This window comes from Niveispirillum sp. FG156 (assembly GCF_057809555.1).
The window spans coordinates 56,682-101,124 of sequence record NZ_JBMDKE010000026.1 but is presented as its reverse complement, the minus strand read 5'-3'; the positions used below and the strand labels follow the sequence as shown (position 1 = coordinate 101,124).

48 protein-coding genes and 2 tRNA genes (1 of these 50 running past the window's edge) are annotated in these 44,443 nt (G+C 64.2%); 25 read left to right on the top strand and 25 right to left on the bottom strand.

Translation table 11 applies throughout. The features are described 5' to 3' along the window. Positions 1-168: 168 nt before the first annotated feature. The 7 genes from ACODSP_RS17560 to ACODSP_RS17530 form a co-directional block, all read right to left on the bottom strand. Positions 169-393 carry a hypothetical protein gene (locus ACODSP_RS17560; RefSeq protein WP_488966855.1) on the bottom strand — a complete coding sequence of 75 codons (225 nt, stop codon included), beginning with the start codon at positions 391-393 and terminating at the stop codon, positions 169-171. A 119-nt stretch (positions 394-512) separates the two neighbouring features. After that, positions 513-587 (bottom strand) — tRNA-Val (locus ACODSP_RS17555). 176 nt (positions 588-763) lie between these two features. Continuing rightward, positions 764-1,036, bottom strand: coding sequence for an HU family DNA-binding protein (locus ACODSP_RS17550; protein ID WP_054170185.1), 273 nt, complete (start codon positions 1,034-1,036; stop codon positions 764-766). Between the two features lie 143 nt (positions 1,037-1,179). Continuing rightward, positions 1,180-3,588: an endopeptidase La gene (gene lon / locus ACODSP_RS17545; RefSeq protein ID WP_488966854.1), complete on the bottom strand. Its 2,409-nt coding sequence runs from the start codon at positions 3,586-3,588 to the stop codon at positions 1,180-1,182. Positions 3,589-3,833: 245 nt separating this feature from the next. Continuing rightward, the gene (locus tag ACODSP_RS17540) at positions 3,834-4,058 is read right to left on the bottom strand and encodes a hypothetical protein (RefSeq protein WP_488966853.1); all 225 of its coding nucleotides are present in this window, start codon (positions 4,056-4,058) and stop codon (positions 3,834-3,836) included. Positions 4,059-4,150: 92 nt separating this feature from the next. Further along, positions 4,151-4,630 (bottom strand): GNAT family N-acetyltransferase, encoded by a 480-nt coding sequence (locus ACODSP_RS17535; RefSeq protein ID WP_488966852.1) that lies wholly within the window; start codon positions 4,628-4,630, stop codon positions 4,151-4,153. Between the two features lie 57 nt (positions 4,631-4,687). Beyond that, the gene (locus ACODSP_RS17530) at positions 4,688-5,482 is read right to left on the bottom strand and encodes an EcsC family protein (protein WP_488966851.1); all 795 of its coding nucleotides are present in this window, start codon (positions 5,480-5,482) and stop codon (positions 4,688-4,690) included. Between the two features lie 438 nt (positions 5,483-5,920). On the opposite strand from ACODSP_RS17530, the gene ACODSP_RS17525 reads away from it, so the two are divergent. From ACODSP_RS17525 to ACODSP_RS17510, 4 genes are all read left to right on the top strand, one after another. Beyond that, positions 5,921-6,286, top strand: coding sequence for a PadR family transcriptional regulator (locus ACODSP_RS17525; protein ID WP_488966850.1), 366 nt, complete (start codon positions 5,921-5,923; stop codon positions 6,284-6,286). 56 nt (positions 6,287-6,342) lie between these two features. Further along, positions 6,343-7,353 (top strand): hypothetical protein, encoded by a 1,011-nt coding sequence (locus tag ACODSP_RS17520; RefSeq protein ID WP_488966849.1) that lies wholly within the window; start codon positions 6,343-6,345, stop codon positions 7,351-7,353. Between the two features lie 139 nt (positions 7,354-7,492). After that, positions 7,493-7,735 carry a type II toxin-antitoxin system Phd/YefM family antitoxin gene (locus ACODSP_RS17515; protein WP_488966848.1) on the top strand — a complete coding sequence of 81 codons (243 nt, stop codon included), beginning with the start codon at positions 7,493-7,495 and terminating at the stop codon, positions 7,733-7,735. Then, the gene (locus ACODSP_RS17510; RefSeq protein WP_488966847.1) at positions 7,732-8,145 is read left to right on the top strand and encodes a type II toxin-antitoxin system VapC family toxin; all 414 of its coding nucleotides are present in this window, start codon (positions 7,732-7,734) and stop codon (positions 8,143-8,145) included. Before ACODSP_RS17515 ends, ACODSP_RS17510 begins: the two co-directional genes overlap by 4 nt. Here the strand turns inward: ACODSP_RS17510 and purN are convergent. Both purN and purM read right to left on the bottom strand, forming a co-directional pair. Continuing rightward, positions 8,142-8,762, bottom strand: a complete 621-nt coding sequence (gene purN, locus ACODSP_RS17505; RefSeq protein ID WP_488966846.1) for a phosphoribosylglycinamide formyltransferase — start codon at positions 8,760-8,762, stop codon at positions 8,142-8,144. The genes ACODSP_RS17510 and purN overlap by 4 nt on opposite strands. Continuing rightward, positions 8,759-9,817: a phosphoribosylformylglycinamidine cyclo-ligase gene (purM, locus tag ACODSP_RS17500; RefSeq protein ID WP_488966845.1), complete on the bottom strand. Its 1,059-nt coding sequence runs from the start codon at positions 9,815-9,817 to the stop codon at positions 8,759-8,761. Before purM ends, purN begins: the two co-directional genes overlap by 4 nt. Positions 9,818-9,928: 111 nt before the next feature. Between purM and ACODSP_RS17495 the strand changes: the two genes are divergently transcribed. The 4 genes from ACODSP_RS17495 to ACODSP_RS17480 all read left to right on the top strand — a co-directional run bounded on the left by ACODSP_RS17495 (position 9,929) and on the right by ACODSP_RS17480 (position 13,934). After that, positions 9,929-11,035 (top strand): hypothetical protein, encoded by a 1,107-nt coding sequence (locus tag ACODSP_RS17495; RefSeq protein WP_488966844.1) that lies wholly within the window; start codon positions 9,929-9,931, stop codon positions 11,033-11,035. A 343-nt stretch (positions 11,036-11,378) separates the two neighbouring features. Continuing rightward, positions 11,379-11,996 (top strand): CDP-alcohol phosphatidyltransferase family protein, encoded by a 618-nt coding sequence (locus ACODSP_RS17490; RefSeq protein WP_488966843.1) that lies wholly within the window; start codon positions 11,379-11,381, stop codon positions 11,994-11,996. After that, entirely contained in the window at positions 11,993-13,162 is a 1,170-nt protein-coding gene (locus ACODSP_RS17485; protein WP_488966842.1) for an AI-2E family transporter, read from the top strand. The genes ACODSP_RS17490 and ACODSP_RS17485 overlap by 4 nt, the downstream gene beginning before the upstream one ends. Positions 13,163-13,208: 46 nt before the next feature. Beyond that, a complete protein-coding gene (locus ACODSP_RS17480) occupies positions 13,209-13,934 on the top strand; it encodes an HdaA/DnaA family protein (protein WP_488966841.1) in 726 nt (241 codons plus the stop codon). Positions 13,935-14,005: 71 nt separating this feature from the next. On the opposite strand, the gene ACODSP_RS17475 is transcribed toward ACODSP_RS17480, so the two are convergent. Further along, entirely contained in the window at positions 14,006-14,545 is a 540-nt protein-coding gene (locus ACODSP_RS17475; RefSeq protein ID WP_488966840.1) for a DinB family protein, read from the bottom strand. Between the two features lie 93 nt (positions 14,546-14,638). On the opposite strand from ACODSP_RS17475, the gene bcp reads away from it, so the two are divergent. Then, positions 14,639-15,103 carry a thioredoxin-dependent thiol peroxidase gene (gene bcp, locus ACODSP_RS17470; RefSeq protein WP_488966839.1) on the top strand — a complete coding sequence of 155 codons (465 nt, stop codon included), beginning with the start codon at positions 14,639-14,641 and terminating at the stop codon, positions 15,101-15,103. Positions 15,104-15,187: 84 nt separating this feature from the next. Continuing rightward, on the top strand, positions 15,188-16,408 hold the full coding sequence (locus ACODSP_RS17465) for a GAF domain-containing sensor histidine kinase (protein ID WP_488966838.1): 1,221 nt from the start codon (positions 15,188-15,190) through the stop codon (positions 16,406-16,408). A 42-nt stretch (positions 16,409-16,450) separates the two neighbouring features. On the opposite strand, the gene parA is transcribed toward ACODSP_RS17465, so the two are convergent. Beyond that, on the bottom strand, positions 16,451-17,089 hold the full coding sequence (parA, locus tag ACODSP_RS17460) for a ParA family partition ATPase (protein WP_488966837.1): 639 nt from the start codon (positions 17,087-17,089) through the stop codon (positions 16,451-16,453). 91 nt (positions 17,090-17,180) lie between these two features. On the opposite strand from parA, the gene ACODSP_RS17455 reads away from it, so the two are divergent. The 5 genes from ACODSP_RS17455 to ACODSP_RS17435 all read left to right on the top strand — a co-directional run bounded on the left by ACODSP_RS17455 (position 17,181) and on the right by ACODSP_RS17435 (position 21,166). Next, positions 17,181-17,609: a VOC family protein gene (locus ACODSP_RS17455; protein ID WP_488966836.1), complete on the top strand. Its 429-nt coding sequence runs from the start codon at positions 17,181-17,183 to the stop codon at positions 17,607-17,609. Between the two features lie 258 nt (positions 17,610-17,867). Further along, positions 17,868-18,827, top strand: a complete 960-nt coding sequence (locus ACODSP_RS17450) for an L-threonylcarbamoyladenylate synthase (RefSeq protein ID WP_488966857.1) — start codon at positions 17,868-17,870, stop codon at positions 18,825-18,827. Position 18,828: 1 nt separating this feature from the next. Then, positions 18,829-20,271, top strand: coding sequence for an FAD-binding oxidoreductase (locus tag ACODSP_RS17445; protein ID WP_488966835.1), 1,443 nt, complete (start codon positions 18,829-18,831; stop codon positions 20,269-20,271). Further along, on the top strand, positions 20,271-20,963 hold the full coding sequence (locus ACODSP_RS17440; RefSeq protein WP_488966834.1) for an alpha/beta fold hydrolase: 693 nt from the start codon (positions 20,271-20,273) through the stop codon (positions 20,961-20,963). Before ACODSP_RS17445 ends, ACODSP_RS17440 begins: the two co-directional genes overlap by 1 nt. Before the next feature lie 29 nt (positions 20,964-20,992). Further along, positions 20,993-21,166 carry an FAD-linked oxidase C-terminal domain-containing protein gene (locus ACODSP_RS17435; protein ID WP_488966833.1) on the top strand — a complete coding sequence of 58 codons (174 nt, stop codon included), beginning with the start codon at positions 20,993-20,995 and terminating at the stop codon, positions 21,164-21,166. 42 nt (positions 21,167-21,208) lie between these two features. Here ACODSP_RS17435 and ACODSP_RS17430 read toward each other — a convergent pair whose 3' ends face one another. Then, positions 21,209-22,204, bottom strand: a complete 996-nt coding sequence (locus ACODSP_RS17430; protein WP_488966832.1) for a patatin-like phospholipase family protein — start codon at positions 22,202-22,204, stop codon at positions 21,209-21,211. Positions 22,205-22,344: 140 nt separating this feature from the next. Between ACODSP_RS17430 and ACODSP_RS17425 the strand changes: the two genes are divergently transcribed. Beyond that, positions 22,345-22,920 carry a hypothetical protein gene (locus ACODSP_RS17425; protein WP_488966831.1) on the top strand — a complete coding sequence of 192 codons (576 nt, stop codon included), beginning with the start codon at positions 22,345-22,347 and terminating at the stop codon, positions 22,918-22,920. 117 nt (positions 22,921-23,037) lie between these two features. On the opposite strand, the gene ACODSP_RS17420 is transcribed toward ACODSP_RS17425, so the two are convergent. The 6 genes from ACODSP_RS17420 to ACODSP_RS17395 form a co-directional block, all read right to left on the bottom strand. Then, positions 23,038-23,856: an acyl-ACP desaturase gene (locus tag ACODSP_RS17420; RefSeq protein ID WP_488966830.1), complete on the bottom strand. Its 819-nt coding sequence runs from the start codon at positions 23,854-23,856 to the stop codon at positions 23,038-23,040. A 181-nt stretch (positions 23,857-24,037) separates the two neighbouring features. After that, on the bottom strand, positions 24,038-24,466 hold the full coding sequence (atpC, locus tag ACODSP_RS17415; protein ID WP_488966829.1) for an ATP synthase F1 subunit epsilon: 429 nt from the start codon (positions 24,464-24,466) through the stop codon (positions 24,038-24,040). 182 nt (positions 24,467-24,648) lie between these two features. Beyond that, entirely contained in the window at positions 24,649-26,076 is a 1,428-nt protein-coding gene (gene atpD / locus ACODSP_RS17410) for a F0F1 ATP synthase subunit beta (RefSeq protein ID WP_488966828.1), read from the bottom strand. Between the two features lie 48 nt (positions 26,077-26,124). Beyond that, entirely contained in the window at positions 26,125-27,009 is an 885-nt protein-coding gene (locus ACODSP_RS17405) for a F0F1 ATP synthase subunit gamma (RefSeq protein WP_488966827.1), read from the bottom strand. A gap of 44 nt (positions 27,010-27,053) precedes the next feature. Then, positions 27,054-28,583: a F0F1 ATP synthase subunit alpha gene (gene atpA, locus ACODSP_RS17400; RefSeq protein ID WP_488966826.1), complete on the bottom strand. Its 1,530-nt coding sequence runs from the start codon at positions 28,581-28,583 to the stop codon at positions 27,054-27,056. Further along, positions 28,583-29,143, bottom strand: coding sequence for a F0F1 ATP synthase subunit delta (locus tag ACODSP_RS17395; protein WP_488966825.1), 561 nt, complete (start codon positions 29,141-29,143; stop codon positions 28,583-28,585). Before ACODSP_RS17395 ends, atpA begins: the two co-directional genes overlap by 1 nt. A gap of 386 nt (positions 29,144-29,529) precedes the next feature. Here ACODSP_RS17395 and ACODSP_RS17390 point away from each other — a divergent pair, with 386 nt between their 5' ends. Then, the gene (locus ACODSP_RS17390) at positions 29,530-29,859 is read left to right on the top strand and encodes a hypothetical protein (RefSeq protein ID WP_488966824.1); all 330 of its coding nucleotides are present in this window, start codon (positions 29,530-29,532) and stop codon (positions 29,857-29,859) included. On the opposite strand, the gene ACODSP_RS17385 is transcribed toward ACODSP_RS17390, so the two are convergent. Beyond that, positions 29,856-30,773 (bottom strand): diacylglycerol/lipid kinase family protein, encoded by a 918-nt coding sequence (locus tag ACODSP_RS17385; RefSeq protein ID WP_488966823.1) that lies wholly within the window; start codon positions 30,771-30,773, stop codon positions 29,856-29,858. The genes ACODSP_RS17390 and ACODSP_RS17385 overlap by 4 nt on opposite strands. Before the next feature lie 196 nt (positions 30,774-30,969). Between ACODSP_RS17385 and ACODSP_RS17380 the strand changes: the two genes are divergently transcribed. Further along, a complete protein-coding gene (locus ACODSP_RS17380) occupies positions 30,970-31,767 on the top strand; it encodes a UDP-2,3-diacylglucosamine diphosphatase (protein ID WP_488966822.1) in 798 nt (265 codons plus the stop codon). Continuing rightward, a complete protein-coding gene (locus ACODSP_RS17375) occupies positions 31,764-32,774 on the top strand; it encodes a glycosyltransferase family 4 protein (protein WP_488966821.1) in 1,011 nt (336 codons plus the stop codon). Before ACODSP_RS17380 ends, ACODSP_RS17375 begins: the two co-directional genes overlap by 4 nt. Before the next feature lie 4 nt (positions 32,775-32,778). Here ACODSP_RS17375 and ACODSP_RS17370 read toward each other — a convergent pair whose 3' ends face one another. The 4 genes from ACODSP_RS17370 to ACODSP_RS17355 all read right to left on the bottom strand — a co-directional run bounded on the left by ACODSP_RS17370 (position 32,779) and on the right by ACODSP_RS17355 (position 35,973). After that, on the bottom strand, positions 32,779-33,795 hold the full coding sequence (locus tag ACODSP_RS17370) for a class I SAM-dependent methyltransferase (protein ID WP_488966820.1): 1,017 nt from the start codon (positions 33,793-33,795) through the stop codon (positions 32,779-32,781). Next, on the bottom strand, positions 33,792-35,081 hold the full coding sequence (gene murA / locus ACODSP_RS17365) for a UDP-N-acetylglucosamine 1-carboxyvinyltransferase (protein ID WP_488966819.1): 1,290 nt from the start codon (positions 35,079-35,081) through the stop codon (positions 33,792-33,794). Before murA ends, ACODSP_RS17370 begins: the two co-directional genes overlap by 4 nt. Positions 35,082-35,162: 81 nt before the next feature. Next, a complete protein-coding gene (dcd, locus tag ACODSP_RS17360; RefSeq protein ID WP_054170214.1) occupies positions 35,163-35,717 on the bottom strand; it encodes a dCTP deaminase in 555 nt (184 codons plus the stop codon). A gap of 82 nt (positions 35,718-35,799) precedes the next feature. Beyond that, a complete protein-coding gene (locus ACODSP_RS17355) occupies positions 35,800-35,973 on the bottom strand; it encodes a hypothetical protein (protein WP_488966818.1) in 174 nt (57 codons plus the stop codon). A gap of 175 nt (positions 35,974-36,148) precedes the next feature. On the opposite strand from ACODSP_RS17355, the gene ACODSP_RS17350 reads away from it, so the two are divergent. Next, positions 36,149-36,224: transfer RNA gene (locus ACODSP_RS17350), tRNA-Thr, on the top strand. 204 nt (positions 36,225-36,428) lie between these two features. Here the strand turns inward: ACODSP_RS17350 and ACODSP_RS17345 are convergent. Continuing rightward, positions 36,429-36,773 carry a hypothetical protein gene (locus ACODSP_RS17345; protein WP_054170298.1) on the bottom strand — a complete coding sequence of 115 codons (345 nt, stop codon included), beginning with the start codon at positions 36,771-36,773 and terminating at the stop codon, positions 36,429-36,431. Positions 36,774-36,893: 120 nt separating this feature from the next. Between ACODSP_RS17345 and ACODSP_RS17340 the strand changes: the two genes are divergently transcribed. Then, complete coding sequence (locus ACODSP_RS17340; RefSeq protein ID WP_488966817.1) at positions 36,894-38,027, top strand: SPOR domain-containing protein; 1,134 nt, start codon at positions 36,894-36,896, stop codon at positions 38,025-38,027. Here ACODSP_RS17340 and ACODSP_RS17335 read toward each other — a convergent pair. After that, positions 38,011-39,219 carry an O-antigen ligase family protein gene (locus ACODSP_RS17335; RefSeq protein WP_488966816.1) on the bottom strand — a complete coding sequence of 403 codons (1,209 nt, stop codon included), beginning with the start codon at positions 39,217-39,219 and terminating at the stop codon, positions 38,011-38,013. The two genes, ACODSP_RS17340 and ACODSP_RS17335, sit on opposite strands and share 17 nt — an antisense overlap. Positions 39,220-39,374: 155 nt before the next feature. Here ACODSP_RS17335 and ygfZ point away from each other — a divergent pair, with 155 nt between their 5' ends. The 4 genes from ygfZ to ACODSP_RS17315 all read left to right on the top strand — a co-directional run. Beyond that, positions 39,375-40,244 (top strand): CAF17-like 4Fe-4S cluster assembly/insertion protein YgfZ, encoded by an 870-nt coding sequence (gene ygfZ, locus ACODSP_RS17330; protein ID WP_488966815.1) that lies wholly within the window; start codon positions 39,375-39,377, stop codon positions 40,242-40,244. 65 nt (positions 40,245-40,309) lie between these two features. Continuing rightward, positions 40,310-42,994, top strand: coding sequence for a HAMP domain-containing protein (locus ACODSP_RS17325; protein ID WP_488966814.1), 2,685 nt, complete (start codon positions 40,310-40,312; stop codon positions 42,992-42,994). Between the two features lie 309 nt (positions 42,995-43,303). Beyond that, positions 43,304-43,816 carry a PRC-barrel domain-containing protein gene (locus ACODSP_RS17320; protein ID WP_488966813.1) on the top strand — a complete coding sequence of 171 codons (513 nt, stop codon included), beginning with the start codon at positions 43,304-43,306 and terminating at the stop codon, positions 43,814-43,816. A gap of 208 nt (positions 43,817-44,024) precedes the next feature. Next, positions 44,025-44,443, top strand: the 5' portion of a protein-coding gene (locus ACODSP_RS17315) for a DUF4198 domain-containing protein (protein WP_488966812.1). It continues 325 nt past the right edge of the window; only the first 419 of its 744 coding nucleotides appear in the window; its start codon is at positions 44,025-44,027; its stop codon lies off the right edge, out of view.

Here is a 44,443-nt window from a genome sequence, read left to right as displayed (position 1 = left end):
ACCCGCGGCCTCCGGCGTGACAGGCCGGCGCTCTAACCAACTGAGCTACACCCGCATACTTTTCAAACAGCGCCGCGACCGTTTCCAGCCCCGCCGCCGCTGAGGTGGGCGGGTGTATATTCGACCCCGCCCACCTTGTCAAACATGAAATCGACAGGAAAATGCGGATCAGCCGCCCTTGGCATGGCGCAGGGCGAACAGCCGGTCCAGCACATCGTCCAGATTGGCCGGCGAGTCCCGCTTCTCGAACGCGTCCGGGCCGCCATAGCGGCTCAGCGCCAGCTCCAGGGCCCGCCAGAGCTGTTCGGCGATTTCCAGTTCCTGTTGGTCGATGGCCAGTTCCAGCGCAGCCAGGATACGGTCGCCCAAACGACGATCAGCGGAATCGATCACGAAACGCCTTCCTCTTTCCCGTGCGCAGCCGTGGAGAACGACCGGTGGCGCATCATACCCGTTCCACCGGCGCTGCGACAGGTGGAATGGAAGATCAATATCAGGGATATGGAGGTGAATGGTGGGCGGTGAGGGGATCGAACCCCCGACCTGCGGTGTGTAAAACCGATGCTCTACCTCTGAGCTAACCGCCCGTACCTTATCGTTGGCCGGGACAATAGCGACCGGAACGGGAGAATCAACAAAGAAGTTGGTTCGCCCCCGACATGACAGGGGCCAAAAATGAAAAACGGGCGCGCCCAAGGGGGCCGCCCGTTATCTCACCGTCAGGCCGCCCGGCTATCGCCGGGCATCCCTAGATAGGCGTCGCTCAGTTCAGCGCGTCCTTCAGGCCCTTGCCGGGCTTGAACTTCGGCTGCTTGGAAGCGGCGATGGAGATCTTCTCACCGGTGCGGGGATTGCGGCCCTCGGAAGCGGCGCGTTCAGCCACCGCGAAGGTGCCGAAGCCAACCAGACGCACTTCGTCGCCCTTCTTCAGCGCGCCGGTGATCCCATCAAAAACCGCATCGACGGCCTTGTTCGCGTCCGCCTTGGACAGACCAGCCGCTTCGGCGACCGCGGCAACGAGATCGTTCTTGTTCACTTAAGGCCCCCCTCATCAAGAGAGTATCGGTTGCAACATGCCCGAGATGTCTTCCCAGGCATCAAGGGATTGGGTTCCGCCGCCAACACAAGGATTTGTGCGGGTGGCGGCGGAACCCAATTCACACGATTTCCAATCGCACTTCAATGGCGAATCACGCCATCCCGCTCTTCATCCCCAGCTTTTCCGGGGACCTGAGCCACTTCTTCGGGCTCCGACCACTCAATACCGACCGGTGCCGTCACCAAAGCCTGCGCCAGAACCTCATCTACGGTTGAAACCGGGATAATGGTCAGGCCCTTTTTCACGTTATCGGGGATTTCGGCCAGATCCTTCTCATTATCCTTGGGAATCAGCACGCGCTTGATTCCCGCCCTGAGCGCCGCCAGCAGCTTTTCCTTCAGGCCACCAATGGCCAGAACCTTGCCGCGCAGGGTGATCTCACCCGTCATGGCAATGTCCTTGGCGACCGCGATGCCGGTCAGGACGGAGACGATGGTGGTGATCATAGCCACGCCGGCCGACGGGCCGTCCTTCGGGGTTGCCCCCTCCGGCACATGGACATGGATGTCGCGCTTTTCGAACAGGGTCGGCTTGATCCCGAACTTCAGCGCGTTGGCCTTCACATAGGATTCGGCGGCCTGCACCGATTCCTTCATGACGTCGCCCAGCTTGCCCGTGGTCTGGATGCGGCCCTTGCCGCGCAGCATCACAGCCTCGATGGTCAGGATTTCCCCGCCCACCTCGGTCCAGGCCAGACCGGTGGTTGCACCGACCTGATCCTCCAGCTCCGCCTCACCGAATCGGAAGCGCTTTACGCCTGCGAACTTTTCCAGGTTCTTCGGCGTGACCTTCACCTTTTCAAGACCCTTCATCAGGATCTCCTTGATCGCCTTGCGCGCCAGATTGGCGATCTCACGCTCCAGCGAACGCACGCCCGCTTCGCGCGTGTAGTAGCGGATCACGTCGCGCAGGGCATCGTCGGTGATGGTGAACTCACCGGGCTTCAGACCATGGTCGCTCACCTGCTTGTCGATCAGGTGGCGCTTGGCGATCTCCACCTTCTCATCCTCGGTGTAGCCGGCCAGACGGATGATCTCCATACGGTCCAGCAGTGGCTGCGGCATGCGCAGCGAATTGGCCGTGCAGACGAACATCACGTCAGACAGGTCGTAATCGACCTCCAGATAATGGTCGCTGAAGCTGCTGTTCTGTTCGGGGTCCAGAACCTCCAGCAGGGCCGAGGACGGATCGCCGCGCCAATCGGCACCCAGTTTGTCGATCTCGTCCAGCAGGAACAGCGGGTTGGAGGTCTTGGCCTTCTTCATGCCCTGGATGACCTTGCCGGGCATGGAGCCGATATAGGTGCGGCGGTGACCGCGCACCTCAGCTTCATCCCGCACGCCGCCCAGGGACATGCGCACGAAATTACGGCCCGTGGCCTTGGCGATGGACTTGCCCAGCGAGGTCTTGCCTACACCCGGCGGCCCTACCAGACACAGGATCGGACCCTTCACCTTATCCATGCGCTGCTGAACCGCCAGATATTCAAGGATACGCTCCTTGACCTTCTCCAGACCATGATGGTCGGCGTTCAGGATGGTCTCGGCGCCCTTGATGTCCTTCTTGACCTTGCTGCGCTTCTTCCACGGAATCGACAGCATCCAGTCCAGATAGTTGCGCACCACCGTCGCCTCGGCGCTCATCGGGCTCATGGTGCGCAGCTTCTTGACCTCGGCCTGGGCCTTTTCGCGGGCTTCCTTGCTGAACTTGGTCTTGGCGATCTTTTCCTCGATCTCCGCGACCTCGTCCTTGCCGTCCTCGCCCTCGCCCAATTCCTTCTGAATGGCCTTCATCTGCTCATTCAGATAATACTCGCGCTGGGTCTTCTCCATCTGGCGCTTCACGCGGTTGCGGATGCGCTTTTCCACCTGCAGGACACCGATCTCGCCTTCCATGAAGGCATAGACCCGCTCCAGCCGCTCGGCGACCGTCGGGGTCTCCAGCAGCTGCTGCTTCTCAGGGATCTTCAGCTGGAGATGGCTGGCGATGGTGTCGGCCAGCTTGCCCGGCTCCTCGATCTGGTTGATGGAAACCAGCACCTCGGGCGGGATCTTCTTGTTCAGCTTGATATATTGCTCGAACTGCGACACGGCCGCGCGCGACAGGGCCTCAAGCTCCTGCTGCTCGCCCACCTTCTCGTCGATCAGCTCGGCATAGGCCTGGAAGAAATCCTCATTATCGCCGAACTTCGTGATGGCGGCGCGCTTGCCGCCCTCCACCAGCACCTTCACGGTCCCATCGGGCAGCTTCAGCAGCTGCAGCACCGTACCGATCGTACCGACGGAGAAGATATCAGCGGGCGTGGGATCATCCTGGGAGGCGTTCTTCTGGGTGACCAGCAGGATCTGCTTGTCATCCTTCATCACGTCTTCCAGCGCGCGGACGGATTTCTCGCGGCCCACGAACAACGGGACGATCATGTGCGGGAAGACGACGATGTCTCTCAGCGGAAGGACCGGGTAGAGAACACCGCGGGGGATGTCCAGCATCTTAAGTCAGCCTTCTATATTCATGCCGCCAGCCCCGCTGGGCCTGGACCGACCGCCCGCCCCAGATGGGCACGGGTTGAAACGGTCGTGACGGCGTCAGGCGTTAACGTGGCACACCAATACCCCCCCTTCAAGGGCTTGAACCACGCCAAAGGCGTACTACCGGTTTGTCACACGCACAAAAAGGGCCGCACGGCTTTGCCGGCGGCCCTTTTTCCCAAATCGCAATGGTGCTTCGGCGACCTTTATACCTTGCCCAGCAAGGCGGCGAAGGTCAGCACGACATAGCCCAGCACCATGAACAGCACCGCATAGCCCCAGCCGATGAAGAAATGCAGCATCATCATCAGCAGGAACAGCACCACGGCGATGATGCCGATGGTGGTGAAACGGGTAAAGGCATGCCAGCCCTCGGCATGTTCCTTCACGAGCTTGTTGTCGACCACCACGGGCCCATGTGAGCCGGCCATTTTCTTCTCCCCGGTACGAGACGATGGAATTCTGGGCGATTGTGTAAGGGTTGGTGGGGCGGTTGACAAGACCTCTCGAACGGTTCTGGGTGCTACCGAATGTCCTTCACCAGCCGCAACGTCTCCTCGCCATAGCCAAGGCGGGCGTAGAAGGCACGGCCACGCGCATTGCTGGCGAACACGTCCAGCGACAAGGACGCATAGCCCTGGCGCTTGGCCCACTCCTCCACCGCCGCCATCAAGGCCTTGGCCGTCCCCTGCCCCTGCGCGGCCTCTGTTACGGCCAGCAGCGGGATATAGGCGGCGATCTGGTCCGTGAAGATGTCCAGCATGGGTTCGGCATGCACGAATCCCAGCCGCTCGCCAGCCCCATCGTCGGCGACAAAGGTCACGGCTCCCGGCTTGGGCACCTCCAGCGTCTCATGCATGAAGCTGCGCTGAAACCGCATCACCTCTTCTGGCGACCTCCATGGTAGGTCTGCGGCACCAGCAAGACGCGGAGCCAGCGCGTGGATGAAGGGCAGGTCGGCGGCGGTGGCGGGACGGATGGGCATGGTGTCGATATTGATCAAAATTGAGAATAGTCCACTAAAATCTCCCGTTATCCATCTGAGCCATGAACCCATTCGCTAGCCACGCCGAGAATGCTTGATGGCTACGCGCTCCTTAACTACGGAGGCGAAACAGGAGCGCACCATTTCTGGATCATGCTTAAACTCCAAGGGAACAAGCGTAAAAAGGACACGTGCCATGTCTTGGTAAAAGCTAAGAAATCCGTAATTTATACCAGCCCCAAGAGCACCGCCAACAAGCGGCACCGCTTGAGCCGCAATTTTGGGTGACAGATTGATGGCATAGCGCAGCGCGACCCGAGCGATGACCTCAGCGAGCTGGCCGGTTCCTAACTTGGCTGTAAAGAACGTAACATCGGCATCATCATCTTCATCCAACGGACCGCCGTAGGCGAAAGCCTCAAAACAAACAGCCTGAATGCGCGGATCCGTTAGGTCATGTCCCATGGCACGGGCAATATCTGCAATTGAACGAAAAAAAAGCATCGTCGTCGTGGGCAACTCAACCAGAAGGCCCGGTAGCCCAGCCGCACCACCCCCTGCTCCTGACATCATCACTAAGGCCTTGTACATACCGTCCGATGATTCACGTCCAGGTTCGTTATCCATACCAGCGGTGGCAAGCTTTTGTGCTTCCTCCAGAACTACTCGTACCTTCTCTACGATCTGCCCCTGCCAATCGTCAGGAAGTTTTTTAAAGCCAGACTCAATTGCACCTCCAAAAGTCGAAACCACTTTAGCAAAAACATTCCGTGCTGCGATGTATTTATCCGCAGCCTCCACGACTACTTTGATCTCATCCGGAGAAAATATTGCACATGAGTTGTTTTTGATAACGATTTCGTCCTTCATTTATTTACTCCACGGCAGAGAAGGTTGGGGGCAGAGAAAATTTTTATCGACGCCAAACTGGCATGGCGAATAATGGATATCTAGTCAGACCACCCATCAAGAAAGGAGATTATATGCATCCCAAAAGTGAATAAAAGGAGAAATAAAAATTAATTGAAAACACGATATCTGGTGTTCGGATATGCGCATAAAAATGAGCTTGCCATTCATAGAACGTAGAACAACCTCAGCTGCTTAACCCAATGGCGCGATCATCGCGCCGACATACCCATCCGCTTCACTACCGCCGATAGCCCCCCCCGGCGACCAGTCAAACGGCCAGCGGATAGGCCTTTTGATACCGAGGCGCAACACCGGTCACGCCCACACACAATCGCCCTTGACGACCGTCCATTTCTCCTACACCGTATGCAACATAACTCATACAGGGTATGGATTATGACAGCGGTCGCGAACGCCACGCTTGGACAGTTTGAGCAGATTGTGCTGACGGCCATCCTTGCCCTGGGTGACGGGGCCTATGGCGTCACCATCCACGCCAAGGTGGAGGAGTTGTCACGACCGCGAAAGGTGGTGCTGGGTGCCGTCTACGCCACCTTGGACCGGATGGAGGATAAGGGGTTGGTCACCTCCTGGATGACCGATCCCACACCGGAAAGGGGCGGGCGGGCCAAACGCTGCTTCCGGCTTGAGCAGGCGGGGGAATTGGCCCTGCGGGACGCGGCGACGACCGCCAAACGCATCTGCGATGCAATCGAACAGCAATGGGGAGTGGGGATATGGAAAGACAGCGCAATCGCTTAGACCATCCAGCACCAACAGCACCCGGATTGGCCGCACCCGGATTGGTGGGGCGCCTTGTGCAGATGGTATTGCCGCCTGCCTCACGCGAGGCGGTGATGGGCGATCTGGCTGAAAGCTGCCGCTCGCCGGGTCAACTGGCCGCCGAAGGGCTGCGCAGCGTGCCGCCGCTGGTGGCCGAACAGGCACGCCGGGCTTCGCGGCTGCCGGTGATCGGGCTGCAGCTGTTCATCCTGTTCGCCTGCCTGGGCGGGTTCGAACTGGACCGCACCGACAGGGCCGTGACCAATGCCGCCTGCGCCGCCCTGCCCATGGGGCTGGCCATGGTCGGGCTGCTGCTGCGCAATATCTACCGCAGTGAGGACAACCCGGTGCGGCAGGGCTTTTTTGATGCGCTGACGGCGGCCCTGTGCGTGGTGGCGCAGCAGAGTATGATGCATGTGCTGATCGCCGCCGGCCATGTCGATCCGGCCTGGGCCCTGTCGCGGTCGCTGATCGTGCTGGCCTGCCTGTCCTTCCCCATCCTCTGGACCCTGGGCGCGATGGAGAATCCCGACGCGGTGCGGCGCAAGCCGGCACAGCCGCTGTTCAGCGATTACAATCAGTTCGTCCAGCGCACCCGCGTGCGCAACCGCGCCGAAATGGCGGCATTGGCCATGATCATCGGTGTGTCGGGATATTTCCTGGCGCGGTTTCAGCCGCCGGTCGCCCCGCTGGGCTGGAGCTTTCTGACAGGATATGCCTGCATCCTGGTCTATCTGGCGCTGCGCGGCGCCGCCCGCCCGGCCCCGCTGGATGCCGACAGCGCCACCGTACGGGCGCTTTATGAGACGGAACTGAACCGGCAGAGCCGTCAGCGCCGCCTGATGTGGTGGTTCTGGTTCGTGCCGCTGTTCGCCGGGCTGATGACCAATCTGGTGATGTATGGCGTGTCGAAGGAACAGCCCCTGCGCATCGTCGGCGGCATCGCTGCCATCTTCCTGCTGGGCTACCTGATCGAGCGGCTGCACCGCGACCGGCGCCTGGCCATCCATTTGAAGCTAAACAACCTGGCCGCCGTTCCGGCCTGATAAGCACCATCGGACTGCCTTGTCGCATGCGCCCCCCGGCGCATGCGATCTTGTTTTCAGGGGGTGGGTGCGATCATTGCCGATGTGCGGCATCCGCGTTATCTTCTTATACGAATTACGCGTCAAAGGATGGCGACAGATGCGCAGCGTCGGTGCCGTGGAGGCGGAAAAATCATTCAACAGCCTGCTCGATATTGTCGAGAAGGGCGAGAGCGTGGAGATCACCCGCAATGGCCGGGTGGTCGCGAAGCTGACGCACGTCCAGCCCACCGCCGACCGCGAAGCCGCCTTGCGTGCTGTCGAAAGGGTGCAGGAACTGCGCAAGGGCTTGTCGCTTGACGGGCTTACCATCCGCGAGATGATTGACGAAGGCCGGCGGTGAGCCTTGTCCTGGACTGCTCGGCAACCATCGCTTGGTGCTTCACGTCGGAAACCACGCCGGTAATCGATTCCCTATTTCTTGATGTGGCCGCCAACGGCGCCTGCGCACCCGCGATATGGCAATTGGAAGTGGCAAATGTCTTGATGGTTGGGGTGCGAAAACAACGCCTCAGCCTCTCGCGCCGCTCCGAACTGCTTGAAGAACTGATAAACCTTAAGGTCCACATCGATCATGAGCCAACCGGCAAGACTTGGCGAAATGTCGTCAAGCTTGCCGACCGTCACGGCCTGACTGCCTATGACGCTTCCTATCTGGAACTGGCCGTGCGTTTGGACTTACCCCTTGCAACGCTCGACCAGCGTCTACGCGCCGCAGCATTGGCGGATGGTGTGACTTTGAAGGGCCTTTAACCCACCACGTCCCGTGCCACCACTGCCCGGTCACCCTCTACCCGCACCCTCCCTTCGGCAATCAGGCGCACGGCCAGCGGGTAGGCCTTGTGCTCCTGTTCCAGCACACGGGCAGACAGGCTGTCGGGCGTATCGTCGTCGGCCACGGTGACGGCGGCCTGTACGATGATCGGGCCGGTATCCATCTCTACCCGCACATAATGAACCGTGCAGCCGTGGAACCACACGCCGGCTTCCATGGCGCGGGCATGGGTGTCCAGGCCGGGGAAAGCCGGCAGCAGCGAGGGGTGGATATTGATCAGACGGTTGTGCCACGCCTCAACGAATACGGGCGATAGCAGGCGCATATAACCGGCAAGGCAGACCAGACCGACACCCGCCGCCTCCAGCGCCGCAATCATCGCCGCCTCATGCGCGGCCTTGTCGACGAAATCCTTGGGCCGCAGCACCAGGGTGGCGATGCCGGCGGCGCGTGCCCGGTCCAGGCCCGGCGCGTCCGGCTTGTTGGAGATGACAAGCGCCACCTCCGCCGGATAGGTGGGATCGCTAGCGGCGTCGATCAGGGCCTGGAGGTTGCTGCCACGGCCCGAGATCAAAACGCCCAGACGCAATCTCACGACCAGCGCTCCAGCCCCGAAATGACGACGCGGTGGCCGTCATTGCCGCGCGGCACCACGGTGCCGATGCGCTTCACCGTCTCGCCGCCCTCGGCCAGGATGCGCGCCGCGTCGTCCGCCTTCTCGGCGGGGACAACCACGACCATGCCGATGCCGCAATTGAAGGTACGGGCCATTTCCGGGGCCGCGACATTGCCCGTCTTCATCAGCCAGTTGAACACTGGCGGCAGGTCCCAGGATGCGGCATCGAGATCGACACCCAGCCCGTCGGGCAGAACGCGCGGAATATTCTCGATCAGGCCACCGCCCGTGATATGGGCCAGCGCATTGACGGTACCGGCGCGCACGGCCGCCAGAACCGACTTCACATAGATGCGGGTGGGCGTCAGCAGGGCGTCGCCCAGGCTGCGCGACGAGTCCCAAGGGCAGGCGCTGTCATAGGTCAGGCCCGACACGCCCACCAGCTTGCGCACCAGCGAATAACCGTTGGAATGCACACCCGACGAGGCCAGGCCCAGCACCACATCGCCGGCGGCGACCTTGTCACCGATCAGCACCTGGGAACGTTCGACGGCACCGACCGAGAAACCGGCCAGATCATAATCACCATGGGCATACATGCCCGGCATTTCCGCCGTCTCGCCACCGACCAGGGCGCATCCGGCCTGACGGCAGCCTTCCGCAATCCCCGCGACGATGGCGCGGCCGGCGGTCACGTCCAGCTTGCCCGTGGCGTAGTAATCCAGGAACAGCAACGGTTCGGCGCCCTGCACCACCAGATCATTCACGCACATGGCGACCAGATCGATACCGACCGTGTCATGCTTGTTGGCGTCGATGGCGACCTTCAGCTTGGTGCCCACGCCGTCAGTGGTGGAAACCAGCAGCGGATCATGGAAGCCGGCGGCGCGCAGATCGAACAGCGCGCCAAAGCCGCCCAGGCCCGCATCGGAGCCGGAACGGGCCGTGGACTTGGCCAGCGGCTTGATCGCATCGACCAGTGCGTTGCCCGCGTCGATATCGACACCCGCATCCCGGTAGGAATAGCTGCTCATGCCCTGGCCCTCACTGCTGGCGTAACGGTGCCGGGGTGGGGTAGAAAGCCCATGGTGGCCTGCCGCACCCCGGATTTGGCGCCGAACATAGCAACATCGGAATTCAAGGCAATGCCGGTCATCCGCACCCCCGCCCTGCGCAAAAGCCTGTCTGTCGCCCTGATAGCCCTTGGTCTGGCCCTGCCGGCCTCTGGTCAGGCGGTGGACGACCTGTTCACGGTGCGCGATGTGGGCGTCGATATCTCGTCCGGCAATGCCAATGCCGCCCGTGATCAGGGCGTGCGCGAGGCGCAGCGCAAGGCCTTCGACCTGATGTTCGACCGGCTGACGGTGGATGGTGTCCGCACCGCCCTGCCCCCCGTTCCGTCCGACGTGATCGAACGCATGGTGCAGAGCTTTGAGATCCAGGAGGAGCGGACATCGGCCACCCGCTATGTCGGCAAGCTGGCCATCCGCTTCAACGCCGCCGCCCTGCGCACCTATCTGCGCGCCAACACTGTCGCCTATGCCGAGGTGCGGTCGAAGCCCACCCTGGTCCTGCCTATCGATCAGACAGGTGGCGCGCCGGTCCTGTGGCAGGCGGGCACGGCCTGGCGGCAGGCCTGGGCCGATCTGGCCCCGCGTCAGGGCGGGCTGGTGCCCGTGACGGTACCGTTCGGGGAGGCCGCCGATGTCAGCGATATCGGTGTGGAGCAGGCCCTGGCCGGTGACGCCACGGCACTGCGCCGGATTGCCGACCGCTATGGTGCCGGCGATGTGGCCGTGGTGGTGGTTAGCGGCACGCCGGAGGCCGGCCTGACGGTAACGGTCGCCCTGCATCCCGCCACGGGCAGCGGGGAAACGTTCAGCCTGACACAATCCCCCCTGCCCGCCGACAGCACGGAGGCGGTCAACCCCACCCTGCGCGCCGCAGTGGAAAGCGTGACCCACCGGTTCGAGGAACGCTGGACCGCCGCGACGCAGATCGCCGCCGGGGCCCTGTCGGACCTGAAGCTGACCGCCCGCTTTGCCGATCAGGCCGCCTGGCTATCCATGCGCAAACGGCTGACCAGCATCAGCACCATCACCCAGACCAATATCACCAGCCTGTCGCGCGCCGGCGCCGTCCTGGACCTGCGCCATGCCGGTGATATCGGCCAGTTGCGCACCGCACTGGCGCAGCGCGATCTGGTGCTGGAAGACGGGACCGACGGGCCGGTCCTGCGCAGCGCGCGGTGAGCAACAGACGCCTTTAAATTTGGCAATAAATCGCCTCCCCGGCGAAGGCCGGGACCCAGGGGCCAAGCGCCCGGCCTTGCAGCAGCATTGATCAGGGCAGCACGCAGGTATGAGCCTGTGGCCCCTGGGCCCCGGCCTTCGCCGGGGAGGCGATGAAGCAGGGCGGTCAGCGACACCCCACAGGCCTTGGTAAGCGATCAGAACCCTCAACCTCGGCGAACCCCTACCAGACCATTGTTATCCTTTCGAAAACCCTCATACTGCCGGGCATGTGACCCTTTTGGCTTGCCACGTGTTCATGATGGGAACGTCTGAACACACCCAACGGCGGAGTTGAGGCCCGATGAGCGATCTTGCGCCCGAAACCATGACCACCGATCCCACCCTGGAACGGTTGCGCCGCATCACCATGGGCATCACCGCCGGGCGGCTGCTGTCGGCCCTGCTGATCGGCTGGCTGATCTATAGCGGTCATTATGCCTGGGCCTTCTGGCTGTTCGTGCTGGCCGCGCTTGGTGCCCTGCTGGAAGGGTCGGCGGCCCTGCTGTTCAAGACGCGCACAAGGCTGGGCGGGGTTCTGGACGGGTTTGCCGACCGGCTGCTGCCGCTTCTGGCCCTGACCGCGCTGTCCTATAACGGCCTGCTGCCGCTTTGGGTGCTGATCCCTGTACTGCTGCGGGAACTGGTGCTGGCGTTGGGGCAGAAGCTGCCGGAGACGGCGGGGAACGAGCCCTGGATTCGCGAGCCGCGCTGGCTGTTCCATATCAACATCGTGGCCATGGATGCGCTGGCCATCCTGTTCCTGCTGATCCAGGGGCCTGGATTCGGCGTCGATCTGTTCATCCTGCCGGCGGAACTGCTGGTGGTCGGTCTTACGCTGGCCTCGCTGGTGCTGGCCTTTGTCAGCCGGCCCAAGCCAGAGGATGAATTCCTGAACGACGATCCGGGCAAGGATGCATGATGCGGGCCAATCGACAGTGGAAATTCTGGCTATGGGGCTTTGTCGGCTTCATTGCCGTGGTCTGGCTGCTGCGCTCCATGCTGGCCCCCTTCGTGGCGGGCATGGCCGTGGCCTATCTGCTGGACCCCGTCGCTGACAAGCTGGAGGCGCGCGGCATGCCGCGCTGGGCCGCGACGACGGTCGTGCTGCTGGGCTTCCTGCTGGCTGCCATTATTGCCCTGCTGCTGCTGGCGCCGCTGTTGCAGGCGCAGGTCGTGCAATTGGTGGAGGTGGCGCCCGAATGGATCGCCTGGGCCAAGAAGGAACTGGTGCCGGCGGTACAGCGCTGGCTGCGCCGTCTGCCGGCGGCGGAGGTGAAGCAACTGCGCGAGGCCGCCGGCAATTATGCCGGCACCGCCGTAGGCTGGACCGCCGATGTCCTGCGCAACATCCTGACCAGCAGTGTCGCCATCATCGACATCCTGTCCGTCATCTTCATCACACCCATCGTCGCCTTCTATCTGCTGCGCGACTGGGACCGGATGGTGGCGACGGTGGATGGCTGGCTGCCCCGCCCCTATGCCGCCACCATCCGGGAGCAGGCGCGCGAGGTCGACACGACGCTGGCCGGATTCGTGCGTGGTCAGGCCACGGTCTGCCTGTGCCTGGGCGTGTTCTATGCCGTGGCGCTGACGGCGGCGGGTCTTGATTTCGGGCTGGTGATCGGCCTGATCACGGGCCTTCTGTCCTTCATCCCGTTTGTGGGATCGCTGGTCGGATTCGTGGCCAGTGTCGGCCTGGCCCTGTTCCAGTTCGATGAATTCTGGCAGGTCGGGCTGATCGCCGGCATCTTCTTCTTCGGCCAAGCCGTGGAAGGCAACATCCTGACGCCCAAGCTGGTGGGTGACAAGGTGGGGCTGCACCCCGTCTGGGTGATGTTCGCGCTGCTGGCCGGCGGGGCCTTGTTCGGCTTTGTCGGCGTGCTGCTGGCCGTACCCGTGGCCGCCGTCATCGGCGTGCTGACCCGGTTCGGTCTGCGGCAATATATGCAGAGCAGCCTGTACCGCGGGTTCGACACGGGTGCGGCGACAGCCCTCGACTTGGCCCCCGACCCGCTGCTATCCCATCCGGCAGGCGAAGGGGCGGAACGGGGTGCCGGCATCGCCGACCTGCCGCCCAAGCCCTGAACCTGTCCTTAGATTTCCAGCCCGTGCAGAAGGAGGGGCTCTTGCCATGACCACGCCCCCCCAATCGTCCTCCAATCCGCCCTCGCTGCTGTCCACGCGGCAGATCCCGCTCGACCTCGGCCATCGGTCGGCCATGGGGGAGGATGATTTCCTGGTGGCGCCGGGCAATCAGGATGCGGTGGCCTGGCTGGATGCCTGGCCGGAATGGCCGGCACCGGCCCTGCTGCTGTTCGGCCCGGCAGGGTGCGGGAAAAGCCATCTGGCCCAGATCTGGCGCGCACGGGCGCGCGGCAATCTTCTGTCGGTCGATGATCTGCGGGATGAGGCGGAGTTGCCCGACCTGCTGCGCCCCATGCGGACCGCCGTTCTGGACGGGGCGCAGGGGGTGGCGGGCGACCCGGCGCTGGAACGGTCCCTGTTCCACCTTTACAATCTGGCCAAGGAGATGGGCGGGCATCTGCTGCTGCTGGCGGAAAATGCGCCCGTCAACTGGGTCATCCGCCTGCCCGACCTGCGCTCCCGCCTGCTGGCGGCACCGGCGGTGGGCATGGCCGCCCCCGACGATGCCCTGCTGATGGCCGTGCTGGTGAAGCTGTTCGCCGACCGGCAGATCCGGGTGGGGGAAGATGTCATCGACTGGCTGATGACCCGCACCGAACGCAGCTTCGCCAATGCCCGCCGCGTGGTCGCTACGCTCGACCATGCCGCCTTGGCCGCGAAGAAGCCGATCACGGTGCGATTCTGCCGTCAGGTTTTGGGCGATCAGATTTAAGACCACCGAACCCGCCTTCCCGGCGCAGGCCGGGAAGGCAATGTGGGTGGATTTTCAGCACCCGTATTCCGTTAAACCCGAACCTTGCTCGCCTCCACACCCAGCGAGCCATCGAAAATCCCCGGCAGGACCGGCAGGTCCGTGACGCCGGGATCGGCGCCCAGTTGCATCATCAAGGTAGTCGCCTGCCCGCGATGGTGGGTGCCATGGTTGAAGAAATGCGTCACCGGGACCCAGGCCGGCAGGGTCCAGCGGTGGGGATTGAACTTGGTGACATAGGACAGGGGCGCAGACAGCCATTCCGGCGTCACGCCCGCCGCCCATTGGGTGATGCGGGCGTCAGCCGCCGCACGGTCGGCCACCAGTTCATCCCAATCGGGACGGAACAGGTCCGCCCCCTTGGCCACGGGCGGTGCCGTGCCCTCGAACCGGCTGAGCCAGATCAGGTCGGCCCACAGGATATGGTCCAGGGTGCCGTGCAGCGATTTGAAGAAGGCGCCCATGTCGCGCGACCGGTCCACCGCCGGAATGGCGGCGCAGGCCGCCATCATGCGGCTGTTCATCCAATGGCCATAGGCGGCCATGGTACGCACGTAATCCACGCTGATCATGCCTGCATCCTCTTTGTCGTGCGGCGGGTTGACTCTGCCGCGCCGCATCTAAATCCTTGGGCTCAAGACCATTATTCCCCGAAGGAACCTGAAATGACCATTGCGATCGGCCAGCCGGCCCCCGATTTCACCCTGCCCACCGACGGCAATGGCAGCGTCACCCTGTCGGCCCTGAAGGGCAAGAATGTGGTGGTCTATTTCTATCCCAAGGATGACACGTCCGGCTGCACCACCCAGGCCTGCGGGTTCGGCGAGCAGCTGCCGCATTTCGAAAAGCTGGATGCCACCATCATCGGCATCTCCAAGGACAGCGTGGCCAGCCATGACAAGTTCAAGGCCAAGTACAAGCTGCCCTTCATCCTGGCATCCGATGCCGACAGCGACGTGACGGAACGTTATGGCGCCTGGACCGAAAAGAATATGTACGGCAAGAAATATATGGGCATCGAACGCTCCACCTTCCTGATCGACAAGGACGGCATCCTGCGCGCCGAATGGCGCAAGGTGAAGGTGCCGGGCCATGTCGATGCCGTGCTGAAGGCGGCTCAGGGTCTGTAAACACACGAATGGAACCGGGGGGATGGTTGACACCGCCCCCGGGTCCGCCCAAGCTGACGACCCATTGAGGCGGAATCAGGCATCATGATCGTCAGCGACCTGCGCGAGCGATTGCGGCTTCAGGATTTTTCCGCCTATGTCGGGTCCGACCTGGGACCTGATCCGCGTTTCCTGCGTCTGACAGGCATGGCCCGGCGGCTGTTTGATCTGCCCATTGCCATGGTCAATCTGATCGATGCCGCCGACATGTGGCCCAAGGCCGAGGAAGGCATCTGCGTCGGACGGCAGCCGCGCGAAACCACCTTGTGCAATCTGGTGATCGATGGCGGCACGCTGCTGGTCCCCGATCTGGCCGCCGATCCCCGCTTTGCCGGCCTGCCCGGCATCACCCAGGCGGGCCTGCGCTTTTACGCAGGCGTCCCGATTGTCACGCCGGGCAGACAGGTGCTGGGCGTGTTCTGCGTTCTGGACCGGCGGCCCCGGCCCGATTTCCAGGCCGAACAAACATCCATGCTGGAACAGTTTGCCGGCATCACCATGGATCAGCTGTCCCTGGACAAGTTGCAGCGCGACGCGGCAACGGCGCAGAAAGCTGCCGAGCAGATGGCCCAGGCCCGCGCCAGCTTTCTGGCCATGATGAGCCACGAGATACGGACGCCGTTGAACGCGATCCTGGGTTTCGGGGAGATGCTGGCCCATGCCGGTCTGCCCGAACCCTATGGCGATTATGCCCGCACCGTGCATGACACGGGCCGCAACCTGATGCAGGTGCTGAACCACACGCTGGACTATGCGCGGCTGGAGTCGGGCAAGGTGGAACTGGAGGAACGGCCCTTCTCCCTGTCCGATCTGGCCGCACGCGGACAGCGGCTGGTGCAGAAGACCTGTCAGGATAAGGGACTGGCCCTGTCGGTCGATCTGGATCCCGTCCTGCCCGACCGCTGGCGCGGGGATGGCATCCGGTTGCAGCAGGTGTTGAACAACCTGCTGTTCAATGCCGCCAAATTCACTGAAACCGGCGGCATCACCCTGTACCTGCGCCAGGATGGGCAGGAGGGGAACCGGCTGTGGCTGCGCGCGGATGTGGTGGATACCGGCATCGGCGTCGCCCCGGAACATCGAGACAATCTTTTCACACCCTTCTTCCAGGCCGACAGCTCGCATGCCCGCCGGTTCGACGGGTCGGGCCTGGGGCTGGCGATCTGCCGCCAGCTGGTCCATGCCATGGGCGGACAGATCGGGTATGAGCCGGTGCCAGACGGCGGCAGCCGATTCTGGCTGCGCCTGTCCCTGGCCGCCGCCTGATCAGGGCAGAAGGAGGCAGTGGGCCACCTGCGGCCCCTGATATCAGTCCAGTGCGGCCCAGATTTCGGCGGCCAGCGCCTCCAGTTCCTCCACACCCTTCGATTTCGGGTCGATTTCCGCCAGGGTCAAGCCATCCATCAGCGATCCCGCGAACCCGATACGGTTGCCCAGGCTTTCGCTGGCGACGGGCACGCCCAGTTCGGCTGCCTTTTCCGCGACCGCATCGACCAGCTTGCCGCGTGCGGGCACGCGGTTCATGACCAGCATCACGGGCCGCTTTTCCACCCGCGCCAGATCCAGCGTGGGGCGCGTGGCCCACAGGTCCATGGGGCTGGGCTGTACCGGCACCACCACCAGCGCGGCGGTGCGCACGGCGATGCGGGCGTCGGTTTCGGCATGGGGCGGGCTGTCGATCACCACCGCATCATGGGTCCGGGCCAGCCGCTCCACCTCCCGCTGCGTCCGCCAGCCGGAGATTTGCAGATGCGTGATGCCGGTGGCATCGGCGCCCAGGGTCGCCTCACGGGCGGCGTACCAGGCGGACAGGCTGCCCTGCGGGTCGATATCGACCAGGGCGGTGGATTTGCCGGCCCGCGCCCAGGTGACGGCCAGATGAATGGCCAACGTCGTCTTGCCCGCCCCGCCCTTCTGCTGCGCGATGGTGATGACCCGCCCCGTCATGCCCGGCCCCTTGCTGCCCTTTGTTACGGGTGACAGTGTGCCCACATGAAGGACGGGCGGCAAGCGCCGCACCGCAGCATGAGGCAGATCGATGACCAGCACGCCATGGCCCAGCCATCTTCCCATCACCCGCGTGCGCATCGCGCGGCCCACGGACCGGCTTTCGGCGGTCACCGCCTTCTACCGCGATGTGATCGGTCTGTCCGTGATTGGTGGCTGGGTCGATGACGGCACCCATGCCGGCTATGACGGGGTGATGATCGGCGTTCCCGGCTGGGACACGCAACTGGAATTCACCCAGCACAAGGATGGCAGCCCCTGCCCCGCGCCGACGCGCGATAATCTGCTGGTCCTCTATGTCGACAGCCGCGCGGATTTGCTGTCGGTGTCCGCCGCCATCCAGGCGCGGGGCGGCGTGCCGGTGGAACCGGAAAATCCCTATTGGCTGAACCGGGCCGTCTGTTTTGAAGACCCGGATGGCTGGGGCATCGTGTTTTCGCTGAAGCCGGGTGTGGCGTAGCGCGGATTAGGCAAAGCCGTAATCCGCGGCTCAGACGACGAAAGTGGTTCCGCGGATTACGGCTGCCGCCTAATCCGCGCTACGGGTGTGGCATCGCCGGAATGCGCGGAAAGCCCGTGATCGGGCCGCCCAGGGTCGTTATCGTATCAGCAGAGAATTGCAGGACCTGTCCCCGTGCCCCACGATCATTGCTGCGACGATCCCAGCCACCATCACCATGACGCGCCGGCCCCGCCGCCGCATCCTGACCGGCCGCGCGTGCTGCCGCCGGGTGCGCATACCTTTGCGCAGGCGTCCGATGTGCTGGCAGCGGGTGGTTTGGTCGCCATGCCCACGGAAACCGTCTATGGGCTAGCCGGCGATGCCGGGAACGACGCGGCGGTCGCCGCCATCTTTGCCGCCAAGGGCCGGCCCAGCTTCAACCCGCTGATCGTGCATGTCGCCGATGACGCAGCGGCGGCGGCTTTGGTCCATATCGATGACCGCGCCGCCCGTACCATGGAGATGTGGTGGCCCGGCCCCCTGACCCTGGTCCTGCCGCGCCGGGCCGATGCACCCTTGTCGCTGCTGGTTTCCGCCGGGCTGGACACGGTGGCGGTGCGCAGCCCCGCCCATCCGGTCGCCCGCGCCCTGATCCAGGCATCGGGCCGCCCCCTGGCCGCCCCATCGGCCAATGTCTCGGGCCATGTCAGCCCGACAACGCCGATGCATGTGGTGGAAGAGTTTCCCGAGGGCGGTGGCGCCCGGCTGAAGCTGATCCTGGCCGGCGGGCGCTGCGCCATCGGTGTCGAATCGACCGTCCTGGACCTGACGGGTGAGCGCCCGCTGCTGCTGCGCCCCGGTTCGGTGACGCGGGAGGAACTGGAAAGCGTGCTGGGTCCCGTCGATCTGGCCACGGCGGCAGACGGGGTGAAGGCCCCGGGCATGCTGACCAGCCATTATGCGCCGGGCCTGCCCGTGCGGCTGGACGCGACGGCTGTGCGCGATAACGAGGCGCTGCTGGCTTTCGGCCCGGATCAGTTCCTGCGCGGCGGGGCCATACGCATGAACCTGTCCAATAATGGCGACCTGACGGAGGCGGCGTCCAACCTGTTCGCCATGCTGCGCGCCCTGGATCGGCCAGGCCTGTCGGGCATCGCCGTCATGCCGGTGCCCGACAAAGGCCTTGGCATGGCCATCAATGACCGTCTGCGCCGTGCGGCCGCACCCAGGACCTGAGATGAGCACCGACCTGCTTTCCGCCCTGGCCGATCTGATCGGCCCCGCCCATGTCCTGACCGGCACCGACATGGCGCCCTATGCCTTCGACTGGCGCCAGCGGGAGGAAAGCCACCCCGTGGCCGTCCTGCGTCCCGGATCAACGGCGGAGGTGGCCGCCATCGTGCGGCTCTGCGCTGAGGCCCGAGTGCCCATCGTGCCGCAGGGGGGCAATACCGGGCTGGTTGGCGGAACCATCGCCGAGAAGGGAACGGGCGCCGTCCTGCTGAACCTGGGCCGCCTGAACCGCATCCGCACCCTGGACGCCACCGATTATACGATGATTGCGGAAGCCGGCTGCGTCCTGGCCGATATCCAGGCCGCCGCCGCCGCTGCCGACCGGTATTTCCCCCTGTCGCTGGGCGCGGAGGGCACCTGCATGCTGGGCGGCAACCTGTCCAGCAATGCTGGCGGCATCCTGACGCTCCGCTATGGCAATGCCCGCGATCTGGTGCTGGGGCTGGAGGTGGTGCTGCCCGACGGGCGCGTCTGGAACGGGTTGCGCACGCTCCGCAAGGATAATAGCGGTTACGATCTGAAGCACCTGTTCCTGGGCGCCGAAGGCACCTTGGGCATCATCACCGCCGCCTCGGTGAAGCTTTTCCCCCGCCCCCGCCAGATCGAAACCGCCCTGATCGCGGTACCCAGCCCCGCAGCCGCCGTCACCCTGCTGGGGCTGGCGCGCACCGGCACGGGCGACAGCCTGTCTGCGTTCGAACTGATGCCGCGTTTTGCCTTTGACGGATCGCGGGAGATATTGGGGCGGGACCAGGACCCGCTATCCGCCCCCTCACCCTGGTATGTGCTTCTGGAGGCCAGCAGCGGCATGGCGGGACCGCTGTTGCGCCAACAGGTGGAGGCGGTGCTGGAGACGGCCCTGGAACAGGGGCTGGTCACCGACGCCATCTTCGCCGACAGCATGGAACAGCAACGCAAATTGTGGCTGATCCGCGAAAGCCTGCCGGAGATCGGGCGCAAGATCGGCGGGGTGGTTCATACCGACGTGTCCGTGCCCGTCAGCCGCATCCCCGATTTCCTGTCCGCCACCATTGCCGCCGTCACCGCCTATATGCCCGGCATCCGTCCCTACCCGTTCGGCCATGCCGGTGACGGCAATATCCACTTCAATATCGGCCGCCCGGCGGGCATGGACGGGGCCGCCTATCTGGCCCACGCCCATGCCATCAGCGACCTTGTCCATGAACAGGTCCTGGCCCATGGCGGCAGCATCAGCGCCGAACATGGCATCGGCAACCACAAGGCAGACGAACTGGCCCGGATAAAGGACCCAGTGGAACTGGACCTGATGCGGAAGGTGAAGGCCATGCTGGACCCGGACGGGGTCATGAATCCGGGGAAGGTTCTGTTGAGTAGGGTAGTGGAGCTCCATAGGGGAGCCGAGTAATGAAGCTGGTCTTGCTACCCGGCTTTGACGGATCAGGAGATTTTTTTGAGCCTCTGATTGAAAAGCTTCCAGCCCAGCTTTTTGCTCACATCATCAGCTATCCAGACGACATCCATTTGGATTACGAGACGCTTACCCAACGGGTCAGCAGCCAATTGCCACCGGGCGACTTTGTATTGGTCGCCGAGTCCTTTTCCGGACCTGTCGGCATTAAGCTGGCGGCCCTCGCTCCTCCGGGTCTTTGCGGCATTGTACTGTCGGCAACGTTTGCAAGACAGCCACTTCCCGTAATGGTGGGCGCGCTAGCGTATGGCATAGCGGATATCATGGGGGCAGCAATGCTTCCGACAGCCCTTATCAACCAACTATTGTTGAATGGCGGAAACACATTCCTTGCAATGCAGATCAGGGATTGCGTAGCAAAACTTCCAGCAGACGTGGTCATCGGACGAGCAAGGGAGGCCCTGCGTGTAGATATGCGCAGGGAACTGTCGGCGATAAAACTCCCGGCCCTGATACTGTCGGCATACCAAGATCGGCTTCTGCGGCGAGACGCGGCAACCGAATTAGCCCGCCTCATGCCTCACTGTCGTCATGCCCGCTTGAACGGCCCTCACCTGCTGTTACAGCAGCGTCCAGCAGAAGCCGCTGCTGAGATTGCGGCATTCACCAACAGTTTGGGCCACCCCTGACAAAAACTCGACTTTCCAAGTGACACGTTTTGATTCCTTGCGTCAGCGACGAACATGGCATCGGCAACCACAAGGCCGAGGAATTGGCCCGCATCAAGCACCCGGTGGAACTGGACCTGATGCAGAAGGTGAAGGGGATGCTGGACCCGGACGGGATTATGAATCCGGGGAAGGTTCTCGTAGCGCGGATTAGCGGAGCGTAATCCGCGGAGCCACGTCGCAGGATTTCCGCGGATTACGCTCCGCTAATCCGCGCTACCCAACCATCGCTCCACCTGCGCGCGCCCGTGCGTCTTCAGCGCAAGCAGATACTCCATATCGATGCGCAGGCCGTTCAGGTCGCCGACCGTCGGGTCCTGCGGGTCGATGGACAGAAGGTCGAGCTGTTCCGGCCCCTCCCCACGCTTCAGCACTTCCCGCACCAGTTCCATCTCTGCCTCCAGGGGGCGGGAGAAGGTGATCTGGTTCAGGCGTTCGCGAATCGCCGCCGCCGTGCGGGGCGTGTCATCGGTGCAGTTGGTCATGGCCTGTACCACCAGCAGGCGGCCCACCGGCGCCCCATCCAGCAGGGCGCGGATGGGTGGGTTCAGGGTGTAACCGCCATCCCAGTAATCCTCGCCCTCGATCTCAACGGCCTGATGCAGGGTCGGCAGGGTGGTGGAGGCCAGCAGTTGATCGACACCGATCTCCCCATTGGCGAAGAGGCGCGGCTGTCCGTCGCGCACGCGGGTGGCAGAGATCAGCAGCGCGGGTGCCGTGGGCAGGGTCAGCGCCGAAAAATCCACCTCCTCCACCAGGATCGACCGCAACGGGTTGAAGCCCAGGGGGTTCAGCGCATAGGGGGAGAAGAAACGGCTGGCCATGGCAAAGGCCGCGCTGTTCACAGCCTGGGTGATACCGTTATTCGCCCAGGTGGGGCAGAAGCCCAGGGCGCCAACGCCGCATTCGCCCACCCGCCGCCAGACACGGTCCAGCGCATCGCGCGCACCGGCGGGTCCGCCCTTTGCCCATCCGCTGGCAAAGGCCACCGCATTGACCGCACCGGCGGAGGCACCGGACAGGCGCAGAGGCGCAAATCCCGGCTCGTCCAACAGGCGGTCCAGCACACCCCAGGTAAAGGCCCCCAGGGAGCCGCCGCCCTGCAACGCCAGCGCCATGCCTGGCGGCTGATTTGATGGCTTGGGGACCGCCACCGGCGACTGGGCACGGCCCAGCCGTCGCATGATCTGCTTCAGTACCATGTCGGCCCCTCATGTTGCGGTGCCACAGGATACTCCGGAATGGTTCCGCCGCCGACCCTTGAAGCGGTCCCCGCGAGACCCCACGTCACAAGACAGGCGACGCCACGGATGCCCATGTCGGGGTCCGCGAGGGCGCGCCGATGACCAAGGGGCATCGCTTCGTGAAGGAGGATCGCGCCATGACGACCCAGCAGACCCAGACCCAACCCCAGCCGGCACCCAATCCCATCCCGGCCCTGGTGCGCGCCGCCTTCAACGCCGCCGGCCAGCGCGCCAGCGGACAGGCCGACCGGACCGCCGCCGCTATCGCCGCCCTGCGCAAGCTGCGCCGCGTGCTTCTGGAACAGGCCGGCACCAATGCCGCCCTCACGGTGGTGGACGGTCCCGCCAGCGGTTTCATCATGGAACGCAATATGCGCGCGCTTGGCCGCACGGGCGTGGCGCCGGAACCGGTACCCCTGCCCCTGATCCTAGCCATGGCCGGGCCAGCGGCCAGCCTGATGCTGGATGCGGTCGAAAATGGCCTGATCCTGCATCGCTTCCTGCCGGGCAATACCGCCCTGATGCAAATGGTGCCCGAACTGATGGGGTGCCTGTGCGAGACGCTGGGCGGCACACCGGATGCGGGCCGGCTGCTGGATATCCTGCGCGAGGGCATGGACGAGGATGAACCGCGTCTGGCCATTGAAGGGCCGGTGTCGCAGCGTCTGCATTGAGGACGCCTGACGAAGCGGCCCTCCGCGGATTACGGCTTGCACCTAATCCGCGCTACGGGGAGGGCATGTGTCGTAGCGCGGATTAGCAAAGCGTAATCCGCGGAACCACGTCGCCAGTCACGCCGCCAGACGGGCCGTCTCTGCCTTCTGATGCATGCGCTTATAGGCGAACCTGGCGGCCCAATTGTGCAGCCAGGTGTGCGGCTTCAGGCCGGATGCCTTGAACACCATGCCAACCATGCGATCGACATGGTGCGGGCGGTAGAAAGAATAGGCGAGGCTGGTATATTCGGCGTTATTCTCGACCCGCTCATAGGGGCGGGTCCAGTAATTGGCGGCATAGAAGGCGTAGGACAGTTCATCGTCCTCCGTCTCGTTGATGCGCGACAGGCAGACCATCAGGCGCTGCACCCGGTTCAGCTTCTCTGATTCCAGATAGCGCTTCAGATGGTCATAGAACAGCTTGTAATGGCGTAGCTCGTCGGCGGCGATATGCTTGCAGATCTGCTTGAAAACAGGTTCTTCCGTCGCCTCGGCCAGCGCCGTGTAATAGCTCGACGTGCCCGTCTCCACGATGCAGCGCGCGACCAACTCGCCGGCGCGGCTGCCGCGCTTGCTGTCCATGGCAGCCACATCGATCTGGTACCCGTCGCGGAAGCGCTTCACCGCTGCCTGGAAATCCCAGGAGGGATCGATGCGCGACGCCCAGGTACCCAGCGCCTCGCCATGCTGCACTTCCTCGATGGCCCATTGCCGGACCACATCGCAGAAGATGGCGTCCTCGCGGAAGACATTGCACAGATAGTCGGCATAGATATGGCCGTTATATTCGACCAGGGCTGCCGCCTTGGCCAGCTTCAGCATGTCGGGTGACGCCTTGGCGGTGTCCAGCTTGTCCCAGGGCAGGCCCTCAATGGTCCAATGCGCATTCGCCATGACGATATTCATCCACTTCGCTGCTGAAAGCGCGCCGGCCATGGGCCTGCGCGGTTGCTGACAGATGGGCCGGGTCGCCTGAAAAAGCAACGGGGGCGCAAAGCGCCCCCGTGATAATCGCTCGCATCACACCGGAAACGTGACACATATGTGACGCGGTTCCGGGTGCCAATCAAGCTGCTTAGTGCACCGTACCGGCCTGGACATCCAGCTTGGCCTGCACGATGGCGACCTTGCCTTCCAGCGTGTGGCGCTCGCCCTCGGACTTGGCATCCGCCAGGTCTTCGGACAGGTCGGCCAGCTGCTTTTCCAGGGCGGCGCGGTCCAGGCCACGGACGACGTCTAGGTCGGACGCTTCCTCGGCCAGGATGGTGACGCGCGCACCGGTGATCTCGCAGAAACCACCCGCCACGAAAATGCGCTGGGTGATCGTCGCCATGTCATTGGCATAGATGTCGATGATGCCCGGCTTCACCGTGACGATCATCGGGGCATGGCCCGGCAGGACGCCCAGGAAGCCCTCGGCCCCCGGCACCACCACCATATGCACCGGCTGCGACACCAGCAGCTTTTCCGGCGACACCAGCTCGAATTCAACCTTGTCGGCCATGGTCTGAACCCTGCGCAAACTTTAAGGGACTTCCCTCACCCTCCCAAGCCTTCCGGCTTGGGCCCCTCCCTCTCCCGACAAGCGGGAGAGGGGCGGTTTTCACCCCTCGCCCACGAACGTGGGAGAGGGAGGGGCCCATTGGCGTCAGCCAATGGGAGGGTGAGGGCACTAGGCTACAAACCTTAAGCGGCCTCGGCCATCTTGCGGGCCTTTTCCACGGCCTGCTCAATGGTGCCAACCATGTAGAAGGCGGCTTCCGGCAGATGGTCGTAGTCGCCGTTCACGATGCCCTTGAAGCCCTTGATGGTGTCTTCCAGGGAAACGAGAACGCCCGGCGTGCCGGTGAACACTTCGGCCACATGGAACGGCTGGGAGAGGAAGCGCTGGATCTTGCGGGCGCGAGCCACGACCAGCTTATCCTCTTCCGACAGTTCGTCCATGCCCAGGATCGCGATGATGTCCTGCAGCGCCTTGTACTGCTGGAGAACCTGCTGAACCTTACGGGCCGTGTTGTAATGGTCCTCACCGACGATGCGGGGGTCCAGAGCGCGCGAGGTACTGTCCAGCGGATCCACGGCCGGGAAGATGGCCATTTCAGCGATGGAACGCGACAGCACGGTCGTGGCGTCCAGGTGGGCGAACGACGTGGCCGGGGCCGGGTCGGTCAGATCGTCGGCGGGCACGTAAATGGCCTGCACGGACGTGATCGAACCCTTCTTCGTCGAGGTGATGCGCTCCTGCAGGCCGCCCATGTCGGTGGACAGCGTGGGCTGGTAACCCACGGCCGACGGGATACGGCCCAGCAGTGCCGACATCTCGGCGCCCGCCTGGGTGAAGCGGAAAATGTTGTCCACGAAGAACAGCACGTCCTGGCCTTCTTCATCGCGGAAATATTCAGCAATGGTCAGGCCGGACAGGGCGACGCGGGCGCGAGCACCCGGCGGCTCGTTCATCTGACCATAGACCAGGGCCACCTTGGAGCCCGGACCGTCGGTCTTGATAACGCCGGCGTCGATCATTTCGTGGTACAGGTCGTTACCTTCGCGGGTACGCTCACCCACGCCGGCGAACACCGACATACCACCGTGCGCCTTGGCGACGTTGTTGATCAGTTCCTGAATGGTCACGGTCTTGCCCACGCCGGCGCCGCCGAACAGGCCGATCTTACCGCCCTTCAGGTACGGGGCCAGCAGGTCGATGACCTTGATGCCGGTGATCAGCAGGGCGGCGTCGGTCGCCTGATCGACGAACTCGGGCGCGTCGCGATGGATCGGCAGGACCTTGTCGTTGCCGACCGGGCCACGCTCGTCGATCGGCTCGCCGATGACGTTCAGGATGCGGCCCAGGGTGGCCGGACCGACGGGCATCAGGATCGAGTTGCCGGTGTCCACCACCTCGGCGCCACGAACCAGACCGTCGGTCGTGTCCATGGCGATGGTGCGGACGGTGTTCTCGCCCAGATGCTGCGCGACTTCCAGAACCAGGGTCTTGCCCTCGTTCTGGGTGTTCAGCGCGTTCAGGATCGGCGGCAGTTCGCCGCTGAACTGCACGTCCACGACGGCACCAAGAACCTGCGTGATGCGGCCGACCGCGTTGCTGTTGTTAGCCATGGGGTAAGCTCCCTCGGAACCTTGACTTCGTCGTGAATGCGGGTGGGTTTACAACGCTTCCGCGCCGGAGATGATTTCGATCAGTTCCTTGGTGATCGAAGCCTGGCGGGTGCGGTTGTAAACCAGCGTGTACTTCTTGATCATCTCGCCGGCGTTACGCGTGGCATTGTCCATCGCGGTCATCTGCGCACCGAAGAACGACGCGGCGCTCTCCAGCAGGGCAGAATAGACCTGAATGGCCAGGTTGCGCGGCAGCAGGTCGGCCAGAATGGCCTCCTCGCTCGGCTCGAACTCATAGACGGCGCTGGCCTCGGTGGCCGTGTCGCTTGCTGCTGCGGGCGCCGCAAACGGCACCACCTGCTGCAACGTCACGATCTGGGTCATCGCCGACTTGAACTTGTTATAGACGATGGTCGCCACATCGAACTGGCCGGCATCGAACAGCTCCAGGATCTTCGCCGTGACGCGATCGGCGTCGGCGAAGGAGAGCTTCTTCTTGCCCACTTCCTCGAAGCTGGCGACGATCAGCGAGGGAAACTCCCGGCGCAGCAAATCGCGGCCCTTGCGGCCCACGGTCAGCAGCTTCACGGTCTTGCCCTCGGCCTGCAGGCGCAGGATGGCGCGCTTGGTATCGCGCACCACAGAGCCAGTGAAACCACCGGCCAGACCACGGTCAGCCGTCATCACCACCAGCAGGTGGGTCTGATCGCTGCCCGTCCCGGTCATCAGGCGGGGGCCACCGGGACCGCCGGCCACGTTGGCAGCCAGCGAAGCCAGCATCCGGCCCATGCGTTCAGCATAGGGCCGGCCGGCCTCAGCCTGCTCCTGGGCGCGGCGCAGCTTGCTGGCCGCGACCATCTTCATGGCCGACGTGATCTTCTGCGTCGACTTGACGCTGGCGATCCGGTTTCGGATGTCCTTCAAGCTCGGCATGACAGCCCTACGCTCTCAATTCGCCCCGTTGCCGGGAGCTTGGATCAGGCGAAAACCTTGACGAAACCTTCGAGGAAAGCCTTCAGCTTCTCTTCGGTTTCCTTGGAGATCGCCTTCTCGGTGCGGATCGCGGCCAGGATGTCGGCACCCTTGGCCCGGATTTCGTCCAGGAAGCGAGCCTCGAACCGGTTCACGTCGTTGGTCGGGACCTTGTCAAGGTAACCGCGCACACCGGCGAAAATCGACACGACCTGTTCTTCCACGGGCATCGGCTTGAACTGGGGCTGCTTCAGCAGCTCCGTCAGGCGCGCACCGCGGCTCAGCAGACGCTGGGTCGTGGCGTCCAGATCGGAAGCGAACTGCGCGAAGGCAGCCATTTCACGATACTGGGCCAGTTCCAGCTTGATGGTGCCGGCAACCTGCTTCATCGCCTTGATCTGAGCGGCGGAACCCACGCGGGACACCGAGAGACCGACGTTGATGGCGGGACGGATGCCGCGATAGAACAGGCCCGTTTCCAGGAAGATCTGGCCGTCGGTGATCGAGATCACGTTCGTCGGGATGTAGGCGGACACGTCACCGGCCTGGGTCTCGATGACCGGCAGGGCCGTCAGCGAACCATTGCCATTGGCATCGTTCAGCTTGGCGGCGCGTTCCAGCAAGCGGCTGTGCAGATAGAACACGTCGCCGGGATAGGCTTCGCGACCCGGCGGACGGCGCAGCAGCAGCGACATCTGACGGTAGGCAACGGCCTGCTTGGACAGATCGTCATAAACGATCAGGGCATGCATGCCATTGTCGCGGAAGAACTCGCCCATGGCCGCACCCGTGTAGGGGGCCAGGAACTGCAGCGGCGCCGGCTCCGAAGCGGTGGCGGCCACGACGATGGAATATTCCATCGCGCCGTTCTCTTCGAGCGTCTTGACGATCTGGGCCACGGTGGAGCGTTTCTGGCCCACGGCGACATAGATGCAGTAAAGCTTCTTGGACTCGTCGTCGCCCTTGTTGATACCCTTCTGGTTGATGAAGGTATCCAGAGCAATGGCGGTCTTGCCGGTCTGACGGTCACCGATGATCAGCTCGCGCTGGCCACGGCCGACGGGCACCAGGGCGTCAATTGCCTTGAGGCCGGTCTGCATCGGCTCATGCACCGACTTACGCGGAATGATGCCCGGGGCCTTCACTTCCACGCGCTGACGCTTGACGTCGGTCAGCGGGCCCTTGCCGTCGATCGGGTTACCCAGACCGTCGACAACGCGGCCCAGCAGGCCACGGCCCACAGGCACCTCAACGATGGCGCCGGTACGCTTGACGACGTCGCCTTCCTTGATGGTACGGTCGGAACCGAAAATCACCACGCCGACATTGTCGGTTTCGAGGTTCAGGGCCATGCCCTTGACCCCGCCGGGGAATTCAACCATCTCGCCGGCCTGGACCTTGTCCAGACCATGGATACGGGCCACGCCGTCACCGATGGACAGAACCTGGCCCACTTCGGCGACATCGGCTTCGTTGCCGAAGTTCGCGATCTGCTGCTTCAGGATCGCGGAAATCTCAGCGGCGCGGATTTCCATTATCCAACCCCTTTCATGGCGAGTTTCAGCTTATTGAGCTTGGTACGCACGGAGCTATCCACCATGCGGGAACCGATTTTAACGATCATGCCGCCGATCAGCGAGGGATCGACCTTCACATCCAACTTGATGTTGGAACCTTCGCCCTTATTCAGAGCGGCGGCGAGGTCGTTCCACTGCGCATCCGTCAGCGGACGAGCAACGGTGACGCGCGCCGTGCTTTCGCCACGGCGGCGGGCCAGTTCGGCCAGATACCCGTCGATCATGCCCGGAAGGGTGAAGAGGCGGCGATTGCGCGCCACCAGCCCCACGAACTTCCGCACGAGTTCCCCGATGCCAGCCGCAGCCAGGACGGCTTCCATAGCGCGTTCCTGTTCGTTGCGGGCGAGCAGCGGGCTGCCGATCAAGCGGCGGAGGTCCGCGCTTTCAGCGAGCAGAGCCTTGACGGACGTCAGATCCTGGGCCGTCTGGTCCAGGGCCTGCTGCCCATCCGCGAGATCGAACAGAGCGCTCGCATAGCGCGAGGCGAGTTCGGAGACGCCAGTCCCTTCGGTTGCCACTGGTAACCTCGGTTAAAGTCCGTGGACCTGAATAATTTCAGGACGTTAGCAATGATCGGCCATCCCGGAAGAGGACCCACCGGTGTCGAGCGAGCGAGCATGTAACACAGCCATAGCCCCTACGCAACAGCGCGCCTGTGGATTGGGGGTATGCGGTTTTGCACCGCTTCCCTTGGATTTGGCCAGCAACCGCGCCGCTTTGCGACCTTGGTCGCATCAAGAAGCTGTGCAGTTGCGAAATGGCTTTTTCCCAGCAGGCGGCCAACCTGACCTTCCGCATGCCCTATGCTTTTGGACCGTCAGGGATTAAGGCCGCATTAAGGGTGCGGGAGCAGGCTGGCCCCAGGTGCGGAGATGCCCGTGCCACCAAAGTCTGAGGCCATGCCATGTGCGTCATTCTGCCCTTTGCCCGCCAGCGTTTCACCCCCATGGACATGGTCGCCTGGAAATCCATTCTGGCCGACCGCCGCCGCCGTGGCCTGTGGCAGCGGACGGAACGGTCCAGCACCCGCGAGCGCGACTGGATTCTCGTCTGGCTGCCGGGCCTGAATGACCCCAGCCTGCGGCTGGAACGTGACGCCCAGGGCACCTACCGCCTGTCCTTCCATGATGGCCAGGGCTGGTTCCAGTTCCGCCAGGGGCCGGAGATCATCGACTGTCTGGCCCATGTGGAGCCGACGGACCGCCTGCACCCGGCGGCGCGTAGGGCGGATTAATCACCCCCGCCCACCACACGCAGACGGCCACTCCATATAGATATGTCGACGGGCAGGCGGGCGATGGTATCGCCATCGCCCTGCACCGGCTCTCCTACCGGCCCCTCGATCCGGGCGGCGATGGCCGGCAGAATCAGGACATCCGACCGGTCGGGTAACAGACCCAGGGTCATCGCGCCGGCATAGGTCAGGGCCGCCAGCCGCCCCGGCCGTGTGAACAGCACCGCGTGCAGCACCGGCTGCTCCAGCCGCACGTTGGGGGCCAGCACGAAGGTTCCGGCATAGAAATGACCCTTGCACAGGATGCAGCTGACTGCCCGGTGCCGGCTGATCCCGCCATCGGGCGCCGTTAACGTCACCTCATAATCCAGCGACGGCCCCGCCAGAATCTCCCGCAGGCCACCCAGCGCATAGGCGCCCTTGCCGATGCGACGTTTCAGGGCCGGGGCGATCCCCGCCACCACGCGGGCATCCATCCCCACCCCGGCCATCATGGTGAACAGCCGGCCATTGGCCATGCCGGCATGGACCGTCCGGGCCGGCCCCAGGGCCAATTGTCTGCCGATTCGCACCGCCGATCCCGTCAGGCCCAGTTCGTGGGCCAGGACATTGGCCGTGCCCAGCGGCACCACACCCAGCGGCGGCAGGTCGGACAGGCCAGAGGCGGCCATACCGTTCACCACCTCATTGATGGTGCCATCCCCGCCAGCGGCGACAATGACATCGGCAGTGCCCGACCGGGCCAGATCGCGCGCGATGGCGGTGGCATGGCCTGCCGCATCGGTCGTGTGCAGCGCCGCCACCGCCCCGGCATCGGTGGCGGCGGCCATCACCTGCTCCACCAGCCCTGGCCGGCGGCGCCCCGCCACGGGATTGAAGATGATCGCGACCCGGCGATCCAGCCCATGTGACATTTCCAGTACATCTCCATGACGGAAGGATGAAGTGGCAATGTAATATTGATGACAGTCCGGAGAAGTTTTCGCAGGAACGGTACAAATAACCATCAGAGGCACTGACAGTACACCAGATGAAGCGGTATAGAACGGCGCGATCCGCTATGGCTAGTCTTTAATTCTGGCGGACGATTGGTGGTTGGGTTGACCGGCGATGGGGGAACATATGCTGGGCGACGGGGACGTGCTGCGCTATCGCGCCATCTGGCTGTCGGACATCCATTTGGGGACACGTGGATGTCAGGCCGACATGCTGTTGGATTTCCTGAAACATACCGAATCCGATGTGCTGTATCTGGTCGGCGATATCGTCGATGGCTGGCGGCTGAAGAAAAGCTGGTACTGGCCACAGTCGCACAATGACGTGGTGCAGAAAATCCTGCGCCGCGCACGCAAGGGCACTCAGGTCTTCATGATTCCCGGCAATCATGACGAGGCGTTCCGCGACTATATCGGCCTGCAATTCGGTGGCGTGACCATCCTGGAGGACACGATTCACACGGCGGCTGACGGCAAACGCTATCTGGTCATCCATGGTGACCAGTTCGACGCCGTCGTGCGCTACGCCAAGTGGTTGGCCTTCGTGGGCGACACGGCCTACACGTTCCTGCTCTGGCTCAACACCCTGTTGAACAAGGCGAGGCGCAGGCTGGGTTTCCCCTATTGGTCGCTATCCGCCTACCTGAAGCACAAGACCAAGAAGGCCGTCGAATTCATCGGCGATTATGAGACCGCCCTGACCGACGAGGCACGCCGGCGGCAGGTGGACGGGGTCATCTGCGGCCATATCCACCATGCCGAAATCCGCGACATGGACGGCGTGCTTTACGTGAACGATGGGGATTGGGTCGAATCATGTACCGCACTGGTGGAACATCCCGATGGACGGCTGGAGATCCTGCGTTGGGCGGATATTGTCGCCGCCCGCCAGGCGGTGAAGGTAGCGGCGTGAAGCTGCTGATCGTCACGGATGCCTGGCATCCGCAGGTCAATGGCGTCGTGCGCACCCTGACGACGACGCGGGCCGAACTGGAACGGTTGGGACATAAGGTGGTGGTGATCGCCCCCGACCGGTTCCGCACCATCCCCATGCCCACCTACCCGGAAATCCGCCTGGCCCTGGCGCCGGGCCGGCGGGTGCGACGGATGATCGAGGAGGCGCAGCCCGATGCCATCCATATCGCCACCGAAGGCCCGCTGGGCTTCGCGGCCCGGCGCTACTGCCTGAAACACAAGCTGCCCTTCACCACCGCCTATCACACACGGTTCCCGGAATATGTGCGCGACCGGGCGCCGGTGCCGCTGTCGCTGTCCTATGCCTTCATCCGGCGGTTCCATGCGCCGGCCCATTCGGTGATGGTGGCCACGGCCAGCATCGAGGCCGATCTGGAAAGGCGCGGCTTCACCAATATCCGCCGCTGGTCACGCGGGGTGGATACCGACCTGTTCCGCCCTGGCACTAAGGACCTGTTCGCGCATCTGCCCCGCCCCGTCTTCATCTCCGTGGGCCGGGTGGCGGTGGAGAAGAATATCGAGGCGTTTCTGAGCCTTGACCTGCCGGGATCGAAGGTGGTGGTCGGTGACGGGCCGCAATTGGCGGAGTTGAAGGCCAGATATCCCGGCGTCACCTTTGTGGGCGCCAAGCATGGCGAGGAATTGGCCCGGCATTACGCCGCCGCCGACGTCTTTGTCTTCCCGTCCCGCACCGACACGTTCGGCTTGGTCCTGCTGGAGGCGCTGGCGTCGGGCCTGCCGGTGGCGGCCTTCCCCGTGCCGGGGCCACTGGACGTGATCGGCGGCAGCGCGGCAGGGGTGTTGAGCGAGGATTTGCGGGGAGCGTGTTTACAGGCGGTGGGAATCGGCCCCACGGTCTGTCGCGACCATGCGCTGGGCTTTTCTTGGCAATCCTGCGCGCAGCAGTTTTTGGCGAACCTGCGGCCGTTCAGGGAGGCGTCATAGCAGGCTAGCTGGCGACAAACCGCGCGTTCCGGCAGGAGATGATGCCGTCCATGAATTTGAAGGCACCGAACTCCGCTTCCCGCCAGCCATAGCCTGGATAGAAGCGGTCAATAATCCAGCCCCGCTCCGACAGCAGTTCCAGCAAGGCGACCTCGATATCGCGGCCATGCGTGCCGATGTGCATCCGCTTCACTTGGCGGGTCAACGACTCGATGGCGGCGGGGATGGCCCGGATTTCCGCCCCCTGAATGTCGATATGCATGATGTCGACGATACCGCCGCGCCCAACCGCCTCAAGCATGATGTCGGACAGGGGTTGGACCTTGACGATCTTAAACGGATTGGCCATCCCGTCGATCACCACATAGGGGGTGTCGGCTTCGTAAAGGTTCTTCAGCATCTCGCCCGGCACCGGCTGGACCGGCGTCCCGTAATCGACGCCCTGGCGGACCTCCATCAGCTCATAGGAAACGGTGTCCGATACGCCGCCCGGTACGAGCAGGCGCTGGTCCGCCGTCACACCGTTCAACTCCAGATGTTCGGCCATCCAGTTGAACTGCGTTTCCTGCATTTCGATTCCGCAGAAGAAGCGGCTGGAAATGCGGCCTCCCCGGAACCGGTCCAGCGCCTTGGCCGCGTTGGCCAGCCAGCGCCCATAACCGGCGCCGACCTCGATCGAAACGAAATGGTCCTTGGCCGCCGCTATGGCGCCCAGCAGGTCGATCCATTCGTAATAATCTTCCGAACAGGGCTCCGGCAGTTGGGGGTTGCCCTCCGACTTGCGGAAATACACCGCCCCGCTGGAGACCATTTCCGGGAAATCTTTGATCGATACAGGCTTTTCATAGTGGTGGCGCGTACGGCACCCGACATTATTCACATGGAACTCGTCCTCGTCGCGCGGGACTTCCATGTCGAATTGTTCGAAAACCGGGTGATCCCGCACCGCCGCCACTCCCCCTTGATTGGACGCGCAGACGGTAGCATACGGGCGGAACAGCGACCACTCCCCGTCGCTCAATCCTCTTCCTTCACCCGCTCCATGTCCGCGCCACAGGCGGCCAGCTTGGCTTCCACCCGCTCATACCCGCGATCCAGATGGTAGATGCGGTTAACGGTGGTTTCCCCCTGCGCGGCCAGACCGGCCAGGACCAGCGACACCGACGCACGCAGGTCGGTCGCCATCACCGGCGCGCCTGTCAGCTTCGGCACGCCGCGCACCAGGGCGGATGAGCCATGGACGGTGATGTTGGCGCCCATGCGGGTCAGTTCCGGAACATGCATGAAGCGATTCTCGAAGATCGTCTCCGTGATCATCGAGGCACCCCTGGCCACACACATCAGGGCCATCATCTGGGCCTGAAGGTCGGTGGGGAATCCAGGGAACGGCTCCGTCATCACATCCACGCCGACCAGTTCGCCGGCAGAGGCCACCAGCAGGCCATTGGCGGTTTCCGTGACCTTCACGTTGGCGCCAGCCAGGGTCTTCACCACCGCCTTCAGGTCGTCCATGCGGGCGCCGACCAGTTCCAGTTCCCCACCCGTGATAGCGGCGGCCATGGCGAAGGTGCCGGCCTCGATACGGTCGGGCAACACGGCATAGGTGGCGCCATGCAGCCGATCCTTGCCCTTGATCACCAGACGGTCGGACCCGATCCCCTCAATCTCCGCACCCATGGCGATCAGGCAGCGGGCCAGATCGCCGATCTCCGGCTCGCGCGCGGCATTCATCAGGATGGTTTCGCCCTTGGCCAGCGTCGCCGCCATCATCAGGTTTTCGGTAGCGCCCACCGACACCTGCGGGAACACGAATTCCGCGCCGACCAGCCCGCCTTCCGGCGCCTTGGCCAGGATATAGCCGCCTTCGATATCGATCTGCGCGCCCATGGCCTGCAGGCCCTTGATATGCAGATCGACGGGCCGCGTGCCGATGGCGCAGCCACCGGGCAGCGACACCTTGGCCTGACCGAACCGGGCCAGCAGCGGCCCCAGCACCAGGACGGAGGCGCGCATCTTGCGCACCAGATCATAGGGGGCCGTCAGGTTGAAAATGTCGGCCGCATCCAGTTCTACCGAACGTCCGCTGGACCCGAAGGCATCGCGGCCATTGATATGCACCTCCACCCCATGCTGGGCCAGCAGGCGGTTCATGGTGGTGATATCGGCCAGCAGCGGCAGATTGGTCAGCGTCAGCTTCTCATCCGTCAGAAGGCAGGCCGCCTGCAATGGCAGGGCCGCGTTCTTGGCGCCGGAAATGGTGATCTGGCCCTTCAGCGGGTTGCCGCCGCGGATGCGAAGCTTGTCCATGGAATGTTCGTTTCGTCAGAAGAGGTGTTGGAGCGCGGCCCGGACCATGGGCCGCGATGATGGCGGATCAGGGGCAGACGATCACAGCCGCGCCAGGGTGACGCCGCGCTGCTTCATATATTTGCCGGCCCGGTCGGCATAGCTGACCTCACACGGGCTGGCGCCCTGGAAGAACAGGAACTGGCACAGGCCCTCGTTCGCATAGACCTTGGCCGGCAGCGGCGTGGTGTTGGAAATTTCCAGCGTCACATGCCCTTCCCATTCCGGTTCCAGCGGCGTGACATTCACGATCAGGCCGCAGCGGGCATAGGTGGACTTGCCCAGGCAGACGACCAGCACATCACGCGGAATGCGGAAATATTCCACGGTGCGGGCCAGCACAAAGCTGTTGGGCGGGATGACGCAGACATCGGTCTCGCGGTCGACAAAGCTGGTGGCGTCGAACTTCTTGGGATCGACCACGGCATTGTCGATATTGGTGAAAATCTTGAATTCCGGAGCGACGCGCGCGTCATAGCCATAGGAGGAGAGGCCGTAGGAGATCACGCCCTCGCGCTTCTGCGCCTCAACGAACGGCTCAATCATGCCGTGTTTGGTTGCCTGTTCGCGTATCCAGCTGTCGGGCATAATCGGCATGTCGGTCCCCCAGGTCCCCAATGAGCGGCCGCCCATACTGGGGCCGGCGCGCAAGACCTTGTAGCCCAGCCCTATCGCTCACTCAAGCCGTGGTGTCGGGCATCTGTCCTTCGGCTGGGTCGGGGCCAAGGGCGCGTTCCATGGTCTCCTGCGCCTCACGCGCCCTGTCCTGATCCTTGCGGCGGCGCAGATTATTACGCAGCGCCTGGGCCAGACGGTCCTTGCGCTCATCCTTCTTGGGCGGTGTGCTGTTCATGGTCCTGTATCCCTGGGGCGGAAATGGCTGGATTGCTCGCCTTTTCGCACTTGCACGTCAAGTATGCGGAAAAAATCGACAGGTCCCGGATTTTTTTGCTTGCGGTCCGGGGGTTGGAGTGGCACATAGCCGCCCACCGCAGCGGCGACGACGCAGCGGTGATGCGGATGAAGGCGCTGCCATAGCTCAGTCGGTAGAGCGCGTCCTTGGTAAGGACGAGGTCGCTGGTTCGATTCCAGTTGGCAGCACCATCCCCCGCTCAAAACAAAAACCCGCCCGCCTTCACTGGCGCGGCGGGTTTTGTTTTTGGCTTTTATGCTGTAGGTCAGGTCGAGCGCGGTGCCCATTGTAGCGCGGATTAGGCGACAGCCGTAATCCGCGGAAAGCCCGGCGTCGTTCCGCGGATTACGCTTGCGCTAATCCGCGCTACATGACGGTCGTGGCAGGACCACGCCTCAGTGATCCGACCCCTGCAGGATCTGGCGGCGCATGCCCGTCTCATATTCCAGGCCTTCGCGCGTCAGGGTTACCGACATCGGGAAATTGCCGATGATCAGGCCTTTGCGTTCCAGCACTGTCCAGGGCGCGATGTTGCGCAGGCCGGTGGCGTCCTGGGCATAGACCAGCCAGGGGCCCAGATGGAAATGGTTGCCATGGCTGGTGAAGGGCAGTTCCATGACCTCCACGGCCCCATCGCCGACGGGGCGGGTAATGTCCTCAAACTCCGCCAGGGCCTGGAACAGGGTCAGGGTCTTCAACTGCAACGGGTTCAGGTTCAGCGGGTTCTTCTTGGCGGCCATCAGGCGCAACTCCGGTCTTAAGATCAGTTGGCGCAGGTTGAAGCCCGTTTGTGAGGCATCGTCAAGCGCGCCCGTGTCAGCTATGAAGAAGTGGCACCCCTTTCGACGGATGTCGCCTGCATGCCGCACCTTTCCCGCCGCACCACACCCGCTGCCCTGGCCCTGTCGCTGACCCTGTTCACCGCGCTGCCGGCCCTGGCCGATCTGCAGGCAGGCCGCATCGCCTTTTCCGCCGGCGACTTCGCCACGGCCTTCAAGGAATTCAACGCCGTCGCGGAAACCGGCGACAGTTCCGGCCAGTATCTGGCGGGCGAGATGCTGATCCAGGGTCGCGGGGTGACAAAGGATGTGCGGCGCGGCGTGACCTTGCTGGAGGCATCGGCCCGCAACGGCCATGTCGGGGCGCAGAGCATGGTGGGCGCGCTCTATGCCTTCGGGCAGGACATGCCTGCCGATTATACCAAGGCGCTCAGCTTTCTGCGGCCCGCCGCACAGGCTGGCGATGTGCATGCCCAGAATAATCTGGCCGCCCTGACCTATTTCGGGCTGGGAACACCGCGGGACATCGTCGACGCCCTGCATTGGGCCAAGCGCGCCTCGTCCAAGCGGCTGGTCGCGGCCATCAAACTGGAGCAGGAGATCGAATCGCAGGCGACGCCGGAGCAGATCAAGGCCGCCGTGGCGCGGATGAACCAGCCCCTGTCGCCACCGGCACCTGTGCCCGGCCCCGCAGCAACGACACAGGTCGCCGCCGCGCCCAAGCCAGCAGCGGCGACACCGGCCCACACGGCCCCGGCAAAGCCCGAACCGGCACCGGCGCCTGTCTCACCGCCCCCGCCCCCTCCCCCGCCCGCCACAGCTGCCACTGCCGCCCCGGCTGCACCGCAACCCGCCGCCCCGGCGACGCCCAACACCGTCCCCATCTCCCGCCCGACCCCGAAACCGGCGACACCCGCGCCGACGCCACCACCGGCCGCGGCCCTCGCCGCCGCCGCGGTGGCGGGCGGTTGGGTCATTCAGGTCGGGTCCCTGCCATCGCGGGAAGAGGCGGAGAAACATTGGAAGGTCATTGCCGCCAAACAGTCGGCCCTGCTGGGCGGGCGTCAGCCCAGCATGGTTCAGGCCGATCTGGGTGCCAAGGGCATCTATACCCGCGTCTTCCTGACCGGCTTTACCGATCAGGCATCGGCGGCGGGGCTGTGCAGCAGGCTGAAAGCCGCCGGCACCGATTGTCTGGTCAAGAAGGGTCCCTGATCCGGCCCGCCAGCGTCACCAGGGCGCCCGCGAACAGCATGCCGCAGATCAGCCAGGCCTGCCACGCGCCATAGGCGAAGCATTGGGTGAAGATGACGGCCCCGAACAGGGCCAGCGCCATGGGCCGGATGGCGGGGTCCAGCCGCGTCAGCCGGCGCAGAATGGCCAGCAGCAGCAGCCCCACCAGGGCCGCCCCAATCCAGCCCAGTTCAAGGCGCGCCTGCTGAAACAGGTTATGGGGATGCACGGGCAGGATGGGCACCGGCCCCACGCCCGGCAGGATGAAGGCCCCACCCGTGCCCGGCACGGCACGCGACCCTTCCAGCCCATACCCGATCCAGGGATGGTCACCCAGACGCCCGGCCACGAAATCCCAGGTCAGGATGCGGTGGCGGAAACTCAACGGCATCCAGTCCGCGTCAGCCAACCCCGCCTGCTTCATCCAGATGGCGATGGGACCGCACAGGGTCAGGCCCGCCACGATCCCCACCGCCAGCAGGCCCGCCGTCACCCGCCATGACAGGCACGCCATGCCCAGCAGGATCAACAGCCCCAACAGGGCCGCCACCGAAGACTGACTGGTGCTGTCAGTCACCAGCAGCAGCGGCAGGGCCAACGCCAAAGCCGCCAGCCGGCGACGCCCCAGCCGCCAGAGCAGCAAAGCCACCGGCCCCGCCATCAATGCCAGCAGCAATGATGCACGGTTGAGATCGCGTTCGAAATCCAGCGCTTCCTTGCCGGACCCAGCGAACAGATGCTGGATCGGCTGATCGAACAGCAGCTCAATGGCAAGCAGCACCGCCCCCACCGCCACCGCCGGCAGCAGCCAGCGCGCAATCCGCCGTGCGGCCGTGTCGGACAGGGAGGGCAGCAGCGACAGAAGGCAAAGGCCGGGGATCCAGATGTAAAGGAACCCGGCCCAGGCCGTGATCCCCTTGCTGCCCCCTCCGGTCCAGAACAGGCTGGCCCCGGACCAGAGCAGGAACAGAGCCAGGGCCACCGCGACAAACCGGTCGGGCCTTGGGTAATGGCGCCGCCAGAGCGACAGACCGGTGAACAGAACAGCCAGCGCCGTCACCGCCGGCGCCAGCGCCAGCGGGATCAGCGGCACGAACACCGCCATGATCAGAACGCCGAAAAAGATGAAGATCGAAGTGAAGGCCGGGTCCTGCCCGTCCTGTGCCATCGCCATGATGCGCCGTCCCTGCCCAAAGTCCGCAGCGCCCCTTACACAACTGCATAAACCGGCGCCCGGCAGAAGCGAAGCGCAATCCGCTCTACGAATTGCCGCACCCATGCCTATATGGTGGGCCTGACCGCCAACCGTTCCCGGAACGAACCACCATCATGGCCGATCTGCCGCTGATCCCGCTGTCCAACCGCACCCTCATCGCCGTCGGCGGCGATGACCGTATCAGCTTCCTGCAGGGGCTGGTGACCAATGATGTCGCGAACCTGGAGGGCAAGGCCGTCTGGTCCGCACTGCTGACGGCGCAGGGAAAATATCTGCATGATTTCATCATCCTGGCCGATGGGGACCGGCTGCTTCTGGATGTGGAGGCGGGGCGGCGGGATGATCTGACCCGCCGCCTGCGCATGTTCCGCCTGCGGGCCAAGGTGGACCTGACCGACCTGACGGGACAGTTCGCCATCTTCGCCCGCCTGGATGCGGCACAGGCAGAGCGTGGAACGGTGACAAGGGTGGAGGGCGGCTGGCAGATCGTCGATCCGCGTCTGGCCGGCCTGGGCCACCGCATCATCCTGCCCGCCGACACGGCGGCCACAGGTGATTTTGCCGATTGGGACCGCGCGCGCCTAAGCCTGGGCATCCCGGACAGCAGCCGCGACCTGATGCCGGAGAAGTCGATCCTGCTGGATAATGGCTTTGACGAGCTGTCGGGCGTGGCCTGGAACAAGGGCTGCTATGTGGGGCAGGAGTTGACGGCACGCACGAAATATCGCGGGCTGGTGAAAAAGCGGCTGCTGCCGGTGCGGGTGACCGGCCCCCTGCCCGACGCGGGAACCATCGTTACCCGCAATGGCGCGGATGTCGGCGAAATCCGCTCGGGTCGCGATGATCTGGCCCTGGCCCTACTCCGGCTGGATGCCCTGACGGGGGAGGTTCCGCTGCTGTGCGGTGGGGCGACATTGGCGCCGATGCCGCCTTCCTGGATCAATCTGCCCCGAACGGAAGGCGATATGCCAACGAATGGATGAAGTTGGCACAAGAATTGGTTAGTCTCTGCCGCGATTGACCCAATATGAAGCGGCGGGGAGGCAATATGGAGCGGGGCACGGGATCGCGGCTGTCGTCGCTGCGCAATCTCAGCACCGCCGTTGCCCTTGGCGCGACGCTGATTGTCGGCGGGCTGGCGGCCGGCGCCACCTTTCAGATGGCACAGTTCCAGGTGCAGTCCGGCAGCATGGAAGTGCCGGGCGACCAGCTGGCCAAGACCAGACTGCTGATCGATTTTCAGGACCGCATGGGCCATGGCGGCTTCCTGTCGGCGCTGGCGCAGTTCGCGGAAACCGGCAATGCCGAGGCGCGGGCCGAAATGCGCACCAGCCTGGAAGCCGCCGATCAAGCCCTTCGCGGCTTGCAGGGCAAGCGCCTGACGCCACAGGAACTGGAACTGGCCGCCGATCTGAAGCGGTTGCTGGATGGTGCCCGCCGCGCCCTGGAATCGGCCAATAGCGGCCCCGCCGCCCTGGGCCAGACCACACCCATCATCCTGCTGACCCGTTATGCCGCCCTGGCCGACCGCATCGATCAGCGCTCCCGCGGGCTGCATGCGGTGGAGCTGGCGCGGCTGGAAGAGGTTGCGACTCGTGGCCTGTGGCTGGGCGGGGCCGCCGTTCTGGTGCTGGTGGGCACGCTGTTCGCCTTCCTGTCGCTGATGGGCGCGCGCGTGCTGCGGCCCCTGCGCGAACTCACGGGGGCCGTGAATGGTGTGGCGCGCGGCGACTGGCGCGCGCCCGTCTGGGGGGCGGAGCGGGAGGATGAGTTCGGGGATCTGGCCCGCGCCATCGATGGCTTCCGCAAGCAGGCCGCCGAAATCCCCGACATCTCCGTCGCGACCGAAGATGGGCGCCTGCGTCTGAAGTTCGAAGGCGACTATGCCGACCTGTTCGAGGCGCTGACGGCGCGCCTGCGTGGGGCCGGCGGGTCACTGGCCATGCTGGGCAATGATGTCAGCCGCATCGTGGGCGATACCAAGCAGCAGCTGAATGACACGCTGGGCCAGGTGAACCAGCTCTGTTCCGCCGCCGTGCGCACCGTGACGGAAAGCAACCGCGAAATCCGGCAGGCCACGGAGATGCTGGGCCATGCCGTGGCGCAGGTCCGCGCCTTTGACAGCGGTGATGGCCAGGTCGGCCTGGATGACATTATCGACGCCCTGCGCGCCAATGCCGACCATCTGGCCGACACTGCCGCCAAGACCGAAACCAAGGTCATCGAAACCCTGGGCAGCCTGTCGGAAAGCGACAGCGACATCCGTCTGGCCACCGTGGAAGCCCGCGACGCCGCCAAGGCCCTGTCGCATTCCATGGAAGAGGCGCAGCAAGGCCTGCTGTCGGCGGTGAAGCTGCTGCGCGCCTCGGGCGACCTGCTGGCCAGCACCGTCGATCAGACCGGTTCGCGCATCACGCGGGCCGCCGACAGCATGGAAGAGGGCGAGAAGGCGCTCTACGCCACCCTGGGCAGCGTCACCAACCGCTTTGACGAGGCGACGGAAAAGGCCGCTGCCCGCCTGGAAGATGCCGGGCACCAGGTTTCGCGCGCCGCCGACCTTCTGGACGACCGCTCGTCGGAGATCAGCTACAAGCTGGAAACGGCGCTGGACGGCATGAACCATGCCCGCACCACCCTGCAGCAATCGGCGGAGATCGCCGAGGACATGACGCGCGGCAAGCTGGAACCGCTGGCCGACCAGTTCCAGGATATCCAGTTCCGATTCTCCAGCCTGATGGCCGATGTGTCCGACCGGGCCGACAGCATGGCCGACGCCGTCGATGCCCTGCGCCTGACCAGCGACGGGCTGCGGCAGGAGTTTGAGCGCCGTAGGGTGGAGCCGGGCCAGCACGAGGCCATTGCCGACCTTCTGACCCGCATGCGCGGCAGCGCCACGCAGATCGGCGACCGGGTGAAGGAGATCGGGGAGACGGCGGGCCGTCTGGCGCAGAGCCTGACAGGCGGCGTCGATGACGCCACCGCCCGCCTGCGCGACCTCACCTCCGACCTGCGTCAGGAAACCAAGGCCCTGTCATCGGAGGCGCATATCGCCACCACCACCCTGTCGCGCACCGTGGGGCAGCAGGAACGGCTGCTGGCCGACATGAAGGATGTGGCCGCCGATCTGGACGCCCAGCGCGACCGGGACAATACCCCGCAGGCCCTGATCGACCTGACAGGTGGCCTGCGCGCCGCCATCGAGGCGGTGCATGCCCTGGTGGCCAGTGCCGACAACCGCGAGAAGGTGGCCGTGGATCAGGCCATGGGTCTGGTCGACAAGCTTCAGCAGCGCATCCTGAATATCGAGGGCATGGCCGGCGGCCTTGCCGCCGCCACAGAGGCGCTGCACGCCCTGGCCGCCTCTGACAATGCCGGGCGGGAGCGGGAGAATGCCGATCTTCTGGCCATCGCCAACGCGCTGAAATCCCGCCTGGACGGTATCGACCGGCTGGGCGACCGACTGGACAGCACGACCGATAGCGTGCGTGCCGTTCTGGAAGAAACGCGGGGACGGGAGCGTACCGACCTGTCCATCGTGTCGGAACTGACGCAGAACCTGCGCGAGCGTGTGCTGCGTCTGGATGGTCTGTCGGTGGACCTGTCGCGGGCCATCGACATTCTGCGTTCGTCGTCCCGCCAGAGCGAGAATGCCAGCGCCAACGCCGCCCGCGATCTGGGCACGCGTCTGGCCCAGATCGCCGATCAGCTGCGCGGGGCCGCCGGCGGCGTATAGGATATTGGCATTGTAGCAGGTACCCCATTTACCTCCCCGGCGAAGGCCGGGGCCCAGGGGCCAAAGGCTTCAACTTTTCCACAGACCTCGCGATCCGCAGCACCAAGGTCGGGCGCTTGGCCCCTGGGCCCCGGCCTTCGCCGGGGAGGCAAATCATGGGCTTCGCAATCTCCGGCAGCTCTGATCACATCCGGCCAAAGGTCACAAGCGCCCTCTGCAACCTTCACCTTCGTCTGCCGTTGTTCTGGCATGGGTCCGGGATCAATCCCGGTGTGCCCTTGAGCAACTTCGGAAGGGAAGGAACAGACAATGCGCACGCAACTGATCGGTGCCGCCACCCTGACGGCCCTGCTGCTGGGGACCGCTGCGATGGCCCAGACAGTGCCGCCCGGCACCACGGAACCCGTCCCCCCGGTTCCGGGGACCGCAGAACCGGGTCAGGTGGGCGAACCGCCCGCCGCCGTCATGCCCGAACGCGACACGCCGCCCAGCATTCTGGCCGAACCGCGCCCCGGCATCGACCGCACCTCTGCCGAGCGCCTGCTGGGCCGCACCGTGATCGGTGCCGACGGCAAGGAACTGGGTGAGGTCGAGGATGTGATCTTGAATGCCAGCAGCGGCGACGCCGAAAAGCTGGTCATCGCGTCCGGCGGCTTCATGGGCCTGGGCGAGAAGAATGTCGCTGTCGATATCAGCGATGCCGACATGCTGGCCGGGAACAACCATGTCCAGGTCCGCAACCTGACCACCGCGCAGTTGGATCAGATGGCAGCGTTCGAATATGGCAAGAACACCCGCTCCCTGATCCGCACCAATAAATAAAGGGGCCTGATGGCCCTGAAACTCCAGCGTCCCTGCCTGCCCCCGGCCCACCCCCTCCTGGGCCGGGGGCTTTTTGTGCGGTCTATTATGCTGTGCGTGCCGGGAATACGGGGGATGCTTTCGTGAAGGGGCCGTCCAACAATGACGGAATCCGCACACCTGCTGTCACGCTGTTCCTATAAGCCCCAAAGAACAGGGATACGGGAACATGAAACGGATGAAGCATCTGGTGGCCGCCATCCTTGCCGTCACGGCGCTGGGCGGTGGCATGGCGGCACAGGCCCATGGCATCTGGTTCGCGCAGCGGGCCAAGCAGACGGCCCTGATCTATGGCGTCGGCGCCGACGACCTGGACGTGGTGAAGCGGCTGGGTCTGGTGACCGGCACCTATGGCTATGACGCCGACTGGGCGCCCGTGGGTGCGACCCTGCGCGTCGCCGGCCCCATCGTGGTGGTGGACAGCGAGGCGCCGACCGTCGCCGTGGCCGCCATCATGGACAATGGCCTCTGGTCCCGCACGCCGGATGGCAAATGGGTCAAGGGCGGGCGCGATACCGTGCCCGATGCTGTCGTCGCCGAACGCACCATGAAATATGCCGTCCACCTGACCGGCACTCCCAACAGCCC

What these genes read in the sequence shown, in the direction of transcription:
- ACODSP_RS17445 (WP_488966835.1), top strand. Translation starts at nt 18,829, where the DNA reads ATGAGCACCGACCTGCTTTCCGCCCTGGCCGATCTGATCGGCCCCGCC.
- ACODSP_RS17455 (WP_488966836.1), top strand. Translation starts at nt 17,181, where the DNA reads ATGACCAGCACGCCATGGCCCAGCCATCTTCCCATCACCCGCGTGCGC.
- ACODSP_RS17340 (WP_488966817.1), top strand. Translation starts at nt 36,894, where the DNA reads ATGCCGCACCTTTCCCGCCGCACCACACCCGCTGCCCTGGCCCTGTCG.
- ACODSP_RS17525 (WP_488966850.1), top strand. Translation starts at nt 5,921, where the DNA reads ATGACAGCGGTCGCGAACGCCACGCTTGGACAGTTTGAGCAGATTGTG.
- ACODSP_RS17530 (WP_488966851.1), bottom strand. Translation starts at nt 5,482, where the DNA reads ATGAAGGACGAAATCGTTATCAAAAACAACTCATGTGCAATATTTTCT.
- atpA (WP_488966826.1), bottom strand. Translation starts at nt 28,583, where the DNA reads ATGGAAATCCGCGCCGCTGAGATTTCCGCGATCCTGAAGCAGCAGATC.
- ACODSP_RS17425 (WP_488966831.1), top strand. Translation starts at nt 22,345, where the DNA reads ATGACCAAGGGGCATCGCTTCGTGAAGGAGGATCGCGCCATGACGACC.
- ACODSP_RS17515 (WP_488966848.1), top strand. Translation starts at nt 7,493, where the DNA reads ATGCGCAGCGTCGGTGCCGTGGAGGCGGAAAAATCATTCAACAGCCTG.
- ACODSP_RS17430 (WP_488966832.1), bottom strand. Translation starts at nt 22,204, where the DNA reads ATGGTACTGAAGCAGATCATGCGACGGCTGGGCCGTGCCCAGTCGCCG.
- ACODSP_RS17390 (WP_488966824.1), top strand. Translation starts at nt 29,530, where the DNA reads ATGTGCGTCATTCTGCCCTTTGCCCGCCAGCGTTTCACCCCCATGGAC.
- ACODSP_RS17480 (WP_488966841.1), top strand. Translation starts at nt 13,209, where the DNA reads ATGACCACGCCCCCCCAATCGTCCTCCAATCCGCCCTCGCTGCTGTCC.
- ACODSP_RS17495 (WP_488966844.1), top strand. Translation starts at nt 9,929, where the DNA reads ATGCCGGTCATCCGCACCCCCGCCCTGCGCAAAAGCCTGTCTGTCGCC.
- ACODSP_RS17320 (WP_488966813.1), top strand. Translation starts at nt 43,304, where the DNA reads ATGCGCACGCAACTGATCGGTGCCGCCACCCTGACGGCCCTGCTGCTG.
- ACODSP_RS17420 (WP_488966830.1), bottom strand. Translation starts at nt 23,856, where the DNA reads ATGGCGAATGCGCATTGGACCATTGAGGGCCTGCCCTGGGACAAGCTG.
- ACODSP_RS17355 (WP_488966818.1), bottom strand. Translation starts at nt 35,973, where the DNA reads ATGAACAGCACACCGCCCAAGAAGGATGAGCGCAAGGACCGTCTGGCC.
- ACODSP_RS17540 (WP_488966853.1), bottom strand. Translation starts at nt 4,058, where the DNA reads ATGGCCGGCTCACATGGGCCCGTGGTGGTCGACAACAAGCTCGTGAAG.
- parA (WP_488966837.1), bottom strand. Translation starts at nt 17,089, where the DNA reads ATGACGGGGCGGGTCATCACCATCGCGCAGCAGAAGGGCGGGGCGGGC.
- ACODSP_RS17385 (WP_488966823.1), bottom strand. Translation starts at nt 30,773, where the DNA reads ATGTCACATGGGCTGGATCGCCGGGTCGCGATCATCTTCAATCCCGTG.
- dcd (WP_054170214.1), bottom strand. Translation starts at nt 35,717, where the DNA reads ATGCCGATTATGCCCGACAGCTGGATACGCGAACAGGCAACCAAACAC.
- ACODSP_RS17485 (WP_488966842.1), top strand. Translation starts at nt 11,993, where the DNA reads ATGATGCGGGCCAATCGACAGTGGAAATTCTGGCTATGGGGCTTTGTC.
- lon (WP_488966854.1), bottom strand. Translation starts at nt 3,588, where the DNA reads ATGCTGGACATCCCCCGCGGTGTTCTCTACCCGGTCCTTCCGCTGAGA.
- murA (WP_488966819.1), bottom strand. Translation starts at nt 35,081, where the DNA reads ATGGACAAGCTTCGCATCCGCGGCGGCAACCCGCTGAAGGGCCAGATC.
- ACODSP_RS17380 (WP_488966822.1), top strand. Translation starts at nt 30,970, where the DNA reads ATGGGGGAACATATGCTGGGCGACGGGGACGTGCTGCGCTATCGCGCC.
- ACODSP_RS17490 (WP_488966843.1), top strand. Translation starts at nt 11,379, where the DNA reads ATGAGCGATCTTGCGCCCGAAACCATGACCACCGATCCCACCCTGGAA.
- ACODSP_RS17345 (WP_054170298.1), bottom strand. Translation starts at nt 36,773, where the DNA reads ATGGCCGCCAAGAAGAACCCGCTGAACCTGAACCCGTTGCAGTTGAAG.
- purM (WP_488966845.1), bottom strand. Translation starts at nt 9,817, where the DNA reads ATGAGCAGCTATTCCTACCGGGATGCGGGTGTCGATATCGACGCGGGC.
- ACODSP_RS17465 (WP_488966838.1), top strand. Translation starts at nt 15,188, where the DNA reads ATGATCGTCAGCGACCTGCGCGAGCGATTGCGGCTTCAGGATTTTTCC.
- atpC (WP_488966829.1), bottom strand. Translation starts at nt 24,466, where the DNA reads ATGGCCGACAAGGTTGAATTCGAGCTGGTGTCGCCGGAAAAGCTGCTG.
- ACODSP_RS17475 (WP_488966840.1), bottom strand. Translation starts at nt 14,545, where the DNA reads ATGATCAGCGTGGATTACGTGCGTACCATGGCCGCCTATGGCCATTGG.
- ACODSP_RS17335 (WP_488966816.1), bottom strand. Translation starts at nt 39,219, where the DNA reads ATGGCGATGGCACAGGACGGGCAGGACCCGGCCTTCACTTCGATCTTC.
- ACODSP_RS17325 (WP_488966814.1), top strand. Translation starts at nt 40,310, where the DNA reads ATGGAGCGGGGCACGGGATCGCGGCTGTCGTCGCTGCGCAATCTCAGC.
- bcp (WP_488966839.1), top strand. Translation starts at nt 14,639, where the DNA reads ATGACCATTGCGATCGGCCAGCCGGCCCCCGATTTCACCCTGCCCACC.
- ACODSP_RS17440 (WP_488966834.1), top strand. Translation starts at nt 20,271, where the DNA reads ATGAAGCTGGTCTTGCTACCCGGCTTTGACGGATCAGGAGATTTTTTT.
- atpD (WP_488966828.1), bottom strand. Translation starts at nt 26,076, where the DNA reads ATGGCTAACAACAGCAACGCGGTCGGCCGCATCACGCAGGTTCTTGGT.
- ygfZ (WP_488966815.1), top strand. Translation starts at nt 39,375, where the DNA reads ATGGCCGATCTGCCGCTGATCCCGCTGTCCAACCGCACCCTCATCGCC.
- ACODSP_RS17405 (WP_488966827.1), bottom strand. Translation starts at nt 27,009, where the DNA reads ATGCCGAGCTTGAAGGACATCCGAAACCGGATCGCCAGCGTCAAGTCG.